A 57,671-nucleotide genomic window follows, 5' to 3' on the forward strand; every position below is an offset into this window, starting at 1 on the left:
GAATATATCCGGTCAGAAGATATTGATGACATTAAGGAAGAAGTCATTGAAGCAGCAACCAATGAGGCTAGAAAAGAGGTAATAAAGCTGTTAGGCGGAGTGATATCCGGGATGAATGTTGGTCAGCCGGTAATTATGCAGGCAGCCAATAGTGAAGCACAAGAACTTACAGAAGATGTTATGGACGATGCAGATGTTGCAGGTCTTGCAATGGGATGGATGTCGAAAGGAGACTGATTATTATGAGAAGAGTTATGGGAGCCGTAGGAACAGTGATTTTAGAGATACTCAAGTGGATATTAAGGATAATTCTTGGAGCTTTGAAGCTGGTCTTAGGACTTGCCAGAATAATTCTTCTTCTATTCGCAATGGTGGCAAGGGTATTTCTTTCATTCGTAAGAATGGGCACATTCTGAGAGGAGGTGAGCGTATGCAGGTAAAGGGTTTATTCTTAAATTATAAGAAAAACAGAAGACTTATGCAGTATTTCTTTAAAATAAGAGAGCTGGTATAATGAAAGGAGTTTAAGATGCACAGAATACGGGACAGTCCTATGTGTCCCGTGCATTACAGATAAATAGTTCACTGCAAGGGTGGATGGCACGGAACACAAAGCCCGTCCCTCTTGCGGAGAAGGGATGGGTGATTACTATGAAGAAGATAAGTATTATCTTATTATCCGCAGTACTGGTCTTTTCAATGGCTGCCTGTAATGGTGGTAAGGAAAAGGCTGATAATCAGACAGAGAAACAGACGGAAAGCGTAAAGCCAACTGAAGAAGTAGCAATGGCAACGGAAGCTGTCACAGAGGTCACAACCGAAGCTGGAAGTGAAGAGACAGAGAAAGATATTGCCGAGGCTAAAGATTCAGAAGAGAAGACTGATAAGGAAGATAACCGGTCCGCTGATAATGAAACTGCTTCAAAGCAGGAAGAAAAGCCAAAGCAGAATGACGAGCCGGAACAGAAAGCTCCTGAAAATGATAATGAGGAAGCTGGCGGAAATCAGAGTAATGCAGGTAATGGTGGTCAGACTACAGACAGTCCGAAAGACAATGTGAGCAATCCACAGCCTGCATCCGTGGTATACAGTCCACAGAATGTTGTGTCACTTGCAACAGCAAAGTGTCAGGCAGGAGGGATGATTACCACACAGCAGAATTTACAGAACCATTTGAATGATGGCAGTATCACGCAGGAAGAGTACAATGAGTATTATCCTTACGATGGTATGGAAGGCTCTTATTATAGTGTGTTTGTAGAGACAGACCTCAACAAAGCAAGTACCATTGATGGACAGCGGTTATCATCTGAGGATGCAGTCGCAGAATATATTGCAAGTATGTTACTTTTGGAAACAGATCCGGTATTCTACATCAGTTATGATGGAGTTTACACGACAGGCGGCACAGACTATTACGAGTTTCGATGTCACAGATAAATAAAAACGAATAGAAGCAGAAGGAAGAAAGATGTAAGCCATAAACTTATGTCTTTCTTTTTTATGCGTAAATTAAGGAGGAAAAAGCACATGAAACAGAAACTAAAGCGTTTTATGGCAGGATTTATGGCTATGCTCACACTGGTTGGAACACTCTTTACGAATGGAACAACAGCATTTGCAGCCAGTCCGCAGGCAAATATTGCGTTCTGGAATGCGTCAGTCAAAAATTCCGGAGAAGTAAGTGAGTTGAAGCCCGGATATAATCATGGCAAGATTCTGTATTCAATTCTTGACGGAAATTCTGCATATTGTATGAATTTCGGATTAAGAGCAGATGGCGGTCAGCTTATGAACAGCTACGATGATGCGAGCACATCAATGTCAGCACAGCAGAGAAAGCTTTTAAGTTACTGCCTTTATTATGGGTTTAACAGTACACAAAAGGCGGCACCAAGCAACAGTCAGTGCGATGAGTATATCGCAACTCAGGCAATGGTATGGGTTATTGTAGCAGATATCTTTGGAACCGGAAGTGGTGATTCGGCAGCGAGAAAGCTCTGCAACACAGCACCAAGTCCGGCTTCTTCATACAGCTATTATGAGAGACTCAGGGACAATATCAGCAGCTCCTACAATGCAACACTTCCAAGTTTTGCATCACGCAGAACCAGTGAGGCACCAACTTATGAATTAAAGTGGAATGATGGAAGTCAGAGATTTGAAACAACATTATCTGACAGCAATGGTGTTTTATCGGATTTTGATTTTGGCATCAGCGGATATTCTGTTGATAAGAATGGCAACAGTATTACCATATCTTCAACGAGTGTGAATACTACAGCTACAACAGGAACATTCACATCCAATGCAGGCAAGGTTGAGACAACATCAAGCTGTGTATTCTGGCTTACAGGAAAAAGCGGATATCAGGAGTTTATTTCTGAAAGACCGACAGCAGATCCTGTCAAAGCCTATATCAAGGTCAAGACAGAGAACATCGGATATGGTGAGCTTACAAAGACAGATGAGTCAAGCGGAGTGAAGCTTTCCGGTGCAGTTTATGGAATCTATTCTGACAGCGGATGCACAAACAGAGTACAGACCATGACAACAGATGGAAACGGATATGCAAAGTCAGCTGCACTTGTTGCAGGCACTTATTATGTAAAAGAAATTACCGCACCAAAGGGATATGTCCTTTCCGGTAAGGTTCATACACTTACTGTAAAAGCAGGACAGACAACGGGAATCTCTGCAACAGATAAAGAGCAGCTTGGAGCAATCACAATCTACAAAGAGGGTGAGGTGCTTAGCTCATGGAATGGAAGCAATTTCACCTATGAGAAAAAGAAGCTTTCCGGAGCAGCATTCAAGGTAACTGCCGGGGCAGATATCTACAAGGCAGATGGTACAAAGGTGTATAGTGCTGGCGATGTTGTAGCAGAAAGCCTAACAACAGGAACTGACGGACAGGTGGTATTATCTGACCTTCATCTTGGAACTTATGTGATTACTGAGATTAAGAGCATTGACGGATATACAATCAATACCACACCTCAGACAGTAGCAGTTGAGTATAAGGACCAGACTGTGACAGTCCAGTATGAATCAACTACGATTGAGAATACAAGACAGAAAGCGGATGTATCTGTCGTAAAGAAGGACTCTGACACAGAGAACCCTCTTGAAGGCGGCAAGTACACACTTTATGCCGGAAATGACATCAAAAACTATGCCGGACAGGTTATTGTGACAAAGGGTACAGCTCTTGAGACAGTAACTACAGGTGAGGACGGAAAGGCAAGCTACAGCGCGGATCTGCCAATCTCTAACGGATATTATATCCAAGAGACACAGGCACCATATGCGTATATCAGAAACAGTAAAGATGTTTACAGCTTCAATTTCAATGTATTACCTGAAACACAGGCAAAGGCATCATTCAGTCATACATTTGTGAATGACAGAACGACAGCAAAGATTCATATCTACAAGGTAGACAAGGAATCAGGCAAGGCAGTTGCCCAGGGAGATGCAAGCCTTGAAGGTGCAGTTTATGGTCTTTATGCAAGAAACGATATCGTGCATCCGGACGGAGCAACAGGAGTCGTATTCAAAGCAGGTGACCTTGTAGCAACACTTACAACAGATAAGAATGGAGAGGCAGAGGTCAATAACCTTTACCTTGGAAATTATTATGTAAAGGAAATCACTCCATCAGAGGGGTATCTCTTAGACGAAGAGGAACATGATGTGGTATGTGATTATGAGGGAGACCTTGTAGCAGAGGTATCAAGAAGTACAACTTCAGCAGAGCAGGTAATCAAGCAGCCATTCCAGCTTATCAAGGTATCTGACAATGGCGATGATACTGAAGCAGGACTGCTTGCAGGTGCAGAGTTTACAGCTTATTTGAAATCATCTTTACCTGTAAAGGCAGATGGAAGTTATGACTTTGACAAGGCATCTCCGGTTGTAATCGGGGAAAACGGAGCAACAACAATCACATCCGATGACAAGGGGCATGCAGTTTCCATTGCAATTCCTTATGGAACTTATGTGGTAGTTGAGTCAAAGACTCCGCATAACATGAAGACGATCAAGCCATTTGAGGTAAAAATCAGCGAGAACCATCCTGACAAACCTCAGACATGGAGAGTATTCCTTGACAGGGAGTTTACTGCAAAGCTTCGTGTAATCAAGAAGGATTCCGATACAAAGCAGACAGTACTTGTGCCAAATGCAGAGTTTAAAATCTTCAATATTGATAAGAACGAATATGTAAAGCAGTACACAACTTATCCGTCAAAGGTAGAGCATACTTCATTCTTTACCGATGAGGACGGAGATTTAATCTTACCGGAGGCACTTAAAATCGGTAACTACCGCATTGAGGAAGTGTCTGCACCATTTGGATATGTTGTAAATGATAAGTATGTCAACATCTCGGTTGATACTGATACAGCATTTGAGACAGATGGTGATACAAATGATGCAATCATCACCGTGGAATATTCCGATGCCCCTGCAGTCGGAGAGCTGACTGTAGAAAAGAAGGGAGAGGTACTTGACGGATTCAAGGGTGGACTTCTTGCAAGCTCATATGAGAAAGAGTTTGTTTATAAGGAAGGCTCACTTGCCGGAGCAAAATTCAAAGTTTATGCTGCGGAAGATATTTACACAGCAGACAACCAGAAGGATGCAGACGGAAACCGCATTAAGTATTACAGCAAGGGAGACCTTGTGACAACTCTTACAACTGGCAAGGATGGAAAGGCAACAGCAAAGAATCTTCCTCTTGGACAGTACAGAGTTGTGGAAGTGGAAGCTCCATACGGATATGTATTAAATCCGAATGAGCAGAAAGTGACATTCACATATGTGGATGATAAGACACCTGTTATCAAGGAAAGCCTTACTTTCTCAGATGACAGACAGAAGCTTGATATGTCAGTGACTAAGCTTGATGCAGAAGATAACACACCGATTGCAGGTGCAGTATTTGGTCTTTATGCAGATGAGGATATCAAGAATGCTGATGGCAGAGTTATTATCGAGAAAGGCACACTTCTTGAGAAGGCAACATCTGATGAGAATGGAAAGATTGCTTTTGTTAAGGATTATCCATTTGCAAAATATGTTGCAAGGGAGCTTGTAAAGCCTGCCGGATATGTGACAAATGAGGAAGCAGTAAACTTTGATACAAAATATCAGGGACAGGATGTTAAGACTGCTGTATATAACAGCGAGTATAAGAACACTCCTACAACCTTTGAGTTTACAAAGACAGATATCACAAGCGGTGCAGAGCTTACAGGTGCAACACTTACTGTACTTGATAAGGATGGAAATGTGGTAGACACATGGACATCTGATGCTAAGGAAGCACATGTAATCAAGAGACTTGTAGTTGGAGAGATTTACACTCTTCGTGAGGAATTTGCTCCTTACGGATATCTCAAGGCAGCAGATATCCAGTTTACAGTTGAGGACACAGGCAAAGTGCAGCATGTAGAGATGAAGGATGAAGTTCCTACAGGTTCCATCGTTATCAATAAGGACGGCGAATTTGTAACAGATACTACTCTTATGAAGGGGTACTGGTACGACTTTATCTTCAATTTCTTCAAGGACAGCCTTGCAGGAGTAACTTTTGATGTATATGCAAAAGAGGATATCGTAAGTGCTGACGGACTTGACACTGTATATCATAAGGCAGGAGACAAGGTGGCAACCATCGTGACAAATGATAAGGGTATCGCAAGAATTGATGACCTTCCACTTGGCAGATATTATCTTGTTGAGACAAAGACCATTGATGGATTTGTATTAGATGATACACCGATTGAAGCAGACCTTTCCTATATCGACCAGAATACAAAGGTTGTGTTTGCAGGAATGGATGTGACAAATGAGCGTCAGAAAGTGCAGATTACTGTAACCAAGACTGATTCAGAGACTAAGGAAGCACTTGAGGGAGCAGTATTCGGTTTATTTGCGAAAGAAGACATTGTGAACAAAGATGGCAAGGTAATCGTAAAAGCTGATACACAGATTGAGAGAACAGTAACAGGCAAGGATGGAAAGGCTGCATTTACCTCTGACCTTCCGCTTGGACAGTATTATGTCAAAGAGATTGAGGCCCCAAAGGGCTATGTGAAGTCTGATAAGATTTTTGATGTGGATGCTTCATATCAGGGAGATAAGGTAAAGGTTATCGAGTTTGAGGCAGCATTTGAAAATGCACCTATTAAGGTAGAAATTTCAAAGACTGATATCACAGGAGAGAAAGAGTTGCCTGGAGCAAAGCTTTCAGTAATTGATGCTGATGGAAAGCTTGTAGAAAGCTGGACATCTGAGGCTGGAAAGACTCATATGATCGAAAGACTTCCTGTTGGAAAGTACACACTTCGTGAAGAATCAGCTCCTTATGGATACAAGGTGGCGAAGGATGTGACCTTTGAGGTAAAGGAGACTGCCGAGATTCAGAAGGTATCCATGAAGGATGAGCAGGCAGTAGGTAAGATTGTCATTGAGAAAACTGACAAAGTAACCGGAAAGCCGATTGAGGGTGTTGTATTTGAAGTAAGGGATAAGGACGGAAAGGTGCTTGATACACTCACTACTGACAAGAATGGTCATGCAGAGAGCAAGGAGCTTCCTATCTGTACTTACAACGAGGATGGATCATTCAAAGAAGATATCCATTATACAGTTGTTGAGACTAAAGCAGCTGACGGATATATCCTTGATGAAACAGCTCATGATGTAACTCTTCGATATGATGACAATGCACCGGATGTTGTTGTAACAACTCTTAAGCTTGTCAATGTACCGACAGAGCCTAAGCTTCCACAGACAGGCGACAATGCAAATCCGCTTCTTTATCTTGGAATTGGTGCACTTGCACTTATTACAGGTGTTGGAGTCGGACTTCGTGGAAGAGAGAAAAAGAATAAACAGTAACAATTAACCTTGCGGGGAATGTAAGCCAGTGACTTATGTTCCCCGCTTTTTTAGATTAAGGAGGAACCGTAATATGATGAATTACGAGATTTTTAAGGAAGTAGTAAAAGAAAAGTTTATGGATTATATGCCTGAGAAGTTCAAAGGAATGGAGCTTGTGGCAGAACCCGTGGAAAAGGTGAATGTGACTCTTGATGGCATCATCTTAAGAGAGGAAGGCAGGAATATTTCGCCTACGATTTATATCAATGACATGTATAAGAAGTATCAGGACTGTGGTGATCTTGAGGAAACACTTATGGCTGCATGTGACTTTATGGAAAGGGCATATGAGCAGGCTCCGGTTGTTGATGTGGACAGCATTATGAAGGATGCTAACGAGAAGATTGTATTCCAGCTCATCAATACAGAGCAGAATAAGACATTTTTGGAACAGGTGCCGCACAGAGAGTTCCAGGATCTTTCTATTGTGTACAAGGTAATTATCAGTGCCGATAAGGATGCGGTGCAGAGTTCAAAAATTACAAATGAATTTGCAAAAAGACTTGGGATGAGCGAGGAACAGCTCTTTAAGTGTGCTGCTGAAAACACAAGAAGGCTCTTTCCACCTGTAGTACGAAGCATGAATGACATTATGAAAGAAATGTTCGCAAGGGATGGGATGCCACAGGAGATTGCAGATATGATGATAGCCGAGATTCCACCGGAACAGACAATGTGGGTGATTTCCAATGAAAAGGGTATCAATGGCGCAGCATCCATGCTTTATGAGAATGAGCTTCATGAGCTGGCAGAGAGTTTAGAGAGTGACCTTTATATTCTCCCTTCGAGCGTGCATGAGGTTATTGCTGTATCTTCAGATATGGGAAGCCCTGAGATGCTTGCACAGATGGTAGTTGAGGTAAATATGCAGGAGGTGTCTTTGGACGAGAGACTTTCCAATCAGGTATATCACTATGATAAGGATTTAAGAAAACTTACCCTTGCAACTGATACACCGAACAAGAGACTTGATGGTATCGTTGCAGAACCTCCCCTTGTATATGATGCGAAGGAAAAGTCCAGATAGGAGGCAGTTATGGAGCAGGAACTTACAATGGAAGAACTCATTGCTCTCATAAACAGCCAGAAAGGTGACTTTGTTATCCGTGTCGAGTTTGGAGAGGAGGCGGTGTCTGATGCCAAAGAAGAATGACTTCAAGCTTGATGTGGTTTCGGTAAGACTTGTAAAGGATGCTCCGATTTATTCGGAGCACACCTTTAACAATCCGGCGGATATAGCTGCTGTCATGGGAGACTGTATGTGCCAGTTTGACAGGGAAGTAGTGTGTGTGGTCAATCTAAGGTCAGATTTAAAACCTATCAATGTGCATTTTGCAAGTGTTGGCTCTTTAAATGAGGCAATGGCACATCCGAGAGAACTGTTTAAATCAAGTATCTTAAGCAATGCTGCAAGCATGATGTTAATCCATTGTCATCCATCCGGGAACGTATTCCCAAGCAAGGCAGACACGATGATGACGGATCGCATGAACAAGCTGTGTGAGCTGATGGGAATACCTCTCATTGACCATATCATAGTCGGTGGAGACAATCGTGAATTTTTCAGTTTCAGGGAAAAAGGCATGATTGATAATCCTAAGATTACCCTGAGCACAGATTACCGGACACTTGATATCAAGTCACCGCTTGTAGCAGAGCAGGGAAAGGCAAGGTGAAAGCATGGATGGAAGATTTACGGATGAAGAGCTTGCCATAGCAAAGAGTGTTGACCTGTGTGCAGTTGCTGAAAGCCTTGGGTATACAGTAAAGAGGATTGGCAAATACCACACTTTAAAGGAGATGGATTCCATCCGTATCTATAACAGAAGCCATTGGTACAGATGGTCAAGGCAGTTTGACAAAGGCAACAATGGCGGCTCACAGATAGATTTCTTACGGGTATTTTGTGGAATGAGTGTAAAAGAGGCTGTGTTCTGGCTTTTAGATTTCGCAGGATACAAAAGAATTGAGAAGCCTGTAAAGCAGCCTCTTGTTCATCAGGTATCGCAGAAGCAGGCAGAGGAGAGAAAGCCATTTGTCCTACCGGAACCGGCAGGAGATAATTCCTATATTATTTCCTATCTGAATCAGGAGAGAGGAATCAGCAGAGCAGTCATAGATCTGTTTTTAAAAGAAGGACTGATTTATGAGAGCAGGCATTACCACAATGTTGTTTTCAAAGGAAATGATAAAAATGGAGTGACAAGATTTGCAAGTATGCGGGGAGTGTTTGATAAGCAGGGCAAGCCATTCAAGTGTGATGTCACAGGAAATGATAAGAACTATGGATTTAATGTGGTAAATGTTAACAGTACAGAGCTTGTAGTATTTGAGGCTGCAATCGACCTTATGAGTTATGTCGATATCTTCGCGGATTATGAATCAAATAAGCTGGCACTTGGGATGCTTGCAGATGCACCACTTGAGACTTTTCTTCGGGAACATCCGCAGATTACTTCCATCCGGTTCTGCCTTGATGGAGATGAGCCGGGGAGAAAAGCAGCAACAGAACTTATGAGAAAGTATTATGAGCTTGGATATGAGGTAGAAGACTGTCCGCCACCTACCGGATATAAGGATTACAACGAGTGGCTTGTAGCGGCAAAGCTTAATCTGAACAGGATGAATAAGCGAGCAGATGAACCAGTCAGGGCATGAGAAACCGGATTTTGATGTGTGGGGGCAGAAAGCGCCCCCAAAACAGCAAAGTGGGGGCAGAAAGCGCCCCCAAAATGTCAAAGTGGGGGCGAAAAGCGCCCCCGCAATTCGGACACGACAAAATCCGGATGAAAGTCAGTATAAAAGTGGGGGCAGAAAGCGCCCCCAAAATAACAAAGTGGGGGCAGAAAGCGCCCCCAAAGTAGCAAAGTGGGGGCAAAAAGCGCCCCCACTTCCATAAACAGAGGGTTTTAGGGAGATTTTCTCCCTAACTAGATGGCATTAGGACAGAGATGTCTCTAATGCGTATCTAGCCGTAAACCTAAGAGATTCAGACAGGCGTGTGGGTGGAAGAGATATACAAAACACGGATAAGGGAGGTGCAGGAAAGCAATGGATAAAGAACTTACAATAATCACAGAACCAGAGGAACTTATTGCCTGGGCAGACACATTTGATATCTTACTAAACCCTTCGATAGAAGATGCTGCAATTCTGCTTAACTATATGGAAGGACATGATTATGCCATTGGCATAGATTCAGATGGGAAGATGTACAGGCAGGATGTAGCTGAGGAGAATGGTGAAATTGAACCATACCCGATAGATGATGTTATAGATATTGTCTGTGAATGGAACTATGAACTGATACTTGATGCGGAAGCACACAGGAGTGATCCAAAGGATTTTAATGACTATAACGAGTATCAGAGCAAGTATGAAAGTCTGAAAGCAGATGAAAAGAGACTGGACAGATTGTTTGATAAAACCAGTTATGGTAAGGAACTTATAGAAGTTGCCACAGAGCTTGCAGACAGGGTTATTGCCCAGCTGGGTAATAAAGAACTGGAAAAATCTGCTGTAACAGTAGCAGAAGGAATAAGAGAATACAGTACGGGTAAGAGAGGAAGGTGATTCTATGGCGGATAAAGTTCATTGTATAAGGAAAACACTAAGACTTATGCCACAGGAAGCGAAAGTGCTTTCTGATAAGGCAAAGGCAAATGGAATGAATGAAGCCGAATATATCAGGCTTCTAATCAGTCAGAAACCAAATGATTATCCGGAAGTAAGGAAACTTCTTAAAGAGCTTATCAATGAGATAAACCGAATCGGCATTAACATCAATCAGATTGTATTTAACAGCAATGCACAGCTGTATTCCAAGAAAGATAAGGAACAGCTTGTGGCATATATGAAAAAGCTGAATCAGTCTGTCAGCGAGGCGGTGGTAAAGATTGGCAATCAGTAAGATACTTCACATGAAGGACAGCGGGAATTCTTTTCATGCAAGGCATTTAAAGCGGGCACTGGATTATGTGATGAATCCTGAGAAAACGCAGGGAGGAAGACTTGTGGGAGCCATAAACTGCCAGACAGATATGGCTTTTGAGCAGATGATGGATACAAAGAAGCAGTTTGGAAAAACAGACAAGCGACAGGGGTATCATATCATTCTTTCTTTCAAAGAGGATGAGGTGGAACCGGACAGGGCTTTTGAGATAACACAGAAGTTTGTAGCAGAATATCTTGGTGATGCCTATGAAGCGGTATTTGTGGTTCATGATAATACAGACCATGTTCATTCACACATTGTATTTAACAGTGTAAGCTTTGTGGATGGGAAAAAGTATCGCTATGAGAAAGGTGACTGGGCAAAGTATATCCAGCCAATTACCAATAAGCTGTGTCAGGAGTATGGTCTTTCCATTATAGATGTGGAGGATGGCAGCAAAGAGAAACAGCATGAGAATTATAAGGAATGGAGCGAATATCGTGAAGGCAGCTTTGTGTGGGCAGATATGATAAAAAGAGATCTTGATGCCTGCATTTTACAGGCAAATGATTTCAGTGGATTTCTGGAGCTGCTGTCGGAAAAAGGATATGAGGTCAAGCAGGGAAAGTATCTGGCAGTCAGACCACAGGGGATGACAAGATTCAGAAGATGTAAGACTCTTGGCGAGAATTATTCACAGGAAGCTATTGTGGAGCGTATTGCTAAGGAAGATTTATCCTTTTACCAGTCACAGAATGAGGAAAGGCAGGCAGCGATAGTAAAGTGCTATGTCAAAAGATACCGCAGGGCGAAGATGTCAGGCTTGCAGAAAAGATATTATGCAAAACTTTACCGGATTGGAAAGCTGAAAAAGAAGCCATACAGTCAGGTATGGAAGTATAAGGATGATATCCGAAAGATGCATAAGCTGCAGGAGCAGTATCTATTTCTGGTAAGGCATAAGATTGAGAGTGCAGAAGAACTTGTGTCGGTACTTGATAATCTGACGGATAAGAAGAAAGAAGCATCAAAGGAAAAGAGTAAGACCTATAAGTCTAAGGAAAGATTCAAAGATATTTTTGACAAGGCTGAACAGATCCGGGAGCTTGATGATGCGGAATCGTGTTATCAGAGTGGCGATACCTTCTTTGAAGATGAGCACAATGCATGGGAAAGGCTTAACACTGAGCTTCTGGCACAGGGATACAGTGTGGAAGAGGTAGAGAGTCTTAGAAAGAAATATGAGAGCAAGTATGCACAGGACTGTAAGGCAGAACGGGCGGTATCAAAGGAACTTAGCCTTGGAAAATCAATATGGAAGGAACTTACTGTATCAGCTTCGGCAGAAGAGAAGCAGTATGACAAAGAAACAATAAGAGACAGAAAAGAACAGCCGATACGTTAGGCTGTTTTTTTAGTGGTTAGGAGGCATATATGGAAGAAAAAAGAGAGCCATTAAGTGAAATGGCGATTGAGAGAAAGATACAGATTCTTCGTAATAAGCATATGGACAGTGAGGTTATTGCTCTTGTCAAAAGCGATTATGAATATGGACTGACTGATGATGAAATCGGTCTGTATCTTAACAAAAGTTATGACATTGAGCAGATGAAGGTGTTATCAAAATGTCTGCATAAGGGTGTATCAGAAGAGTTGTTAACGCTGCTGAAAGATAGCAGGATGGCAGCACCTAAGATGCAGACAGCATTGGATTACTATGAAAAAGGTGTGCCGATTGATGCAATCAGAGAGGTAGTCCAAAAAGATGATACAGCAGTAAATATGCGCAGGATGTTTGATGTGGTATTAGAAAAGCTTAATAAAGCCAAAGAGCAGATGCCACAGGATTTAGAGTATGTGAAAAGTCTTGTAGCTCAGATGGATGAAGTGGTTGAAAAGATCAATTACCAGAATGAAAGGTATGATGCCCTGAATAAGAAGCTTTCTGAAATAGAAACTTCCAAAGATGATGAGGAAGTCAGGGAGCGTCTGGTCAAGGAGAACCAGGATAAGGATGCTCTTATCAACAGTCAGCAGAATGAACTGAATAAGGCAAGCAGTACGATTGCAAGACTCAGGGATGATATTGAGAAAAAGGATAAGGAGATGAAGCGTATGGGAGACAGAATAGAGTCATTGGAAGATAAGATCATAAGTGTTGCCACAGAGAATAAGAAAGAGGCAGAAAGTAAGGCAGAGCTGCAGGAAAGCCAGTCCGTACCACAGGCAGATAAAAAGATGGTTGATACAGTTGCAGTTCCGCAGAATATGCAGGCTGTGGCAAATGGAATTCCGGTCTATTATCAGATTCCGGTAGTTGATGGTACTGGAAATGTGGTGCAGAGACTTCCGATTGAGCGAAGTGTGAGAAAGAGCAGCAACAGCGGAGTGGCAAGCCTTTTTGCAAGACTGTCATTTAAGAAAAAGTCAAGAGCAGACATTGTAAAGCTGGTTGCATCGGGAGACCTTGTTCCGGCGCAGCTTGTGCAGATTAAGAGTGCAATAGAAAAGGGACTTACTGAGTCACAGCTTGTAGAGCTTATAAACAACAACATTTCAGCGGAAAAGATGAAGGAGATCATTGAGATTGCTGTGCTTGAAAACAGCATGGCAGATTAGGAGGAACTTATGAATTTAGCAGTAGTAAATGAAGCAGTAACAGAGATGAATGGTGTGGAGCATCAGTTTACAGAGGAAGAGAAAAACTTTGTTGTCCAGTTCGCATTCAGAAGTGGCAGCAAGGAAGACACGATTTCTCTTATTGAAGCTTTGGCACATTCAGCGGATAAGGCTGAGTCGGACGAGATTATGGTCACATACAGGTCTAAATATGATATGAAGCCTGCATGGGTGGAGCAGGTGGAAAACCTGCTTGTGGCACTTGAAATGTACCGTATCGAGGAGGAAAAAGCAATCAATCATCTGGCAGATATTTTGACTGCTTATGGTATTGATGTATCAGCCGAGGAAATCCGTACAACAGAGACAGAAACACTTAAAACAACAGTCAGAGAGAAAGTGGAGGTGCGATAATGGCAGAAGAGATTCAGGAAGCGGTGCAGATCATCCGTGTTGCTTATGATGGCATTGAGATTGCCATGAAGGTAGGATGTGGCGGAATAGCTGCCATGCAGAAGGCAATAGATTTCTTAAAAGGGATGCTTGATTATGAGAAGTCACTTGGCAAAACATCCATGAGAAAGCTGCTCTTAAAGGGTGGCGATTTACAGGTATTGCAGTTTAATACCGAAGATATGAAAAAGGTCGAAAAGATGGCAAAGAAGTATGGAATCCTGTATTCGGTACTTCCGGACTGTAACAGGAAAGACGGACTGAGTGAGGTAATCTTTCATACAGAGGCAGTTCCACGTGTGAATATGATGATACAGAAACTCAAGTTTGGTAAGATTGCCACATTTGACGATTATCTGAAGAATGGAGATGAAAAATCCCTTGGCAAGCTGATGGATTTTTTGAAGAAACAGCAGGGAAACGAGAAAAGCCACACGATAGAAGGGGATAGGGTTAATTCCGCCATTGACGGACTGATTGAGAAGGTCGGAATGTTTGCAATGGAAAAGAAAGCTATCAGTGTGGATCAGGTCAAGGAGAATTTCAGTATCAATGGTGAGCAGGCTGAAAGTGTTATCAAACAGCTTGAGACAATCGGTGTGCTTGGCAGCAAGAATGAGGATGGCACCCATACAGTCATGATGGACAAGGATGCATTTATCAACCGTGTCAGAGGCTATCAGGACCTTGCTGAGAGAATGAGGGCAGTTGCAGCATCAAAAAATGCGAACCTGTCAGATGTGACAATCAGCAAGAAACTGATTATCGAAGAAAATGACCATGCTGTTAAGACCAGAGTTCCCGGCACATGGGGAGAAGAGGCAAGATATGTATGGCTCCGTAAGGAAAACATCATGGAGATTCATGGTGGAAAGACAATGCTTACCTTCCTTGATTCAACCAAGGATTATAAGCTCTACGATGAGCAGAATCGTGTGGTGACAACCCAGAAAGGAACCGAGCTTTATACTCACTACGACAAGGTGGAGTCATCTGTCAGGGAGCGTTACGAGAAAGTGCAGAAGCAGCAGAAAAAGACCACACAGAAGAAAACTGTTACCACAAAGAAAGCGAGGTAGCAGCCTATGCAGACAACAAAGAAAATGCCGTCACTGATATTCATCCTTGTGGGTGCAGTGTTAGCAGGGTATCTTGGTTATCTGATAAATGGTGCGTGGACGGAAGGGATTGCCTTTAATGAATTTATGGACAGATTCAATGAAGTATGTGCTGTTCCTTTTGCCAATTATTACAATTCCAATACAGTAAAAGCAGTAGCCATTGCATTAGGTATCTATGCGATGGCTATTGTCATGTATTACACCAGTCAGAGAAACTATATGCCTGGCAAAGAATTTGGTACGGCAAGATTTGAAAATCCGAAGCAGGTCAACAAGATACTTGCAGATAAGGATGAAAATTTCAACCGGATACTCAGCCAGAATGTGAAGATGTCGCTGGATTTCAGGAGACTCAAGCTCAATGGAAATATCCTTATCTGTGGTGGTTCCGGAGCAGGAAAAACATTTTATGAAGTAAAGCCGAATCTGATGCAGATGCCGCATAACTGTTCCTTTATCTGTACCGATCCAAAGGGAGAAATCCTTAGAAACTGCGGGCAGATGTTAAAAAATAACGGATATAACCTGAAAGTCATTAATCTGTTAGAGATGGATAAATCAGACTGTTACAATCCATTTTCCTATATCAGAGAGGAAACAGATGTGGTCAAGCTGATTACAAACCTTATCAGCAATACGACACCAAAGGGAGCGACACCAAGTGATCCGTTCTGGGAAAAAGCGGAAGGATTGTTCTTACAGGCTATCTTTTATTATGTGTGGCTGGAGGTACAGCCGGCAAAGAGAAACTTTGAGACAGTACTTAAACTTCTTGGAGAGGCAGAGGTTACAGAGCAGGGGAAGGCATCAAAGCTGGATGTGCGTATGAAGTTTTTAGAGGAAAGTTCCCCACTCGGAGCCAATCATCCAGCAGTCAAGCAGTACAACAAATGTATGAGAGGTGCAGGAGATACCGTCCGTTCCATTATCATCAGTGCCAACTCAAGACTTGCATTTCTTGAAAATAAGCAGGTTTTACGATTACTCTCCAAAGATGAGCTTAATCTGTCCGATATCGGTATTGGTGTAAACGGAGATGGGGAGACAAAGACAGCACTCTTTTGTGTAATCCCGGATAGTGACAAATCCTATAACTTTATTATCGGTATGTTATACACGCAGATATTTCAGGAATTGTACTATCAGGCAGACTTTAATTGTGGTGGAAGGCTGCCAATCCATGTGACATTTATGTTAGATGAATTTGCGAATGTCGCATTGCCAGATGACTTCTGTTCACTGTTATCGACAATGCGAAGCCGTGAGATTTCAAGTATTATCATTATTCAGAACTTTGCCCAGTTAAAAGCACTTTTTAAAGATACCTGGGAGACAATTCCCGGCAACTGCGATACCTTTATCTACCTTGGTGGTAACGAGCAGAGTACGCACAAGTATGTGTCAGAGCTGCTTGGAAAAGGTACGATTGATAAGAAGTCAAGCGGTGAGACAAAGGGCAGACAGGGTAGTTCATCAAGAAATTATGATGTTTTAGGTCGAGAACTTTTCACACCGGATGAAGTCCGAAAACTAGATAACAAAAAGTGCATTATCTTTATTAGAGGATTTGATCCTATCATGGATAATAAGTTCATACCATTCAATCATCCGATGTTTAACCAGACAGCAGATGGCAAGGGAGAGCCTTATGTTCATCAGATAAGAGGAGCAGATAATCTTATCGGTCCGCCATTTGAGATTCTTTCAGACAAGGCAGTTAAGTATTATGAAAAGCTGAGGGATAAGGGCGAGAATGTGTATATAGATTCTCTTACCTATGAGCAGTTTATGATGCTTGGTGATGCGGAGTTAAGCAGAAGATTCTCCATGCAGGATGAGGCAGAGCAGAAAGCAAAGATTGACAGGGAGCAGGCAAATGAGCTTGAGTATGTCGATGAGTCACAGAAGTCTGATACTACAGAATGTGCTAACTCTTCTAATGGAAGTGCTGGTACTAAGCCTGTAAGGAATCCTGAGAGGGAAAAGCCTAAGTGGGAGGATACAATCACAAACCGAATGCTGCACTGGTCATATACACCGGAGCAGAAAGAGGAAGTGAAGAAGGCACTTGCGGCAGGAGTTCCGAAGGCAACGATTCTTACTTACTTTTATCCGGAGGTTACTGTGGAGAAGATGAGTTCATATCGAAAGAAGCAGTAATGTTTTTAGATATATTACAGAGTATATGATATAATTTGCTCACATGGTATGCTTCAGCTTATTGGACTACTAACATGTGAGCAGTTACAAAAGACAGAAATTATTTTATATTGGAGGTACAGGATGAATACGGAAAAGACTTTTGCAGATAGATTAAAAGAGTTGCGTAATATACGAAACTATACACAGGAAGAGCTGGGTAAGATAACAAATATATCTGTTCAGAGTATACGACGTTATGAACAAGGTAGACTCAATGAAGAGCCAAGTGCGTATAATCTTTTACAACTAGCAAAGGCACTAGATGTAACACCTGAATACTTATTGATAGGAGATAATAATATGACAAGTTACACGGAGGCAATTAAGAGAGAATTGAAGCAACTTAATGACTATGGACAAATATCTGAAATTAAAGAAACCGAGTTGAATTCCACGATTTTATCACATCTTGAGATGAGTAATGATTTAGTAGATGCTGTAAAGACGGATTGGAATGCAAAAGGCATATTTAAGAGGATAGAGAAAGAGGAAGATAAACAGATTGTGGTAGACAGTTATTGTACAAGACCTTATGTACAGGATGTCATATTACGATATTGCCAGAATAGATCTATATTTAAGACAAAGTTTGCAATAATTGATGGAATGCTTTTAGAATAAAGCAAATTTGAGAGTAAATTAGCACTTTAGCCATATGGTTAAGGTGCTTTTTTTCATACCTTGAAAGGAGATGGTCACAGCAAAAACGCATCGGGGAAAGCCCGATTAACCAGTACAACAGGCATTGCCTGATTATCATAGAGTAACTATCAACAGGACAGAAAGGAATGCATATATTCCGTTCGGAAAGCTAGCCGGATTGGAATATGTGTATTCCTTTCTGGCTTTTTCCGCTTCTGTCACTTCAAAAAAGGAGATTAAACAACATGAGAAAAGAACAGGTTATTTCAACAACAAACAACAATCAGATGGAGGAGAAAGGCATGAAGAGTAGATTCATTCACTTAAAAAAGAGATTCGTTCCGGTATTATCCGGAGCACTTATGGGAGTGATGCTTATGAGCACTACCTGTTTTGCAGCAGGTACAGGTACTTCCGCAGTAACACAGCCGCTTGAGAATTTAAAGACACTTATCATTGCAGTCATTGGTGCGGTTGGTGTCATCATTCTTGCAAAGAATGTTATGGAGTTCGCACAAGCCTACCAGCAGCAGGATTCATCTACCATGAACTCTGCACTGAAAGGAATTGTAGCAGGTGTCATGATGGCTGGTATTTCAACAGTACTGACATTCTTAGGCTTCTAAGATTGGGGAAATGCATTTCCCCTTTTAGTAAAAGGAAAGAGGTGAATAACAAGTATGGATATTTTTAAGCTTGGAGACAAGATCCTTGCACTTCTTGAGGCAGTGTTTGGGTTTTGGAACAATCAGATATCCCTGGTCTTTGCAATGCTTGGACAGTCACCGGTCAGTTTCAAGGGCGGAGGTCCCTGGGCAGTCATTGAGGGGATAGAGCCGGTCTTTGTAGCGGTCGGCTCTTCCCTCGTTGTGCTGTTCTTTGTTATCGGTTTCTGCTCGGAAAGCATAGATGTAAAAGATGAGATGAGGTTTGAATCAATCCTGCGTATGCTTATCCGACTGGGACTTGCAGAATGGTTTGTTGCAAATAATGTCACGATTATGAAGGCATTTTTTACTTCCATAGGAAATCTGGTAGGACTTATATCTGCCGGGACAACAACGCAGCTTGCCATTGACAGTACACAGGCAGATATCATTAAAGGACTCGGATTTGGTGAAAGTCTGGTAATGCTGATACTTACAGCTTTGCTTGCAATCATCATTATTATCTGTGGATTCTTTATCATCTACACAGTGTATTTCAGGTTCTTAAAGATACTGATTATTGTGCCGCTTGGTGCGATTGCATGCTCCACAATGGCAGGAAACAGAATGGTCAGTCATACAATGTCTACCTACTGCAAATATTTTCTTTCGTGTGTATTCGAGGCAGTAACGATGGCACTTGCAATTGTGGTATGTAATGCATTTATCAATGCAGGACTTCCAGCATTTACAGGAAGTTACGCTGACTGGGCACAGACGCTTATTTATTTGTGTGAAATGACATTTACGATAGCAATGACTGTTGGAAGTGTGAAGGGTGCACAGACACTTACAAGCAAGGCATTTGGATTATAGAAGGAGGCAGAAATGGATAATGAAAAGAAACAGGTTACTTATAATTCAAGCATAACCGGAGAAACGCAGGTGACATTTGATATCCAGCAGTATATGAATAACAGGGCAATGTTTATCGGTCTTATGTGTAATGAAGATGGATATGAGGAGCCTTTTGGGGATGTGACTGTGAATTTGTCGGTTGCAGCACCAAATTACTGCGGATATCTGAATGTGAATGACATGCCGGATATTGAAAAGTTTATTACAGATAACGACCTTGGAGAGTTTACAGGATTCACGCAAAGGAGTGGTTTCTGCGAATATCCGCTTTATCTGTTCAATGTAGATAAGCTTAGAGAACTGTGTCCGGATGGAATGGATAAGTATGAGGCGAATATTGGAATGACAAGAAAGCCGGAGACAAAGGATTTATCAAGATAGGAGGCAGGGACAATGGTAATCGAAGTAAACAAGGATATTGACCGCTATCAGGAATCGGTTGCGATGGGACTTACTGCAAGGCAGCTTATATTTTCTATTGCAAGCGTAGTAGTCGGTGGCGGTATCGTCCTTCTTCTTTACAAGTATATCGGTCTTACGGGTTCTGCTTATGTGGCAATTCCCTGTGTGGCACCGATTGCACTTGGCGGATTCTATTCCTTTAACGGGATGAATTTCTACGAGTATATGGGAAAGAAACTGCATTTTATGTTTGGAAACAAGGCACTTACCTATGTATCAACAGAAGGAGAGCCTGCAATAAAGCAGTTAGAAGTAGAGCAGAATGAACAGGTAAAGAAGAAAGGCAGAAAGGCTGAACCGGAGACTGTAACAGCTGATTCGGCTGTAAAGAAGCAGGAGGAGTTTGAAGAAATGAAGAAAAAGACAAGAAACATGCTGCTTGGACTTGTCGCAGTCATTGTGGCGGCAGCAGCTGGTATTGCAGCATATAAGGCAATGCATTAGAAATAAATAGTATCTGACCGCAAGGTCGGGAACACAGCCCGCAGGGTGAAGTTCCCGGCGGGCTTTCATTATAAGAAAGCGAGGTTAGAGACATGGGTTTATTTACAGACGGATTTAAGTTATTAAAGAAGGCGAGTGAGCCTTTGTATAAGACACCTAAATCCATTCAGGAAACCATAGAGATTATGGCGGTGGCTGAAAACGGCATTTTTGAAGTAAGCAAAAATAAGTATTCCAAATGCTACCGCTTTCAGGACATCAATTACACGACAGCAACCGAGGATGAGCAGATCGGTATTTTCGAGAGATACTGCAAGTTCTTAAATTCGCTGGACTGTAATTATAAGATTACGATCAACAATAAGAACAAAAACATGGATGAACTCCGTGACAAGGTTCTGATTGCTAAGAAAAATGATGGTTTCAATAATTACAGAAGAATTTACAATGACATCATTGAAGAGAAGATTATTGAGGGCAGACAGGGGATTGAGCAGGAGAGATACCTGACAATCACGATTGAGAGAAAGAACTTTGAGGAGGCGAAGGCACAGTTTGCAACCCTTGAGGCAACGATACACAAGGCTTTCATTGAGCTTGGTGCGGAGATTGTGCCTCTTAATGGAAATGAGAGGCTGAAAGTGCTTTATGACTATTATCATCTTGGAGATGAGGGCAGCTTTGATTTTGATATCAAAAAGGCAAAGAAGGTCGGGGCAGATTTTAGAAATGACCTGTGCAATGGGATGGTGAAATATTTCCCGGACCATTTTGAGGATGAGAGTAAATTCTGCAAGGCACTTTTTATCAAAAAGTATCCGAGCAGTTTGTCAGACAGATTCATCAATGAGATTACTTCCCTTCCGGTTCATTCTATCACGAGTATTGATGTGGTGCCTGTTCCAAAGGATCTGACAACAAAGGTGCTTCAGAAAAAATACCTTGGTATTGAGTCGGATATTATCAAACAGCAGAGAGTTCGTAATAAGAATAACGATTTTTCTACGGAAATTTCATACGCCAAGAGAACGGAGAAAAAAGAAATTGAGGAAATCATGGATGACGTCCGTGAGAATGACCAGTGCCTTTTCTTCGTGGGAGTAACCATTATTCTTATGGCAGAAAGCCAGAAGGAGCTTGAGAGTGTATGTGAGACTGTGGAGACCATCGGAAAGCGTAACAGCTGCACGATTGATATACACTACTTAAAGCAGAGGGAAGCTCTCAACACAGCACTTCCGATTGGTGTAAGACAGGTGGAGACAATGCGTACCCTTCTTACTCAGTCACTTGCGGTACTTATGCCATTCAATGTGCAGGAGCTTAATGACAGCACAGGCAACTATTATGGTATCAACCAGATTAGCAAGAATGTGAATATCGGTAACAGAAAGAAGCTTATCAACGGAAATGGCTTTGTATTTGGTGTGCCGGGTTCCGGTAAATCCTTCTTCTGTAAGATGGAGATGGGCAGCGTATTCTTGTCGGGAGATGATGAAATAATCGTCATAGATCCAATGAACGAATACTTTGATATTGCTGAGACTTATGGTGGAACAGTGGTAAATATGTCCACCTACACGGATAACTATGTGAATCCGCTGGAGATGGATGTATGGAGCCTTGATCCGAATGATTCCAAGGGAATGGTAAGAGAAAAGGGCGAGTTCATGCTTGGTCTTTGTGAGCAGTGCATCGGTGACAGCTTAAATTCAAGACAGAAGTCAATCATCGATCGCTGTGTGAGAAAACTGTATATCGACATTGCAAGGAGCAAAGAGAAGTATATCCCGGTAATGAGTGATTTTTACGATATTCTCATGGCACAGCCGGAGGACGAGGCAAAGGACATTGCATTGTCACTAGAGCTTTTCGTAAATGGTTCACTTAACATCTTCAATCACCAGACAAATGTGGATGTGGATAACAGATTCACAGTATATGGCATCAGGGACTTAGGTACAGAGCTTAGTCCTATCACAATGCTTGTCATGATGGAGTCTATTCAGAACAGGATTGTTGAGAATGGCAAGAGAGGCAAGGCAACATGGCTCTATATTGATGAGTTCCACGTCTTACTTAATTCTGAGTATTCTGCAAAATATCTGCAGCAGCTCTGGAAGAAAGTAAGAAAGCAGGGAGGTCTTTGTACAGGTATCACGCAGAATGTCGTCGATCTGTTGCAGAATTACACAGCAACCACAATGCTTGCAAACTCTGAGTTTGTGGCACTTTTGAAGCAAGCAAATACGGACAGTTCCAAGATGGCGGAAGTTATCGGGGTATCAGAGGCACAGCTAAGATTCGTAACCAATACTGCATCGGGAATGGGACTTATCAAGTGTGGTTCTGTGGTGATTCCATTTGATAATCAGATTAGTAAGGATACAGATTTGTACAGACTGTATAATACCAACATTCATGAGAAGATTGCGGAACAGAAGAAACGTGAAATGCAGAAAAATGTCGAATAATGTTGATAGAGGTCGCAATTTGCGACCTCAAAGCATAGCCATCCGGGAAGCTGGGTGGCTGTTTTGCATTTTGAGTGAAAGAAGGTGAGAACATTGAAGATAAAAAAGGTGGATGACAAGCCGATGATCATTCACACAAAGGAGAAAGCTAAGATTCATGCCCACGAGCCAAAGGGTGCCAAGATTAAAGGCAACAACATCTATACAGTAGAAAGAGGTCCTAAGACTATCGGTGCAAAGGTATCTGATGATAACAAGAAGTCCTATCGAAAGAGTACCATTCATCAGTCAGAGCCGAAGAATAAGGGACTATCAAGATTCAAGCGAAACCTTAAAGAATCAAACACTTCCATCAAGACTAAGAACACCAATCTTCACATTGCAGGAAGAACAGGTGTACTTGCAGCCGGGGCAGTAACGGAGCAGGTGGAAGGCGGGTATGAGGTATCGCAGGCAGCATATCTTGCATATGAAGCAAGCCAACCTGTTACCGGAACTGCTTCCAAGGGGGCAGCACTTTTCAGGAAAAAGGCGGCAGCCGAGGCAAAGAAGCGTATCAAGAAGGTAGAGGCAGGAAAGAAGCTGGCAAAAAAGACAGCAAAGAAAGCTGCCAAAGATACAGCCAAGACGGTAGCTAAAGAGACGGCAAAAGAAACAGCCAAGACAACTGCCAAGGTTGCAACAAAAACTGCGACAAAGGCAGCTGCTACAGCGGCAGGAACAGCGGTTGCACCGGGAGTTGGTACTGCAATCGGCATGGCAGCCGGATATGCTGCAGGTGTGTCCATAGAGGTCAAGGATGAAAAGATGACCAACCGGAGCAGGAAGATAAAATTCTTTCTGGATAAGATGAAAGCACAGGAGAATCAGACAGACAGCGTGGCAAAACTGGTAAAGGATCTGATTGTGCGAAAAGCGATTACCTGGGTAAAGGCAGCTGCACCGATTATCGGATTGGTGCTTTTATTACTTGTTCTTGTAGTTGCCATGATTGCGGTTCCGGTTATAGCGGTGATAGCAATCCTTTACAATTCTCCATTTGCTTTATTTCTGCCACCACTTGAATCAGGAGATACCGTGCAGACAGTAACGAGTGCTTATGTGCAGGAGTTTAACCGGGATGTGAATACGAAAGTGAATGAGCATACCGGATATGACCTTGGAGAGCTTGTATATGTGGATTATGAAGGTATGGAAGAAAACCCAAGCAATTACTATGACATCATGGCAGTCTATATGGTCAAGCATGGTATCGGAGATACTGCAACAGTCATGAATGACATTTCAAAAGGCTGGCTGCAGGCAGTAGTAAATGATATGTGTTCATACACCACAAGCACAGGAACAAAGGATGTGGAAGAAACAGATGCAGACGGTAATGTAACTACTGTCACGAAGTCGGTTCTGTATGTGAATGTCACACTGAAATCGTACAGAGATATGATTTCGGTCTATGGATTTAATTCTGATCAGGTGGAAATGCTTGAGCAGATCATGAGTCCGGAGTTTATGGGACAGCTTGGATATGCCGGAAGCGGAAGTGGCGGCGGAGGCGGAAGTCCTGGAGTAAGCTCCATGACTGAGGATGAAATCAATGCCATCCTAAACGGAATTACAGACAGCAGGCAGAAAACAGTCTGCTCCTATGCACTTCACAGAGTTGGCTTCCCTTATAGTCAGGATTTAAGAGACAGCGGTAACTATTATGACTGCAGCTCCTTAGCCTATTATTCATGGAAGGATGCAGGCGTGGATATTAGTTACGGCGGTGCAACCACAGCGGCAGCGGAGGCACAGGGACTGGATGAAGCCGGAAAGACAGTCTCCTTTGATGAGTTACAGCCGGGAGACCTTATCTTCTACAGTTTTACAAGCAACGGAAGATATAAGAACATCAGCCATGTGGCAGTATATGTCGGAAATGGCAAGGTGGTAGAGGCACTTAATGAAAGTCTTGGTGTGGTCTACAGGGATGTGGCAAGCACAGGAAAGATTGTTGTGATTGGAAGACCATAACAGAAAATTTGCGGAGAGGGCATAGTCCCTCTCTGAGACTGGAGGTAAGAATGGATTTAAAAGATATGATACTGGTAACAGAAAACAACAGGGGAACAGAGATAAATATGCTGATGACTCTGGATGATTATAAGAGTTTTATAGCAATTGATGACATGTCAGAGCTTGCAGACCATCTGTTGCAGCTTGGAAGGACACTTGGTGAAGCAGATAACTTCACAGAGTATTACAGGGCAGCAAATGTAACTGTATCTGCGAGATTCTGTCTGGATGATATTCAGCTGGGACACTTTCTTCAGGGACTTTATAACGATTCCAAAGAAATTCGGTTTGATAAAGAAGCCAGTTCTTCTGAATGTGTTGCAAAGCTTAAGGAGATTGGAATGACCGATAAGGGCTGGGTGGATGATTTTAACCTGCATTATGAAAGTGTGGACAGATTATTTGAAAGGGGACAGACATTCCATAACTTCAATGACCATGATTACATGGTGCTTGAAGCATTATCACCAAGGAATCTTGTGGTGATGGATATGAAGTCAGGTTCCCTTACAATCGCCCTTGGTGCGACAGAGTATAAGCGTTATCCGAAGGATGAGAAGCCTACAAAGGACAATACCACAATCGGGGTATCGTGGGAGCATGGCATTTATCTTGGTTCCACACTCTCAACCACGAATTTCAAGGCATACAAGAGGGAGTATGGCACACCGGAAAAGATAGAGGATATCTATGATTACAGGGCAAAGCTAAAGCAGAAGTTCTATTTTTATCAGGATATGTCAAAGGATGATGATGTACCGAAGAAGCTGCAGAATGACTTCCTTCACCAGATGTATGAGGATTTTGGAACGATTGAAGAGGACTGTTTTTACGACAGGCTGGAAGATGGAAAGTACGATGGAGGCTTTAAGGAAAAACAGGTAAAGGAAGAAAAGAGCCGGTGATGATATTTTTACAGGAGGCGATATCATATGGAACAGGAATTTGATGTTGAGATAAAAGAAGTGCTTTCACGAGTACAGAAAGTAAAGGCAGAGTCGCTTGACGATGCCATCAATAAGGCAATGGATATGTATTATGCAGAGCAGATAGTCCTTGGAGCAGAGGACATGAAGGGAGTTGATTTTGCACCTATCAGCGAAAGTCAGCTCCCTTCTTCATTAAAAGAAAACGGAGGAAGAGCAAGATGAAAAGTGATTCAACAACAGTAATTAATAACATGGAGTTTTTAGTAAAGGAACTTCATAAGGAGTGGGACAGATCGGGTGCTTCTAAGGCATCCGTTATTATTTCCCTTGAGGAAGTAGATGGTATCAATGATAAGTTAAAAGATATTATCTATCAGACACAGAAGTCAGTCGATGAGGATGAGCTGACCTTTAAACAGAGCATTGCAAAGTCCAAGGAGTGCTATGTGCTTCTTCGTGTGGTGCGTAAGATTGTAAAGAAAAAGGATAAATGCGAAAAACAGGCAATCGACAATGAATTTGCAATCGAGCTGGATAAGGATGAGTTAAAGCTCTTTAAGGGATTGTTTGCAGAGATGTTTAAGTAGAGGAGGACAAAGGTATGGGCGTTGATATGAAGGTCAAAGCGATATACGATTCTGAGATTGGTAACATCACCAGATCAGAAAAGAACTGGAAGGATGTGTTAAAGGTCGCAGGTCAGTTATACCGCTATGAATTTGACAATATCGTTATGGTAACAGCTCAGAGACCTCCGGAAAAAAGCACACTCATGGCAGATTATGATACCTGGAAAAAGGTGGGAAGATATGTAAAGCGTGGTGCGAAAGGCTGCGCCATCTTCCCGTCAAGGGCACTGAATCCACGCATGAGGTATATCTTTGATATCAGTGATACCGGAGGGAAGAATGTCAAACTGACATGGGACCTTGAGGGAGAAAATCTTAAGGATTATGTGGATTTTCTTGTGTCAGAAGGTCAGATTGAGCAGTACGATAACAGCGACAGGGAGTCTCTAAAAAATATATTAAAACAGTTTACAGGAACAGATGTTTGGCTTATAATAAAAGAAGAGTTCGGAGACCGAATGACCGAGCTTATGCAGCTATCAGGTAGTGTGATAAAGGAAGAAAGTAAGAAACGCAATGGCTTACAGCAGGAAATGGACATGGAGCAGCTTGTATATGCAAGTGTCATGTATGCTGTAGGGACGAGATGCGGATTTGACTTATCTGTGCAAGAACAGGATTTTAGTCAGATCGTAAATATCAAAGACGAAGAGATTATTTACCGTCTTGGTTCCATTGTATGCGATGTCTCCTGTAGTGTTCTTAGAGAATTTAGTCGTAACTTAAAGGCAATCGAGAGCGAAAGGAGAATTGGATATGTTAGAAGAAATGACTTACAAGGAAGTGGACGGACTGCTTTATCCGCAGATAGAGATGCCGGACGAGACGGAGGATCTCACGAAGCTGGGCAAATACGGAAGGATGGCGATGAACTATCTAAAGGAGAACGAGCCGGCAAGATACAAGACGCTGATGAGATTCGGGAAGATGTACGAGAAGATGTCAGCGGTAGAGGAGGAAGCGAACCAGCTGTACGACCAGCTGGAGATGCAGTATCTGGCGAAGCACAAGCCACAGAATCCGTCATCGACAATGGAGATGTGGAAGATAAGAGAGCAGGCGAAGATGCAGGCAGAGGAAGTGGTACTGAATCAGATAGTGATGCGATTCCACTAGAATCTGATGATACAGAACTGAATAGGGAACTTGATGAAATCAATTCATTGGGTGTTAGTAAGGAAGCCGAATATACACAGGCTTCCTTTTTTTTCGACCAGAACGGGCAGGCAAGCATTGGCACCATTCATACTGAGGATGAAAACAATAATCAGTTTATGCGTCAGTTCGAGCAGGACAGAAAAGCTGCATTAGCAGGTAAATACAATTACCTGAATCCCAAAAAGTCTGCAACAGTACCAAGTGAGTATATCAAACAGGTGCTTATGAGAGGTACAGGTTTTATCGGTGGTAAGGGCAGGGTATGCAAGATTTTTGAAACAGAGATTGATGCAGGAACCAGAGCAAAGCGTATCAAAGCAGAATATGGTCAGGGAGGTGCAGGCTGGCCGGTTGACGGACTAGGGCTGCACGGATATGACACATTTCATGGGAATGGACTGCGTTTTCAGTGGCGAGATGAGGATGGAGAGGTTGAAGGATATGTTTCATGGAAAGATATCGAAAAAGAGCTTGGTGTCCTTATTCTTACAGGGGAATACCAGTCTGAGACACCTCGTATTGATGAGCTTGCGATGGACGGACTCCGTGAGGATGATGAGGTCATTGATGCCGAATACCGGGAAGTGGAACTGGAGGAGGCAGAATCAGAGATTGATGATTACGCAATACCGGATGAGCCGGAGAGCTATGCTTCTAACAGAGATTATGTAAGTGCAAAAGGCATGACACCACAGGAAACTGCCGATGAAGATCGCATGGTAACACAGGCAGAATATGGTGCTGAGATAGAAGCTGAAACAACTGAAAAAGATCCATCAGAGCTTCAGTATATTACACCGATTGATTATGCCAAGCGTATTGAGGAGCTTGATGAAGACCTGCGTGATGCGGCAGAGATTCTTGTAACAGATTGCAGCTGCTACACTCCGTTTAGGGCATTCCTTATGGATGTTGTGCAGTCTGATTTTGCATTTATGCCAAATAAACTTGACCTTATCAGGGATATTGCATTAGGGACAGATAATGCAGAAAGAAAGGCATATTCCAACAATAAGTATGGTCTTGTGGAGTACTCAATCAGAAGCGGGTATGTGAAGATCAGCTATAAGAACAGGAACGGTGTGCGTAAGGAAGGTGCTCTCGACTGGCGTGAGTTATACGAGATTTTATCCTATATGGTAAAACAGCCATTTTACTGTGGAGAAGACCAGAAGAAGTATTATCAGGAGACAAAGCAGAAGGCTGACAGGGATAAGATGAATCCGGTCTATAAGAGATTCTTTGATATCGAGGATAGTGTAAAAGCCAATCGTCTTGAAACCAGGGAAAGAGCAATAGCAAATGGCTGGGAAACCAAGATTGATGAGAATGGACATGTGGTTTCAGATGACGTGGTGTCAGTAACTGTGGGTGGTATTCAGGCTGATACAGAATCACAGGAAACTGTAGATTTTACACCAAAGCAGGAACCAGTACAGCAAGTAGAAAGTCTCGAAAATGAGAAGAATGTTGACAGGCAGACGAAGCACAACTTCCACTATAATCTCTGGGAAATGGAAAAAGGTGGAGCTAAGACCAGATACCAGTGGAATATGGATGCAATCCGCACTTTAAAGCAGATTGAATCAGATAACCGTCTTGCAACACCGGAGGAGCAGAGAATTTTGTCGAAGTTTGTCGGATGGGGCGGATTATCACAGGCATTTGATGATAACAATGAAAGCTGGAGCAAGGAGTATGCAGAGCTGAAAGAACTTCTGACCGATGAGGAATATAGTGCTGCAAGGGCAACTGTAAACAATGCCTTTTATACTTCACCAGAGATTGCATCCTGCATGAATCAGGCACTTGTGCAGTTTGGTTTCAGAAGTGGCAATGTATTGGAGCCATCTATGGGAATTGGTAATTTCTTTGGAAGTATGCCCGCACCTATGCAGAGCAGAAATAAGCTGTACGGAGTAGAGATTGACAGCATTTCGGGAAGGATTGCAAAGCAGCTTTACCAGAATGCAAACATCTCTATTACAGGATTTGAGAATACTACTTATCCGGATAACTTCTTTGATGTGGTTATTGGAAATGTGCCATTTGGAGATTACAAGGTCTATGATCCAAAGTACAACAAGTATAACTTCCGTATCCATGATTATTTTCTTGCAAAAGCACTTGACCAGGTAAGACCGGGAGGAATGGTTGCTGTTATTACGACAAAGGGAACGCTTGATAAAGCGAATCCGACAATCCGAAAGTATCTGGCTGAAAGAGCAGAACTTGTTGGAGCTGTCAGACTTCCGAATACTGCATTTAAGGATAATGCAGGAACTGAGGTAACAGCGGATATTCTGTTTTTGCAGAAGAGGGAGAGAAAGATTGATATTGAACCGGACTGGGTGCACTTAGGTGTTACCGAGGATGGCATAGCAGTCAACTCTTACTTTGCAGAACATCCGGAGATGATGCTTGGTCATATGGAATATGATACAAGAATCTATGGACAGGACAGCAGATATACAGTCTGTGTCAGTGATGATGAAAACTTTAACATGTATGAAGCATTGAATAAAGCAATCGCCAATATCAAAGCCCAGATGACAGATTTTGAGAGAGTGGCAGATGAGGCGGAGCAGACGGAGGAAGTTATCCCGGCTGATCCGGATGTGAGAAACTACACTTACACATTTTTTGAAGGAAAGCTCTATTACAGGGAAAATTCTGAGATGGTAAGAAAAGAGGTATCACAGACTGCCGAGGAGCGAATCCGAAGTCTTGATGAAATCAGACAGATAACAAGAGAGCTGATTGATATCCAGATGGATGGCTGCAGTGAGGAGGAGCTTTCTGATAAGCAGAGACTTCTTAATGTGAAATACGATGCCTTTATAAAGCAGTATGGAGCCATTACCTCAAAAGCAAACAGAATAGCTTTCAGAGATGACAGCGATTACCCGCTTCTTTGCAGTCTTGAGGAAGTAAACGAAGACGGGGAGGTGAAAAAAGCGGATATGTTTTATAAGCAGACGATTAAGGCAAAGACTGTCATAGACAGAGTGGAGACGGCTGTTGAAGCATTAAATGTATCCGTCAATGAATTTGGATATGTGAATCTTGCCTATATGCTCTCTATCTATGAGCCAGATATTACTAATGCAAAGGAAGAGCTTGCAGAAAAGTCCGGGCAGACAGTGGATGAGATAACATTTAGTGATGATGCTTTGGCAGAGCTTAGAAGGGCAGTTCTTGTGGAAGAACTGGATGGACTGATTTTCCTTAATCCCGACCGTTACAACGAGAACAATCCTGATATCGGCTGGGAGACAGCAGACGAGTATCTTTCCGGCAATGTGAGAGACAAGCTCCGTGTAGCAAAGGCTATGGCAGCTGATACAGACAATCCGCAGGCAGAAAGATTTGCAGGCAATGTGGCAGCACTGGAAAAGGTGCAGCCGGAGTGGATTGAAGCTTCAGATATTGATGTAAAGATTGGTACGACATGGATTGAGCCGCTTGATTATGAGCAGTTTATCTATGAGCTTCTCAATACACCAAGAAGAGCAAGGGCAGTCAGAAGCCAGTTTTACAATACAGGCATTCAGGTACACTTAAATAAGATGAGTATGGAATGGTTCATCGAGAATAAGAGCATGGATAAGCATTCAGTGGCAGCTACTAGGACTTATGGTACAAGCCGCATGGATGCTTATTCTATTTTTGAGGATACGCTGAATCTTAAAACTGTAACAGTAAGGGACAGGATTGATGACGGTGATGGCAAATATCATTACGAAGTCAATAAGAATGAGACAATGCTTGCAAGGGAAAAACAGAACATAATCAAGGAGAAGTTCAAGGAATGGCTGTTTGCAGAGCCGGAGCGAAGACAGAAATATGTGGAATATTACAACGAGACATTCAATAACATCCGTCTGCGTGAGTATGATGGAAGTCATTTACAGTTTCCGGGAATGAATCCGGCGATTGAGTTAAAGCCACACCAGAAAAATGCGGTGGCAAGAATCCTTCTCGGAGGAAATACACTGCTTGCACACTGCGTCGGTGCCGGAAAGTCCTTTGAGATGATGGCGGCATGTATGGAACAGAAAAGACTTGGACTTGCCAATAAGACAATCATGGTTGTTCCAAAGCCGCTTATCGGGCAGACTGCATCAGAGTTTTTAAGGCTTTATCCGTCGGCAAATATCTTAGTTGCCACAGAGCGTGATTTTGAGAAGAGCCGCAGAAAGCAGTTTGTATCAAGGATTGCGACAGGTGACTATGATTGCATTATCATGTCGCACTCGCAGTTTGAGAAAATCCCGATCTCCGCAGAGAGAAAGGAAAGAATGCTTAACGAGCAGATTGATGAAATCAGCTATGCGATAGATGAGATGAAGGAACGTAACGGAGAGAGATGGACTGTAAAACAGATGGAAAGCCAGAAGAAAAAACTGGAGGAACAGCTGAAATCTCTGTCTGATGAGAGCAGAAAGGATGACCTTATTACCTTTGAGGAGCTTGGCGTAGATTCTATCATGGTAGACGAAGCACATAATTTTAAGAACCTTGCGATTTTTTCCAAGATGAATAATGTGTCAGGTATCAGCAGCAGCGGAGCAAAGAAGTCAACGGATATGCAGCTTAAATGTCAGTATCTATCAGAGATAAATGATGGCAGGGGCATTGTGTTTGCTACAGGTACACCGATATCCAATACCATGTGTGAGATGTATGTCATGCAGCTTTACTTGCAGAAGGCAGCACTTGAAGAGATGGGGATTTATCACTTTGATTCATGGGCAGCGAACTTTGGTGAAGTGACAACTGCACTTGAACTTACTGTAGAAGGAAGCGGCTTTAGATTTAAGAGCAGATTTAATAAGTTTACGAATCTGCCGGAACTTATGAACATTTTCCGTGAGGTAGCTGATGTGCAGACTGCAGACATGCTTGACCTTGATGTGCCTGCACTTCGTGGAGGCAAGCCTATTATTGTGGAGTCGGAGCCTGACTGGTATGTGAAGCAGGTCATGGAAGACTTTGTTGTGAGGGCAGAGCGTATCAGAGGCGGTGGAGTTGATCCAAGCGTGGATAACTTCCTAAAGATTACCCATGAGGCAAGACTTCTCGGAACAGATGCAAGGCTGATTGATAAGGATGCACCAAATAATCCGGATGGAAAGCTCAATAAGGTAGCGGAGAATGTCTGGAAGGAATATGAGAAAGGAAATGCCAACGGTCATATAGGCTGCCAGCTTATTTTTTCGGACATCGGCACACCGGGACCGGATAAAGACTTTACCATCTATGATTATCTGAAGGAAACACTGGTGCAGTATGGTATTCCGGCAGATGAGATAGCATTTATCCATGATGCCAAGACCGATGCCCAGAGGGATGCACTCTTTAAGGAGATGAGGACGGGTAAAAAGAAAGTGCTTATCGGTTCTACGGACAAGTGTGGAACAGGTGTAAATGTGCAGACACACCTTGTTGCAATGCATCATGTGGACTGTCCTTGGAAGCCAAGCTCCATTGAACAGAGGGAAGGACGAGGCATCAGGCAGGGCAATGAAAATGAAGATGTTGCAATCTACAGATATGTCACCAAAGGAACCTTTGATGCATACAACTGGTCGCTCGTCGAGAATAAGCAGAGATTCATCAGTCAGGTCATGACAAGCAAGGCAGTAAGCCGAAGCTGTGAGGATATCGACGAGGCAACACTTTCCTATGCAGAGATTAAGGCGGTTGCCACCGGTAATCCTTTGATCAAGGAAAAGATGGAGATTGACAATGATGTCCAGAGATTAAAGCTCTTAAAGGCATCCTATGACAATCAGAGATATGGCTTGCAGGATAACTTTATGATCAAGTATCCAAAACTCATTAAGACAGCAACAGAAAAGCTTGCCAATGTAAGAGAGGATGTAAAGGCAAGGGATAAAGAGCTGATTGATAATCCGGAATTTGCCATTACTATAGGCAAAGCAACTTATACTGAGCGTGTGGATGGCGGAACGATGATGCTTGAAGCAATCAGCAAATGCAAGACCGGAGAGACAACTGCAATCGGTAAATTCCACGGATTTGAGCTGCTTGTGGAAAAGAACTTCCTTGGCATCAATTATATGGTGCTTCGTGGAAAGACTGAGTACAAGGCAGAGCTTTCCACAAGTCCTGTCGGCAGCATGGTAAAGCTGGAAAACCTGTTCAATGGACTCCATGAGAACATTGATTTCTTGGAAAAGAAGATTGAGCAGTACCAGAATGATCTTGAAGCATCAAAGGCAGAGTATGACAAGCCATTTGCATACAGCAAGGAACTGGAAGAAAAGCTGGCAAGACAATGTGAACTGAATGCCCAGCTTGACCTTGAGAACGCAAAGGCTGTGGATGCAGACCTGAGCGGACCAGAGGAAGAAAGAGAAGCTGATGACAGAATGGAAGCTGCAGCAATTGTAGCAGAGGATAAAGGTGCTTATCCAGCCGACAGAGAGGGCAGAACACGATAGGAGAGTGAATAATATGAGCATAAGAAAAGTGGTCGCAGGACTACTGATTACAGCAGGGATTGCCATTATGGCAGTCCCTTTTTTCTGGCGGACAACCGGAGAAAAACAGACAGAACAGCTCATAAGTGAATTTGAGCAGACATTGGAGGATGATTACGATGAAGAAACAGATGTGGAGGAAGAGCAAACCTCCATTAGTAAAGAGGATGAAGCCATTCTTAAAGAAGGCGGTGTTATCGGCATCATTGAGATACCGAGCATAGATATCAGATATCCGGTAATGGAAGGAACGAGTGTGGATGTCCTTAATGTCGGGATTGGTCACATACCTGAGACAGCAGGAATCGGAGAAAGTGGTAACTGTGTGCTGTGCGGTCATAATGGCAGCAGATATGGCACATTTTTCACACCACTAAATCAGATTTCCATAGGAGATGATGTGACAATTATCGACAAAAACGGACAGACTCATATCTATGAAGTAACAGGTACAGAGGTGGTAAATCCTTATGATAACAGCATCAAGACTCAGGGAGAGAAAAAAGAATTAACTCTTTTTACCTGTTCGCAGAAGGGTACTATGCGTTTTGTGGTCAGATGCAGATATAAGGAGGCAGTTGTGGATGAATAAAAGATACAGACTGTGTGATGTGGAAGAAGCTGTATCAGAGTCAGAGGAGCTTATTGATATAGCAGATGACATTGCAGAGATAGATGAAGATATGCAGCTTGTCATAAGCGGATGGGCTGTGTATATAGAGAGTCTTAACCTTACGCTTAGGCAGGGAATAGCCTGTGTATGGGATGAAGGGGAAAGACTTTTTATGCCGGACTTTGATGTGACAGTTGTGTATGAAGGAAACATCGAAAGTCAGGAATGGCTCTATTATGAGCAGGATGGATTTGTTGTTACTCTTGGCAACTGGTTAAATGGCAGGATGTCAGGTGGACAGATAGAACAGCTTTGGTGTGAGCTTGTCATACCGGAAACTAATAATACAGATAATGAAAGCGAGGAATAGCGTATGAAGTATTCAATTAAAGTAAACGAAGTAAGAAGCAAAGAGGGCAGTAATATCAAGGGATTTGCCACAGTGGTATTTGGGGATTCATTTAAGATTACCAATATTGCAATCCTTGAGAATAAGGACAAGGGTGAGCTTTTCGTATCAATGCCTAGATACCGCTCCAATGAGCGTGATGAAAGCAATGGCGTCATCTATAAGGATGTGTGCAATCCTATCACAGCAGAGTTTCGAGAGGAACTCTATACCAATATCCTTGATGCCTATGCAAGAATCAAGGAACCGGAGAAAGAGGAGACACAGAAGCAGGACAGAACACAGGAAATGCCTGAGTTTTCCGTAACTGTGACACCTTATGAGAGGGAAGGCAGTAACATCAAGGGACTTGCACGTATTTATTTTGAAAACAGTTTCATCGTAAATAATATCAATATCGTGCAGGGAAAAGAGAAAATCTTTGTATCAATGCCTTCTTATAAGACAAAGCAGGTGGACGAGCAGGGCAAGCCAATCTATCAGGATGTCTGCTATCCGGTCACAAAGGATTTCAGGGAAAAACTCTATAATGAGATTATCTCGGAATATGAGAAAGCAAAGGATAAGAGCAACGAAAAGGCAAGAGAGAGTGCAGAGAAACATCATGGCAATCCCGATAAAGAGAAGGACAAAGAGGCTACACCCTTTCGATAATTAGTAATCAAGGTACAGGGGCGGCCAAGGCTGCCCCGTTTATGAATGGAGGAAACAGAATGGATATGGAAGCAGGAAAAACACTTACCAATGAGGAGGTCATAAGAGAACTTCTCGAATTGTTAAAGAAAAATGCCATGAAAGAGCAGGCAAATGATGTATTTGAGATATGCAGCTATGTGGATGGACTGGAGAAAAAGATTGATTCCATGACGGAAGAACTTACCAATATGCAGAACCAGATTAAGGAAATGCAGGAAGATACGCTTATCAATAATGCCCAAAAGGCATTATCAGAGGCACAGGAGCGACTTAACACAAGATGTGAGCAGATTAAATCACAGGTGTTTCAGGTGAAAGAGCAGGTGAAATCTACTGCAAAAAGCATTGTTGATGAAGCTAAGGTAAAAGGTAGAGAAGTATTATACAGAGTATCAGAGTTCTTAGGAATAAAGAATAAACTTCTTAATATCCGGGAGAATGTAAGAGGAGCAATCAAGACTTCGAATAAGGATATAGCCAAAACTGCATTGCTTGGAAAAGAACTTCGTGAAGCAGGACAGACAACAGTCAATGCATTCCGTACTTTTGCAGATAAGCCGGAAGTGGATTATTCGAAGAAAAAACAGAATAATCCAATAAACAAAGCAGTGCTTGCACCTATGAAAGCAGTGAAAAAGATGCTTGTATTAATGGAGTTGCATCTGGATGCATCTATTGATAAGCTGGATAATCTGGCAATGAATGTGCAGATAGATAAGGAAAAGCATAAGGGTAATGTGAAGAGCGTGGAACAGACAGAGCCGGAGAGGGCAGAAGCTGAGCGAGTGGAAGCAGAGGTTGTATATTCACCGATGGTCGCTGAACCACAGGAATATCAGTATAATGCAGATGCATTTGAAAATTATTTGAGAGATAATGCTGCAAATGATAATAAGAACAAAGAAATAATAATGCAAAAGGATAAAAATGTACGATGAGTTGGCATAATTCGTAAATTAATTGCCACTACGTTTTTGAAATAGCATTGAAGTGGTATCTACGATGTTTTGATGTGAAATGGATTCTGCGGTATACACAAGGAATACAAATTGACTTTTCCAGGTTGGTGTTGTAAACTATGATTAGCTTTGACTAACCATAAGGAGGGCGCTCATACATGACAAATCAATACATGAATAATCTTTATCGTGATCTGCTCTCTAATTCACCGCAGACGATCACCATAGATATTCCGGCAGACATGGGAACCGGTCAGATTTCGCAGATCGTCACGAAACAGGGAGCAGTTGTTTCAGACTGGAGAATGAATTACTTTTCGGATATGAACGTGCAGGGAGTGAGCAGTGAAGAATACATACAAATGCTGTTCTGCTTCAATGACGGCGTTTCCTGGAATATCGCAGACAACCGGCAAAGTGCCAGCATACAAAAGGGTGAATCCTGTATTTATCGCGGCCACGGGAAAATGGAATATCTGTGCTATTCTAAAAAGAGCGATTTCCTTTTCAAAAATGTGAAAATACCTCTATCCTATTTCTATAAGATTCTGAATGACTACTTTGAGGCTGGTGAGATCGAGGTCTATCAGAAAAAATTATTGGACGGAATATCAAAGGTGAATATCACGCCCTATATGGAACACATTTTTGCGGAGCTGCAAGACTTCACGCAATATCGCGGCGGGTTGGGATACCTGTTTCTGGAAAGCAAGGTCTTTGAGCTGCTATCGGTATATTTGAGCGAGGTCCTGGAACTGAGTATTCTCGCGTCAACCTACGTTGCAATTTCCAGAAGTGACCGGGATTCCATCATAGAGGCAAAGCGAATTATTGACAGCCAGCTTGCCCTGGCTCCGAGCTGCGAGGAATTGGCGCGTCAGGTCAATATCAGCACTTCAAAATTGACGAAGGGCTTTTCCTCCCTGTTTGGAACATCGGTTCATGCGTATGTCATCGACCAGCGGTTAGAAAAGGCGGCAAGCCTGCTGTTAGAAAGTAATTTGAATGTCAGCCAGGTGGCTATACTGGTGGGATATTCAAAAGCGAGCAATTTCGCAGCGGCGTTCAAAAGGAAATACGGAGTGAATCCGAAAAACTATAAAGCAGAAGCTACGATTGGATAAACGCAAAAATACTGATTTTGGGTAGAATAAAATTGGTTTTGGGTTGGAATCGTGGGTGCAAATTGTTATTATATGTGGTGTGGTTAGAAGAAGCTAACCACACCACATTTTCATTTTCTCAGAGATAAGGAGGATACTGGTATGAGTTCCCAGAAAAAAAGTTCCCGGCTTGAGGGAAAAGATTTAATTACTATCGGCATCTACACCGTCATCTATGTCGTGATTGTTATGCTGGTGGCGATGCTTGGCTTCATCCCCATTTTTATTCCGCTGATGGCGGTGCTGTGCCCTTTGATTGGCGGCATCCCCTATATGCTGTATGTTACAAAGGCTAAAAAATTCGGGATGACTGCAATCATGGGTTTCCTGATTGGCCTAATCATGGTGTTCTTCGGCAACGGCTATCTTACCATGGTAACTGGTCTCGTTGGCGGCCTGTTGGCCGACGTGATCCTGAAAAAGGCGGACTACAAAAGTGCAAAGAGTACAGTTCTTTCCTGCGGTGTGTTCAGCATCTGGGTGTTTGGCAACTTTGCTCCCATTTTCCTGAACCGTGAAAGCTATATGGTAATGTTGACTGAAGGATACGGCGCTGAATATGCAGCTACCCTTAATACATATATGCCTATGTGGATTGCGCCTATTCTGCTGGTTGCCTGCTTTGTGTTTGGCCTTGTCGGAGGTATGATTGGGAAAGCCATTTGCAAAAAGCACTTCCAGCGTGCCGGTATTGCATAATGGCGCGGGAAATTCTGCTCAGCAAAAAAACAGAACAAGGGTTACGGCTCGATCCGCGTACAAAACTGTTGCTCATCTTCATCATAAGCATTTTTGTCATGGGCGGAACAGGCGGAGAAGCTATGGGGCTGATCCGCCTTGCTCTTTGTACGGTTCCGGCTATATTGCTGCTTACCTCGAAGCAATGTGTAAAAGCTGTGGGCTATATTGCTGTGTTTTCTGCTTTTTATGCTGTTCAAATTTATGTTTTGCCGCACCTTACGGGGATATTGAATTTCCTCGTTCTGTTTACAACCGGATTCTTCTGCCGAATCCTTCCCAGTGTTGCGATTGCTGCCTATGCAGTGAAAACAACAACGGTCAGTGAATTGATTTCCGGCATGGAAAGAATCCATATGCCTAAAGAAGTGACGATCCCCTTAACGGTCATGTTCCGCTTCTTTCCAACTGTCTTTCAGGAGTCAGAAGCAATCAGTGACGCTATGAAAATGCGTGGGATTAAACTTGGAGGGAAAAAATCTTCAAAAATATTGGAGTATAAGCTGATCCCGATGATTACCTGCTCCGTGAAAATCGGTGAGGAACTTTCCGCTGCGGCAATTACCCGTGGCCTCGGCGCTCCTGTCAAACGCACAAACATTTGCCAGCTTAAATTCAATTTTGCCGATGTGGTGCTGATCTTGTTTTGTTGCTTTGTAGTGTTTTGGGCGATTGCTTCCCCGATAATTTCCGCAGGAGGGATTTTGCCATGATAGATTTTCAAAATGTTTCTTTTTCTTATGGTGAAGAATCCAGCGGCGGAGGGATTAGAAATGTCAATCTCACCATAAACACAGGGGAATTTGTTTTACTCACGGGAGAATCCGGCTGTGGGAAAACAACGATTACCCGTTTGGTAAACGGGCTGGTGCCTCATTATTACGAGGGCAATTTAGAGGGCGATGTCCTTCTGGACGGAAAAAGCGTATCAGATACGCCGCTTTATGACTTGGCTGCTATGGTGGGATCTGTATTCCAGAATCCCAAAAGTCAGTTTTTCAACGTGGATACGGATAGTGAATTAGCCTTTGCCTGTGAAAATTTAGGCTATCCTCAGGAGGATATCCTGAAAAGGATTGACCGGACAGTTTCCGATTATCATATTGAAGATTTGATGGGGCGAAGCGTGTTTGCTCTGTCCGGGGGCGAAAAGCAAAAAATAGCCTGTGCTTCATCAAGTGTATTGCTGCCGGGAATTATGGTCCTGGACGAACCATCTTCTAATTTGGATATGGCTGCTATTGATGACCTGCGGCAGGTCCTGAGCCTCTGGAAAAAGCAGGGCAAAACAATTCTGATCGCAGAACACCGCCTTTACTACCTTCACGATCTTGCAGATCGTGTGCTGTATGTAAAAGATGGGGAGATTGAACGGGAATACACACCTGCTGAATTTGACAGCTTATCGGATGGCACTCGAAAAGAAATGGGACTGCGGCCGTTTTCTCTCTCGAAGTTGAAGCCTGCGAATCAGTATCAGGCGCATACAGCTAAACAGATGGAATTTCAAAATTTCTGCTTTGCGTATAAAAAGCGGGAACCGGAAAGCCTCCATATTCCGAGTGCAGAACTGCCTGTTGGAGAAACGATTGCCATTATCGGTCTGAATGGCGCTGGAAAATCTACTCTGGCCCGCTGTATTTGCGGACTGGAAAAGAAGTGTGGCCTTTTGCAGGTTGACGGGAAAACCCTTGATTGGAAAGCCCGGCTCAAACATTGCTACATGGTAATGCAGGATACCAGCCATCAGCTATTTACCGAAAGCGTGACGGATGAAGTGCTTCTGAGCATTGACAACGAGGATGAAACTGTTGTGGATAAAATCCTTAAACAGTTTGATCTGCTGGAATATAAAGACAGGCACCCGCTTTCTCTTTCCGGCGGGCAAAAACAGCGGGTAGCGATCGCGTCTGCCATTGTGAGTAACCGGGAGATCATTGTGTTTGACGAACCAACCAGCGGGCTTGATCTCAAACATATGCGGGAAGTTGCGCGGAGTTTGAAGTCACTCGCAGATCAGGGCAAAACGCTTCTTGTTATTACGCATGATCCGGAGTTGGTGATGGCGGGATGTTCGTATGTAGTCCATATGGAAAAAGGGCAAATAAAAGAAAGCTATCCATTGGACGAATCCGGCAGTAAAAAGGTTTTGGATTTTTTCCGAATCCGCCAGTGAATTTTAGAAATTATGAATGTCAGGGCCGCCTTGACTGGACAGAAAGATAATGATAAGAGGCCGCTTTACTTTGGCGGCCTCTTGTTTTTGAAGCACAGACAGTACGGCTCAATATAAGGAGGGCTTATGTTCAAAAAAATCTTTGAGTACGCAGGGCCATATAAGAAAAATATGTATGTGGCCACGGTTGTCGTACTGGTCAGCGTTCTTATGGGCGTCCTGCCTTTTGTGCTGGCCTATCAGGTCATTTCGCCATTGGTTATGGGCGATTCTGTTGAAACAGAATTTGTTTTATTGCGTGTTATAGGGGTTTTGATCTGTCTTGTTTTGCAGGCGTTTTTTTATGGATGGGGATTATCAATTTCTCATAAAGCAGCATATAACACATTGTTCCGTCTGCGGGTATCTCTGCAAGAGAAGTTTGAGAAACTTCCCCTTGGCATTGTGGAGGAAAAAGGGACAGGGACAATCAAAAAGCTGTTTGTCGATGATGTGGACAGCTTGGAATTGCTCCTTGCTCATTCAGTCCCGGAGGGTATCGCAAATTTACTGATCCCGCTGGTGATTTATGTTGCTATGTTTTGTGCGGACTGGAAACTGGCTCTTATGTCTTTGGCCTCTATCCCGATCAGCCTGCTCTCCATGGTCATTATGTACTCTGTTGGAATGAAGCGCATGGGTCCCTACTATCAGTCTGCACAGAAAATGAACAACACGATCATTGAGTACGTCAATGGTATGGAGGTTGTCAAGGTTTTCAACCGGGAGAGTGAATCTTACGAGAACTTCCGCAAGGATGTAACGGACTATCGGGATTATACCTTGGCATGGTATAAGGCCGCCTGGCCCTGGATGGCGATATACGGAAGTCTGCTGCCCTGCACTGTTATTCTGACTTTGCCTCTTGGGGCATGGTTTGTTCTCTGTGGCATAAGCACTTTACCTGATTTGATTTTAGTCCTCTGCCTTTCCCTCAGCATTGGGATTCCTCTCCTGAAAGCACTGGGCTTTATGGAGACGATTCCGAATCTGAATTATAAGATCACGGCACTTGAACAGATGTTAAATACGGCACCGCTGCAAGCTGCTGAGGATGATTTCCACGGACAGGATTTTAACATTTCTTACGATCATGTTTCCTTTGCGTATCAGACGACACAGCCTGGCCCAGATGGGAAACCGATAATAGCAGAAAACGAAGTCCTCCACGATATTACCTTTGTGGCACAAGCAGGACGAAAAACTGCCCTAGTTGGTGAATCCGGTTCTGGCAAGAGCACCCTTGCAAAACTGTTGCTCCACTACTATGACCCGCAGAAAGGGAGCATTTCCATTGGCGGGCAGAAACTTTGTGATATGAGCCTGGAGGCATTGAACAGCCGCATTTCCTATGTGGCTCAGGATCAGTACCTGTTTAACACCTCCCTGCTGGAAAATATCCGTCTTGGACGTTTGGATGCTACCGATGAGGAAGTAATGCAGGCGGCGAAGAAAGCCCAGTGTATGGAGTTTCTGGAAAAGCTGCCGCAAGGTATTCACTCCATGGCGGGCGATGCGGGGAAAATGCTTTCCGGGGGGCAGCGCCAGCGAATTTCCCTGGCGCGGGCAATATTGAAGGATGCCCCGATTGTAGTGCTTGACGAGGCCACGGCCTATGCTGATCCAGAAAATGAGGAAAAAATGGAGGCTGCTATTGCGGAGCTGGTGAAGGGAAAAACCTTGGTAGTTATCGCTCACAAACTTCCCGCTATAATGAACGCAGATCAAATATGCGTTATGGATCACGGAAAGATGGTGGCAACCGGAAAACATCAGGAGCTGATTCAAGCTTGCCCAGAATACCAAAAGTTGTGGAAAGCGGCTCAGGACAGCGCCGAGTGGAAAGTATCTACTGCAAAGGAGGGAAGATAAATGTTTGCATTGATTTCAAGAATCCTGAACCTCTCAGGGAGGTATAAAAGCCGTATTCAAGCTGCATTTCTATGTGCATTTGTCGAGTCCATTCTCTCCAAAATGCCGATCTTCATGGCGTTTATTGTCTTGGCCGGGTTTGCTGATAATACGCTGACTGGAAAGACCTGTCTGTTTGTCGGACTTGGATTATTAGCTGTTGTAGTGGTTCAGACAGTGGTTCACTATTTGAGCGACCGTCTGCAAAGTGCCGCTGGATTTATGATCTTTGCTGATAAACGGATGGAGTTGGGAAATCATTTAAGAAAAATGCCGATGGGTTACTTTACATCGGGGAATATTGGCAAAATCAGCTCTGTTCTCAGTACGGATATGGTATTCATTGAGGAAGTTTCTATGAGTACCATTGGCAACATGATGAGCTATATGCTGTCTACTTTGGTTTTAGCTGTTTTTATGTTCGTACTGGATTGGAGACTTGGGCTGATTGCGGTAATCATTACCTTGCTGGCATCACTGGTTGCAAAATATATGAATAAGGTTTCCTTCAAGGAGGCTGTCGGGCGTCAAAACCAAAGCGAGAATTTGACGGATGCGGTCTTGTCTTTTGCTGAAGGAATTGGGGTTATCAAAAGTTACAATCTGCTCGGAGAAAAATCTGACGAATTAACGGAAAACTTCAAAAAATCAAGGGATGTCAATACGAAGTTTGAGCAGAAAATGACACCGTGGACCACTGGCTTAAACATTCTCTATGGCGTGGGTATTGCCGCTATCTTCGGTTTATCCGTTTTTTTACATCAGGAAGGCGTACTCTCCCTGGCTTATCTTTTGGGCGTGCTGCTGTTTGTCTTTGATCTCTTTGGACCTCTGAAAGCTCTTTATGGAGAAGCAACCCGACTGACCGTGATGAATGCCGCATTAGACCGCATTGAAGCTGTTTTGGACGAGCCTGAACTTCCCGATAACGGAAATCAACATATTCTGTCACAGGCACAGCCGGATCAGCCAGAAGTACAATTTAGCGATGTGGGCTTCGCCTATCAGGACAAGGAAGTCCTGCACAACATCAGCTTCTCTATGCAGAAGAATACCATGACCGCACTTGTGGGACCGTCTGGCGGTGGCAAATCCACGATTGCGAACCTTCTGGCGCGGCTGTGGGATGTGAAATCCGGCAAAGTGACAATCCGCGGTACAGATATTCGGGATATACCTCTCGCCGAACTGATGGAACAGATCAGCATGGTTTTCCAAAGGGTGTACTTGTTCCAGGATACCATTTACAACAATATCAGCATGGGTAAACCGGACGCTACCGAGGAAGAAGTCTATGAGGCTGCAAAAAAAGCCCGCTGCTATGATTTTATCATGGCGCTGCCAAATGGATTCCAGACAGTCATCGGTGAAGGCGGCGCTACTCTGTCCGGCGGCGAAAAGCAAAGAATCTCTATCGCCCGATGCATTTTGAAGGACGCACCGATTGTCATTCTGGATGAAGCGACTGCAAGTGTTGATACCGATAATGAAAGCTATATCCAGGAGGCAATCAATGAGCTGGTAAAGGGTAAAACATTACTTGTGATTGCACACCGCCTGAATACCATCCGTCAGGCAGATCAGATTTTGGTGATCTCTGATGGACGGATCAGCGAACAGGGAACCCATGACGAGCTTATGGCAAAAGCCGGGATTTATCAGGATTTTGTAAATATCCGTAAAAAGGCTTCCGGCTGGAGCCTTGCATAAAGGAGGAACCGATGAAGATTCATGCGTCCGGGGAGGATTATCTGGAGGCTGTGCTGATTCTTCAAAAGAAGCAGGGCATGGTCCGCTCCATTGATCTTGCTCGGCACATGGGCTTTTCAAAGCCGAGTATCAGTCATGCGGTGGGCGTTCTGCGGGATGGCGGCTTTCTGACAATGGACGAGGATGGATTTCTCCACCTGACCGATATAGGCCGGGAGGTGGCAGAGAAAATCTATGAACGCCATCAATTCTTTACGGAGCAGCTTGTGGCTGCTGGCGTAGACAGAGAAACGGCGGAGCAGGACGCTTGCCGGATAGAACATGTAATCAGTGATACATCCTTTCAGAAGTTAAAGGAAAAAATGCGGGGAACCGATTAGCGCACACCGGCTCCGCTCTGCATAATAAGTTATCTGCCCCGTCCGGGGAAAGAAAAAAACCGTTGACTGGGGCAGATAATTTCGTGCGCTATTTTAAGGTTTGAACTCAATCGGCGGTTTTGAAGGACAATTTCAGAGCCGCCGTTTCTTTGCGTTTACACAAACTAATGACGACTTGCAGGGACACGGTAGCCGCTTGGAGGTTAATTTGCCGTGTCTCTTTTGCTTTTTCAAAGCTCCCATGATCTACATCAATTAAAAAAAGCATTGCCCCTCCTCCGGGCAAGTATAGCATTGCATCGGCATTATCGTTCCATGTGATTCAGCATAATAATGACTGTTCTTGTTGCGCCAGTTTCCCATTGTGTGGAGCTGGCGCTTTTTGCTGTCGATTTTTCGGGAAAGTTCCCGAAGTACGTCGCTGCCGTTCCCCACCTCCATTCGATTCACCCGTCAATCACCCGTGAATCGAAATGGAGGTACATAATGAAGAAAATTAACCTTCGGGAGCTTTATCCTGATGTTTATACAACAGACTTTTTTGTAGATGTGACAGAGGAAGTAATGGAGACTATTCGAGCAGCTGAACGTGCGGAGGCTGCGTATGAGCGAAAGATGTATCGTTATAAAGCACAGTATTCTCTGGATTGCGAGAATGGCATTGAAAATGCGGTGCTGTTGAAGCCGCAGACACCGGAGATGCTTCTGGAGGAAAAACAGTTTCAGGAGCAGGTCTATGCCGCTGTGATGAAGCTGCCGGAGAAACAGGCAAAGCGAATTTATGCCCGATACTATCTGGGAATGACGGTAAATGAAATTGCCGAAGTAGAAGGTGTAGATTCAAGCCGTGTTCGAGACAGTATCCGCCGTGGCTTAAAGCAGCTCGGAAAATATTTTTGATAAAGTTTCATTTGATGCGCCTGTTTTTTGCTTTTTTTGTCAGTGTTAATAAGAAGGACAAGTTTTCCTCCTTCATCAAGTACATTGACAATCGAATAGGGAGGCTAGCAGTTTTATCCGCTCATCTATGAGCCGTTTTTTATTCTCTGTGACATAAAAATTCATCTGGATATTCCGTTTCCGGTTCGCCATGCGCTGCCTCCATTCTTCATAAGAGTTTGAGATTATCTCAACAAACATTTTTCATTTTCGGTCAAGAGATCTGAAAATACGAAAAATCGCAAGCGGGTACTCGCTTGCTGTGCTTGTTATCAAGCCTTACCTTCTATTTTTCTCTCTACTAATACTACAATTTGGAAAGGGGAAAATGGCTATATCCGTAAAGAAAAGCAGAAAAATGCCACGACTGAAACTCCGTTGTAGAGTGATCTGTCGTGGCATTACATTGTGAATTTATTTTTGCTGAGCCATTTTCCGATATTCAATCGGCAGGAGGCCTGTACTCTTGCGAAATAATTCCGCAAACCGGCTAGAAGTAGAGTAACCGATCATTTCCGCAATCTGTCCCATTGTGAAATCCGTATCGATCAGCAAATGCTCTGCCTGGCTCATGCGGCGCTGTTGAATGTACTCTGTGATCGTGCAGCCTTGCAGCTGCTTAAAAGATGTTTTCAGCTTAGTGGTTCCCATACAGGCGATTTTTGCAAGACGTTCTAATGGAATATCAAAAGCATAGTGGTCATTGAGATAAGCAATCACATTTTTCAGTTGCGCCACATCCTGCTCGGACAAACGTTTCTCTTTACGGGACAGAATTTTTTTCTGTTCTTCCACGACAAGAGATACGGCCTCGGCTACTTTCGCTTCATAGAATAATCCTGCGGCAATCCCATCCCCACGGTAGACCTTTACTTCATGGAGCAATTTAGCCATAGCTGGGAAATCTGTTGTCTGATCGATCTGCCGGAAAGCTGCAAGCGGGCTGATATAATCCCCTGGATATTGCTTTTGGAGATAATCCTCATAGTATGCCGGCATGACTTCGATACCGATGGAACGGATGGGGATTTTTTTGTGGATCAGCGCCTTGTATGGCTTATAACCGCCGATAAAGGCTTTAATACATCCGGCAGACATCCGCCGATAGGGATTTAATTCCTCCCCGGAGATAGATTCATACTGGGTAATGCTTAAGGCTTCTGGCAGGTTAAATTCCATGAAGAAATCTTCGTGAAAATAGAAATCGTGGATTTTAATGTCGTACAGGTCTTTTTTCGCATAGACCCAGTAAAGGCCTTCCCCAAATTCAGGCGATAACCGCCAGCATTGTCCGGCAGAATTGAAGCGGTTATTGCTATCTACCGGGATAAAATGGTTATCTGTTAAAAGCGGTTCATAGTAATCCGCAATAATGCTATTGTTCAAATGACGGCCTCCTTTGAAACGATTGGACGGAGCTTTGCAATGAAAGGACGAAGATGCCCGGAACGTATTGCAGACCGCCCGGAAAGTTAGTATCATATAGACCGTGGTTAGCAGCAACTAATCATAATATAACAGATTTCAGGCGGTAGGTCAACCGTTCTTGAAGCAGGAGGAAAAAATATGAGTAATCAAGTAAATGCAAAGGCAGGATTGTCCGTCAAGGACTTAGTAACAACAGGGATTTTCACCGCACTTTTGTTCGTATTCATCATGGTGGGTGGCGTCTTTTTTGCTACCAACCCGATGCTGACCTTTTTCATGCCCGCCGGGAGTGCTCTGCTTGCCGGGCCGGTTTATCTGCTGATGATCGCAAAAGTACATAAGCGCTGGAGTATCACGATCATGGGCGTTATCATGGCCATCATCTGGTTTGTCACCGGTATGCACTGGGCGTTTGCGCTGGGCTATCTCATTATGGCCGTCGTAGCGGATTTTGTCGCCGGTACAAAGCAGTACAAGAGCAAGAAAATCAACAGCCTGTCCTATATCCTTTTCTCCCTGGGCGGAACAGGATCGTACCTTGTTTTCTTCGCTGATCCTCAGGGCTGGGCACAGACCATGTTGGGAAATGGAACCGAGCAAAGCTATATCGACACCATGCAGGCGACCGCAAACGCGGGAATCTTTATCGCCATGTTTGCCGCTCTCCTTGTAACAGCTTCTATCAGTGCATTTGTGGGCTGCAAAATGCTGAAGAAGCAGTTTGAAAAAGCAGGTATTACAGCATGATGGGTAACACCGTCCAGAAAGGGCTTTGGCTTGACCCGCGGGCCAAGCTCTTTCTTATTTTAATGTGCGTACTGTGTTCCATGTTCGCACCTTCCCTTTCGTATCAGTTTGCACTTGTCCTGCTGATTGCTGTATTGGGAGTGCTTTGCGGAAAGTGGAAATATTCCATAAAAGGGGTCTGCTTTTATGCCGTGGTCTGTGTACTGACGGTCTGGATCATGGCGGTCATGACGGGGACGCTACGGACCATGTTTGTTGCGTTCCTTGGACTGTACCATAAAGTTTATGCTTGTGGGATGCTGGCAGGGATTGTCCTGTCCACAACGAAAGTCAGCGAGTTTTTATCTGCCATGAACCGCATCCATGCCCCGAAAAAATTTGTGATCACATTTGCGGTCATGCTGCGCTATATTCCAACTATCCAGGAGGACTGGCATTTTGTTAAGGACGCCATGCGGATGCGGGATGTATCGCCCTCCCTGGGCGGATTCCTTTCCCATCCGGGGATGACGGTAGAGTGTATTTATGTGCCGCTGATGATGATGGCCTCCAAAGCAGCGGACGAGCTTTCCATTGCCTCTGTTACTCGCGGGATTGAGAATCCCAATCCCCGGACCTGCCTTGTCCAGATAAAATGCGGGATTGCAGATTGGATGGCGATGTTGATTGCTGTTGCTTTCTTTATTTTTGAATTATGTATGCGGGGAGGTGTGACCGGGTGATTGAATTTGAAAATGTATCATTTTCTTATGAAGGACAGGAGCATGGCGGTCTGCATGGAATCAGCCTTAAAATTGCAGACGGGGAATGTGTCTTGTTCTGTGGCCGTAGCGGGTGTGGAAAAACAACGGTCACAAGGCTGGTAAACGGCCTGATTCCACAATTTTACCAGGGAGAACTTCGAGGGCGTGTGCTGGTGGACGGACAGGAAATCAGCAACCTGCCCATGTATCAGATCGCCGCAAAGGTGGGCTCCGTCTTTCAGAATCCCCGGACGCAGTTTTTCAATGTGGATACGGACAGTGAGATTGCGTTTGGAATTGAAAATGAAGCCAGGCCGGTAAAGGAACTGGAGGAACGGGTAGAACAGACAACAAAAGATTTGCATATTGAAAAGCTACGGAACCGCAATATTTTTGAATTGTCTGGTGGGGAGAAACAGAAAATCGCGTTTGCGTCTGTCTATGCCATGAACCCGGAAATCTATCTGCTGGACGAACCATCCTCGAATCTGGACATGGCTTCCATCCAGGAATTGAAAGAACATCTGCGGCTGATAAAAAGCCAGGGGAAAACCATTTTGATTGCGGAGCACAGACTCTATTATCTGATGGAGCTGGCAGATCGCATTGTTTATCTGGAAGATGGAGAAATAGCAAGGATTTTCACGCCGGAGGAATTTCTCCGGCTGCCCGAAACCGAACGGGAACACATGGGGCTGCGGGCGGTTGATCTGGCAAGGGTGCTCCCTCCGGCCAGTCATCCGCCTATTTCCTCTCCCACATTAGCACTCCATGATGTTACTCTGCGCTATAAAAAACGGACGATTCTACACCAGATTGCTCTTTCTGCGGCAAAGGGGGAAGTCATTGGGGTGGTCGGTCATAATGGAGCCGGAAAGACCACGTTTTCCCGCGCCCTGTGTGGGCTTCATAAAGACTGTGAAGGCGCGTTCCTTTGGGACGACCAGCCGATGGAACACAAGGCGAGGTTGAAACGCTCTTATATGGTTATGCAGGATGTGAACTATGAATTGTTTGCGGAGAGTGTGGGGGCAGAATGTTCCTTCGGAATCCGAAACCCGGATCAAGATTTAGTAGAGGAAACCATGAAGGAATTGGGGCTTACAGCCTACCGGGAACGCCATCCCAACACGCTTTCCGGTGGACAGAAGCAACGTGTGGCTGTGGCAGTCAGCATGATCTGTGGAAAAGATTTGCTGGTGTTCGATGAACCCACCAGCGGACTGGACTTTGACAGCATGGCGCAGGTGGCAGGTCTGATAAAACGGTTATCCGAACAGGGGAAAATCATTTTTATTGTCACTCACGATTTTGAATTTGTCTGCCGTACCTGCTCACGTGTCCTGCATTTTGATGAAGGGGAAATGCCGGATGACATCCCTGTTGTGATGGATTCCCTTCAAAAGCTCCGGGAACTGTTCTCTGTTTCAGAGAGAAAGGAGATGTGAAGTGATGAAACAGAAAAAAGAAAACAGGATTGCACTGCTGCTTCAATGGGCCGGTGAGCAAAAAATCTGGCTGCTGCTGGCAATCCTGCTGGCCATGGCAAGCGGCCTGTGTATCATTGTCCCGTATATCGGGATTTATCGCCTGATGGATGCCGCTTTCCAGCATATCTGCACAAAAGAGCTTGTCGTACAGACGGTAATGATGATCTCCGTTTCTGTGGCCCTGCGCTTTGTTTTATTCGGGTGTTCCGGTGTGGCGGCCCATAAAGGTGCTTACGGTGCTTTGTTCAAGGTGCGCTGCATGGTGGCGGAACATCTGGCAAAAGTCCCCCTTGGTACATTGAATGAGCGGCGGACCGGGGATATTAAAACGGTTCTGAATGAAGATATTGAAAAGCTGGAGTTGTTTTTAGCCCATAACCTTCCAGACCTTGTGTGCTATATGGTAGGGCCGGTAGCAATTTTCATTTATTTGATGACAGTAAATATCCCATTGGCACTGGTTTCCCTGGTGCCGTTGATTTTGGCCGTTGTGGTAATGGGGGTTATGTTTCGGAATACGGACGGTTTGATGGACCGGGCGAACCGATCCATTACAACGCTCAATTCCGTTATGATCGAGTATATCAGCGGCATGAAACTGATTAAAGCGTACAACATGGGGAGCAAATCGTTCCAGAAATTTTCCGGTGCAATCCAGGAAGAGAATGCCATGTGGAATGAAACCTCCCGGAGAATGGGGCCTCCTTATGCAACCTTCGTGGTTCTGATTGAATGTGGGATGCTGCTGATGGTTCCCCTGGGCGGGATGTTCTTTCTGAAAGGCTCCCTGGCGGCCAGTGCATTTTTGCTGTTCGTCTATGTCGGCTCCATGTATCTGACGGAGATCCGGCCTTTACAGGAATTGGGGACAAACTTTGCGAATGTCCTGGGCGCCATTACCAAAACGAAAGAAATATTGGACGTTCCTGTTTATGAAGGTGGAATGGACTTCCCGGAAAACCATGATATTGAGCTTAAGAATGTACGTTTTTCCTACGATGGGAAAACGGATGTCCTGCAAGGCGTCAACCTCAAGATCAGGGATGGGGAACGCATGGCACTTGTGGGACAGTCCGGCGCGGGCAAGAGTACCATGATTGAACTGATCTCCCGGTTTTATGATGTGCAGGAGGGGGAGGTGCTGATCGGCGGGATCAACGTGAATGAACTGAACTACGATACCATCCTGAAGAATATTGCCATTGTATTTCAAAAGACATTCCTTACCCGTGACAGTGTACTGGAAAATATCCGCATGGGTTCAGACGCCAGCCTGGAGGAAGTACGGGCTGCCGCCAGGGAGGCGCAGATTGATGACTTCATCATGTCGCTGCCGGATGGTTATGACACAAAGGTAGGCAGCTTCGGCTCCCGTTTCTCCGGTGGGGAAAAACAGCGGATTGCTATTGCAAGGGCGATCTTGAAAAATGCTCCCATCCTGATTCTGGACGAAGCGACAAGCGCCTCTGACCCGGAAAATCAGATGGAAATTGATAAGGCCATTCAGAACCTCTGCAAAGGCAGGACGGTCATTGTGGTAGCGCACAGGCTGAGCGCCTTGAAAATGTGCGACCGTGTGGCGGTGGTAGAGAATCATACGATCACCAGCGTCGGTACCCATGAGGAAGTGCGGAAAGAGAACGCTTATTATCGGAAAGCATGGGAGGACTACGAAACAGCGAGGGGAATTACTTATCAACTGGAAGGAGGCGGGCAGAATGAATCCAAATAACGTATGGAAGAAGAACCGGGAGTTTTATATTGGCGTTGCCGGGACTGTCCTGGAGGGACTGTTCTCTGGTAGCCTGTTTATGCTGCTTTATTCCGTCATGCGGTTTTTATGGGACGGTCAGTTTGATATGAACCGTGTACTGGTCCTGACAGGTGTTATTGCATTTATCTTTCTGCTCCGTATTTTGATATACAGCTATGGCTATACCAAAGCACAGATCGGCGGCGCAAAAGTCAGTAAAAATATCCGCTTGTTTATGGGCGACCATCTCAAGCGTATCCCGCTTTCCCGGTTTACACAAGGGCAGACAGGCGATTATATCAACACCATTACCAGTGATGTAAATAACTATGAAAAAATTCTGACCCATAAGATCGGGGACATTGCAAAGAGCTTTGCCCTGTCGCTGATGTTGATTGTTTTTGTGATGACGATCTACTTTCCAGCCGGGCTGATCCTCCTGATTGCCGACCTGCTTTTGATCCCCGGATTGTGGCTTTCTTTCCGGCAGGTAGCGAAGTATGGCAAAGAGAAGAACGATATTTGTGCAGAGAATGTCAGCAGCATTGTGGAGTATGTATCCGGTATCCAGACTTTCCGGGCCTATGGCGTTGGCGGTCTGAAAAACAAAACCGTGATCCATGCCATGCAGGAGTTTAGCAGGATCAGCTTTGTGTATGAAGCCAAGGTTCTCCCGATAGGTGCGGGATTTGGTACTTTGAGCTGGCTGTCCTGCCCGGTTGTGATCTGGACGGCCTATGGCCCCTGGGCAGCCGGAACTTTAGATACCGTGTCCTATCTTTTGATTTGTATGCTGCCTTTGTTCTGTGCGAAGCTGGCAAATTCCATTTTTGTAGACCTCACCAGCTATAAGAATCTGATGATCTCGAAAAATAAAATCATGGCTGTGATGAAGGAACCGGAAGAAACCGGCAGCATGGAGCCGCTACAGGCAGCCTCCCATGAGATTGTATTTGACCATGTGAACTTTTCTTATGTTCCTGGGGAACCGGTGTTAAAACAGGCTTCCTTTACTGTGCCGGATCAGAAGCTGACCGCCATTGTGGGGGATTCCGGCTCCGGCAAGTCTACCATCCTGAACCTGATTGCAAAATACTATGAAGTATCTGGCGGCACGATTTCCATAGGAGGCAGACCGATCAATCATATAGCTGCGGAACGGGTATTAGACCAGATTTCTATGGTGGACCAGGATGTGTTCCTGTTTGATGATACAGTGCGGGAGAATATCCGCCATGCCCGTCCGGATGCTACGGACGCAGAAATTGAAGTGGCCTGCCGAGAGGCAAACTGTGACGGCTTTATCCGCAAGATGGAGAGGGGTTATGATACGCCGATTGGGGAAAATGGAAATCTCCTGTCCGGCGGCGAACGCCAGCGCCTTTCCATAGCACGTGCCATTTTGAAAAACAGCCCGATCCTGCTGCTTGACGAGGCGACGGCCTCCCTAGACATTGAGAATGAATTGGCGGTAAAGCAGGCGATTGCGAACCTACTGAAAGAGAAAAAAACCGTGGTGATGATCGCACATACCCTATCCATCGTAAAAAATGCCGATCAGATTCTGGTGGTTTCCGATGGTCGGATCACCGAAGCTGGTACACACGAAGAATTGTTAGCAAAGGATGGAAAGTACGCTGCCATGTGGAACGCAGAACAGCAGCTTTCCGCCTAAAAGGAGGCTACGATGAAGATTCATGCGTCCGGGGAGGATTATCTGGAGGCTGTGCTGATACTCCAAAAGAAGCAAGGCATGGTCCGCTCCATTGACCTTGCCCGGTACATGGGCTTTAGCAAACCGAGTATCAGCCATGCGGTAGGCGTTTTGAAAAATGGAGGTTTTCTGACCGTGGATGATGATGGGTTCCTTCATCTGACCGTCATAGGTCTGGAGATTGCCGAGAAAATCTATGAACGCCATTTGTTTTTTATGGAGCAGTTTATCGCTGCTGGCGTCGATCAGGAAACAGCGGAACAAGACGCCTGCCGGATTGAACACGCCATCAGTGATACATCTTTCCGAAAGCTGAAGGAGAAAGTACAAGGAACCGATTAGCGCACATCGGCTCCGCTCTGCTCTGCATAATAAGTTATCTGCCCCGTCCGGGGAAAGAAAAAAACCGTTGACTGGGGCAGATAATTTCGTGCGCTCATTTTAGAAATGTGATGCTCTATCGGCGGTTTTGAAAGATCAGGGCGCCGTTTCTTTTGCCCTCAAAGGGAATGACGTGCTGACGCTGGCGGATACGGCGGCTTACTGGAGGGAGCCGCTATGATACAACCTGACCGCAGACAAATTCTGACGATGTTTGCACTATCGTTAAAAAAGTCAGACCGCCCAACAGGAACAGTCTGACGACGATTGCGAAAATCGTCGCTTTTTAAAATTTATGTTGAAAGTAGATAGTAATAGAGCTGGGTATCATGTGCCCAGCTCAATCTTCTACATGGAAGACATCTTCCACCATCATATTAAAGTATTTTGAAATCCGCAGCATAAACTCTGCGGATGGGGTGCTTTCCCCACGTTCTATTCGACCGATGGTTTTGGTACAGTATCCGGTAGCTTCAGCAAGTTCATCCTGGTAGATGCCACGCTGCTCACGGATTTCTTTGATATTGTTGACAACCGCCATAAAAATTCCTTCTTTCAGATTCTGATTTCTTAGTGTTAATTATGCAAGAACATGTGTCCAATAAAAAGGACTTGCATTAATTGGCACTGGTCTTATTTGTAACTCTTAGCAATATCAGCAGGATTACATTTTCCGAGAACCTTACCAAATATATCTAAACGATCATCTTCTCCGACGGGGATAGGTGCATACTTTTCATTAAGCGAGATAAGGAAGATTCCGTCTTTATCGTTTTGCAATTTCTTGATGTAGGCTTCTCCGTTTAGAGCGAAGATGCCGATTTCTCCATTAGCAACAGATTCCTGTTGTAATACCCATGCAATCTGACCATCAGAAAACTCAGGCTCCATACTGTCGCCACTGATACGGACACCAAAAGTAGTATCTTCCGGTAAGATAGATTCATCTATACATACAGTCTCTTTTGGTCCGTCTACAAGGAAGTTACCGGTTCCGGCTGATACAGCATTTTCAAAAATATCAATGCTTCGGAATGGAATTATCTTAGCAGTCTGCTTTTCATACATTCCGGATGCGTGGAGCAGATGGATGTAATCCATAGCCTTTTCTCTGCCTTCATCAGTAAGAGAAGAGAGTGGATCTGCAGGATTTACTCCAAAATATGCTTCATACATGTTAGTAACACCAAGGATTCTACACACTTTGTAAAATATGGTAACGCTTGGTTCAGCAAGATTTCTCTCCCAGTTGGATATGGCTTTATAGGAAATGGTAATGCCTTCCTTTGCCAGTTCATCAGCGAGATCCTGTTGGAGCAAGCCTTTCTTTTTTCTATATGTTGAAATGATTTCTCCGATTGAGTACATGCATACGCCTCTTTTCTTTCATTTTGTTGATTTCAAATGTCTCTTTTCACTCCATAGTATATAGCAATAGTGCCAATTATTCAAGTTAAAAATCCAATATAATGAGAAAAAGGACACATGTGTCCGTTGACAGTCGATTATTCTTGGGGTTATACTATGCCCTGTAAGAAACATTACTCATATACTTGGACTAAAGGTTATGGTAGTGACAGATTAAATGCAGGAGGTGATGAAGATGGGAGACAGGGTAATACTTCATTCAGATATCAACTGTTGTTATGCCTCGATTGAGCATCTGCATCATCCGGAGCTTGCAGGAAAGCCACTGGCAGTAGGCGGTGACCCGGAGGCAAGACATGGGATTGTCTTAACAGCCGACTATATTGCTAAGAAGTACGGTGTGAAAACAGGAATGGCACTCTGGCAGGCAAAGCAGGTCTGCCCTGACATAACATTTGTTTCACCAAGAATGGACTTATATCTTCGGTTCTCAAGAATGGCACATGAGATATATGCAGAATATACGGACAGGCAGGAGCCATATGGGATTGATGAGTGCTGGCTTGATGTGACAGGGAGCAGTTCCCTTAAAGGAGATGGATTGCTTATCGCACAGGAAATCAGCAGGAGAATGAAGTCAGAGCTTGGCATCACAGTAAGTGTTGGTGTTTCTTTCAATAAGATATTTGCAAAGCTTGGTTCAGACTATAAGAAACCTGATGCAATCACAACTATGTATAAGAGTGAGTTTAAGCAGAAGGCATGGTCACTTCCGGTGGCAGATCTTCTATACGTTGGCAAAAGTACGAACAGAAAGCTTGCATTATTTGGTATCAAAACCATAGGTGATCTTGCAAGAGCAGATGAAGATGTGCTTAACAGTCACCTTGGAAAGATGGGCAGTATCTTATGGTCGTTTGCTAATGGCTATGATGATTCACCTGTCAAGCTGGAGAATACCAACGCTCCAATTAAATCGGTGGGAAACAGCACAACAACACCAAAGGATTTAGTATGCGATGAGGATGTAAAGATTGTTCTTTATATTCTGGCTGAGAGTGTTGCAGCAAGACTTCGTGAGAATGGATTCCGGTGCAGAGTGGTTGAGATAAGTGTCAGGGATAATGAGCTATTCTCTTTTACCCGTCAGAAAAAGATTGACCATGCAACGAATATCACCGGAGAGATAGCTGCATATGCTTATCAGATATTTAAGGAAAACTATAACTGGAGCAAACCAATCCGCAGTGTTGGTGTCCGAGGTGCAGACTTAGTAACAGATAATTATTGGGAACAGATTGATTTGTTCTCAAGTGTGGAGAAGCGTGAAAAGCAGATGAAGATGGATTCAGCGGTGGATGAGATACGCAGAAGATTTGGATTTTACAGTATCCAGAGGGGACTCATGTACCGGGACAGGATTCTGTCAGCAGTCAATGCAAAAGAAGAACACACAGTACATCCACATGGGTATTTTGGATAAAGAGGGAGGCGGAACATGAGCGAAGCAGCAAGAATTGATCTGGTAGACAGAGCACCATTGACGGAGAAGCAACAGAATGTGTATGAAAGCATTATGCAATATCAGCGTGTGAATGGTTATGCTCCTACTATCAGGGAGATATGCAGGATGGTAGGGGTGGCATCGACTTCAAGTGTTTATGCATATCTGAAAATATTAGAAGAAAAAGGCTATATAGCAAGGAAGATGGATGCTTCCAGAGCAATAGCAATCTTGTAAGGAAGGTGATTACATTGAGCAATAAGGTATATGTTGATGTACTGGCAGAGTTCTCTAAGGATGGAATACTTATTCCCAAAGAGATTACATGGGAAGATGGCAGAAAGTATGAGATAACACGAGTAAAAGACAAACGCAGAGCAGCCAGTACCAAGGCTGGGGGCGTTGGTGAACGCTATACCTGTGTGGTGGATGGAAAGGAAATATTTCTTTTCTATGAAGATAACAATATGTGGTTTATGGAAAGAGCCGGAGCCTGATATGATTGTGTGCTGACAGCACAATTCGTATCAGTTGGCTTTAGATCAGCAAAGCCGGGGAATGTGCAGACATTCATCGGAACTCCCGGCAAAAGGCTTGCAAAGGTGATTTCCCTTTCCTTTACGAGTACAGAATTGTAGATTGATGATTTTGTATGAATAA

At 43.9% G+C, this 57,671-nt stretch carries 50 protein-coding genes (1 of these 50 only partly in view); 46 read left to right on the forward strand and 4 right to left on the reverse strand.

Going from position 1 to position 57,671, the window contains the following annotated elements; genetic code table 11:
• The 36 genes from DXB77_RS05625 to DXB77_RS05805 all read left to right on the forward strand — a co-directional run.
• On the forward strand, positions 1 to 237 hold the 3' portion of the coding sequence (locus DXB77_RS05625) for a hypothetical protein (RefSeq protein WP_008395352.1). The gene continues 213 nt to the left of window position 1, outside the view; 237 of the gene's 450 nt are visible here — the last part of the coding sequence; the start codon falls outside the window, past its left edge; it ends in the stop codon at positions 235 to 237.
• Positions 238 to 242: 5 nt separating this feature from the next.
• Positions 243 to 416: a hypothetical protein gene (locus DXB77_RS05630; RefSeq protein ID WP_172622380.1), complete on the forward strand. Its 174-nt coding sequence runs from the start codon at positions 243 to 245 to the stop codon at positions 414 to 416.
• 235 nt (positions 417 to 651) lie between these two features.
• Entirely contained in the window at positions 652 to 1,440 is a 789-nt protein-coding gene (locus tag DXB77_RS05635) for a hypothetical protein (RefSeq protein ID WP_243100149.1), read from the forward strand.
• Positions 1,441 to 1,530: 90 nt separating this feature from the next.
• Positions 1,531 to 6,909: a SpaA isopeptide-forming pilin-related protein gene (locus DXB77_RS05640; protein WP_182439437.1), complete on the forward strand. Its 5,379-nt coding sequence runs from the start codon at positions 1,531 to 1,533 to the stop codon at positions 6,907 to 6,909.
• Between the two features lie 73 nt (positions 6,910 to 6,982).
• Complete coding sequence (locus DXB77_RS05645) at positions 6,983 to 7,978, forward strand: DUF5688 family protein (protein ID WP_117788279.1); 996 nt, start codon at positions 6,983 to 6,985, stop codon at positions 7,976 to 7,978.
• A gap of 109 nt (positions 7,979 to 8,087) precedes the next feature.
• The gene (locus DXB77_RS05650) at positions 8,088 to 8,627 is read left to right on the forward strand and encodes a JAB domain-containing protein (protein WP_004611525.1); all 540 of its coding nucleotides are present in this window, start codon (positions 8,088 to 8,090) and stop codon (positions 8,625 to 8,627) included.
• A 4-nt stretch (positions 8,628 to 8,631) separates the two neighbouring features.
• On the forward strand, positions 8,632 to 9,609 hold the full coding sequence (locus tag DXB77_RS05655) for a DUF3991 and TOPRIM domain-containing protein (RefSeq protein WP_118263008.1): 978 nt from the start codon (positions 8,632 to 8,634) through the stop codon (positions 9,607 to 9,609).
• Between the two features lie 393 nt (positions 9,610 to 10,002).
• On the forward strand, positions 10,003 to 10,524 hold the full coding sequence (locus DXB77_RS05665) for a multidrug transporter (protein ID WP_118662807.1): 522 nt from the start codon (positions 10,003 to 10,005) through the stop codon (positions 10,522 to 10,524).
• A gap of 4 nt (positions 10,525 to 10,528) precedes the next feature.
• Positions 10,529 to 10,861, forward strand: coding sequence for a plasmid mobilization relaxosome protein MobC (gene mobC / locus DXB77_RS05670; protein WP_055262787.1), 333 nt, complete (start codon positions 10,529 to 10,531; stop codon positions 10,859 to 10,861).
• A complete protein-coding gene (locus DXB77_RS05675; protein WP_347559474.1) occupies positions 10,848 to 12,290 on the forward strand; it encodes a relaxase/mobilization nuclease domain-containing protein in 1,443 nt (480 codons plus the stop codon). Before mobC ends, DXB77_RS05675 begins: the two co-directional genes overlap by 14 nt.
• 29 nt (positions 12,291 to 12,319) lie before the next feature.
• The gene (locus DXB77_RS05680) at positions 12,320 to 13,504 is read left to right on the forward strand and encodes a hypothetical protein (protein ID WP_118662808.1); all 1,185 of its coding nucleotides are present in this window, start codon (positions 12,320 to 12,322) and stop codon (positions 13,502 to 13,504) included.
• A gap of 9 nt (positions 13,505 to 13,513) precedes the next feature.
• The gene (locus tag DXB77_RS05685) at positions 13,514 to 13,918 is read left to right on the forward strand and encodes a hypothetical protein (protein ID WP_006858865.1); all 405 of its coding nucleotides are present in this window, start codon (positions 13,514 to 13,516) and stop codon (positions 13,916 to 13,918) included.
• Complete coding sequence (locus DXB77_RS05690; protein ID WP_118662809.1) at positions 13,918 to 15,036, forward strand: PcfB family protein; 1,119 nt, start codon at positions 13,918 to 13,920, stop codon at positions 15,034 to 15,036. Before DXB77_RS05685 ends, DXB77_RS05690 begins: the two co-directional genes overlap by 1 nt.
• A 6-nt stretch (positions 15,037 to 15,042) precedes the next feature.
• Entirely contained in the window at positions 15,043 to 17,238 is a 2,196-nt protein-coding gene (locus DXB77_RS05695; protein ID WP_118662810.1) for a VirD4-like conjugal transfer protein, CD1115 family, read from the forward strand.
• A 123-nt stretch (positions 17,239 to 17,361) separates the two neighbouring features.
• Positions 17,362 to 17,901, forward strand: coding sequence for a helix-turn-helix domain-containing protein (locus DXB77_RS05700; RefSeq protein WP_227701393.1), 540 nt, complete (start codon positions 17,362 to 17,364; stop codon positions 17,899 to 17,901).
• A 266-nt stretch (positions 17,902 to 18,167) separates the two neighbouring features.
• Positions 18,168 to 18,548, forward strand: a complete 381-nt coding sequence (locus DXB77_RS05705) for an electron transporter RnfA (RefSeq protein WP_118662811.1) — start codon at positions 18,168 to 18,170, stop codon at positions 18,546 to 18,548.
• A gap of 54 nt (positions 18,549 to 18,602) precedes the next feature.
• A complete protein-coding gene (locus DXB77_RS05710) occupies positions 18,603 to 19,445 on the forward strand; it encodes a hypothetical protein (RefSeq protein ID WP_118662812.1) in 843 nt (280 codons plus the stop codon).
• Between the two features lie 12 nt (positions 19,446 to 19,457).
• The gene (locus tag DXB77_RS05715; RefSeq protein WP_006858871.1) at positions 19,458 to 19,868 is read left to right on the forward strand and encodes a DUF4313 domain-containing protein; all 411 of its coding nucleotides are present in this window, start codon (positions 19,458 to 19,460) and stop codon (positions 19,866 to 19,868) included.
• Positions 19,869 to 19,880: 12 nt separating this feature from the next.
• On the forward strand, positions 19,881 to 20,393 hold the full coding sequence (locus DXB77_RS05720; RefSeq protein WP_118374824.1) for a PrgI family protein: 513 nt from the start codon (positions 19,881 to 19,883) through the stop codon (positions 20,391 to 20,393).
• A gap of 92 nt (positions 20,394 to 20,485) precedes the next feature.
• Complete coding sequence (locus DXB77_RS05725) at positions 20,486 to 22,867, forward strand: VirB4-like conjugal transfer ATPase, CD1110 family (protein ID WP_118662813.1); 2,382 nt, start codon at positions 20,486 to 20,488, stop codon at positions 22,865 to 22,867.
• Positions 22,868 to 22,951: 84 nt separating this feature from the next.
• Positions 22,952 to 24,883 carry an NlpC/P60 family protein gene (locus DXB77_RS05730; protein WP_347559475.1) on the forward strand — a complete coding sequence of 644 codons (1,932 nt, stop codon included), beginning with the start codon at positions 22,952 to 22,954 and terminating at the stop codon, positions 24,881 to 24,883.
• 50 nt (positions 24,884 to 24,933) lie between these two features.
• On the forward strand, positions 24,934 to 25,830 hold the full coding sequence (locus DXB77_RS05735) for a hypothetical protein (protein WP_118662814.1): 897 nt from the start codon (positions 24,934 to 24,936) through the stop codon (positions 25,828 to 25,830).
• A 27-nt stretch (positions 25,831 to 25,857) separates the two neighbouring features.
• Positions 25,858 to 26,076 carry a DpnD/PcfM family protein gene (locus DXB77_RS05740; RefSeq protein ID WP_015567852.1) on the forward strand — a complete coding sequence of 73 codons (219 nt, stop codon included), beginning with the start codon at positions 25,858 to 25,860 and terminating at the stop codon, positions 26,074 to 26,076.
• A complete protein-coding gene (locus DXB77_RS05745) occupies positions 26,073 to 26,441 on the forward strand; it encodes a hypothetical protein (RefSeq protein ID WP_118662815.1) in 369 nt (122 codons plus the stop codon). The genes DXB77_RS05740 and DXB77_RS05745 overlap by 4 nt, the downstream gene beginning before the upstream one ends.
• Before the next feature lie 14 nt (positions 26,442 to 26,455).
• Positions 26,456 to 34,111: a helicase-related protein gene (locus tag DXB77_RS13440; protein ID WP_118662816.1), complete on the forward strand. Its 7,656-nt coding sequence runs from the start codon at positions 26,456 to 26,458 to the stop codon at positions 34,109 to 34,111.
• 13 nt (positions 34,112 to 34,124) lie between these two features.
• Positions 34,125 to 34,742 carry a class D sortase gene (locus DXB77_RS05755; protein WP_118662817.1) on the forward strand — a complete coding sequence of 206 codons (618 nt, stop codon included), beginning with the start codon at positions 34,125 to 34,127 and terminating at the stop codon, positions 34,740 to 34,742.
• Positions 34,735 to 35,133: a hypothetical protein gene (locus DXB77_RS05760; protein ID WP_117908538.1), complete on the forward strand. Its 399-nt coding sequence runs from the start codon at positions 34,735 to 34,737 to the stop codon at positions 35,131 to 35,133. Before DXB77_RS05755 ends, DXB77_RS05760 begins: the two co-directional genes overlap by 8 nt.
• 3 nt (positions 35,134 to 35,136) lie before the next feature.
• Positions 35,137 to 35,826, forward strand: coding sequence for a SpoVG family protein (locus DXB77_RS05765; protein ID WP_117908539.1), 690 nt, complete (start codon positions 35,137 to 35,139; stop codon positions 35,824 to 35,826).
• Between the two features lie 59 nt (positions 35,827 to 35,885).
• Positions 35,886 to 36,806 carry a DUF6674 family protein gene (locus tag DXB77_RS05770; protein WP_117908541.1) on the forward strand — a complete coding sequence of 307 codons (921 nt, stop codon included), beginning with the start codon at positions 35,886 to 35,888 and terminating at the stop codon, positions 36,804 to 36,806.
• Positions 36,807 to 36,985: 179 nt separating this feature from the next.
• Positions 36,986 to 37,951 carry an AraC family transcriptional regulator gene (locus DXB77_RS05775; protein ID WP_019160804.1) on the forward strand — a complete coding sequence of 322 codons (966 nt, stop codon included), beginning with the start codon at positions 36,986 to 36,988 and terminating at the stop codon, positions 37,949 to 37,951.
• A 141-nt stretch (positions 37,952 to 38,092) separates the two neighbouring features.
• Positions 38,093 to 38,689, forward strand: a complete 597-nt coding sequence (locus DXB77_RS05780) for an MptD family putative ECF transporter S component (protein WP_015535748.1) — start codon at positions 38,093 to 38,095, stop codon at positions 38,687 to 38,689.
• Positions 38,689 to 39,441 (forward strand): energy-coupling factor transporter transmembrane component T, encoded by a 753-nt coding sequence (locus DXB77_RS05785; RefSeq protein WP_008395312.1) that lies wholly within the window; start codon positions 38,689 to 38,691, stop codon positions 39,439 to 39,441. The genes DXB77_RS05780 and DXB77_RS05785 overlap by 1 nt, the downstream gene beginning before the upstream one ends.
• Positions 39,438 to 40,904 carry an energy-coupling factor ABC transporter ATP-binding protein gene (locus DXB77_RS05790; protein WP_055270719.1) on the forward strand — a complete coding sequence of 489 codons (1,467 nt, stop codon included), beginning with the start codon at positions 39,438 to 39,440 and terminating at the stop codon, positions 40,902 to 40,904. Before DXB77_RS05785 ends, DXB77_RS05790 begins: the two co-directional genes overlap by 4 nt.
• A gap of 126 nt (positions 40,905 to 41,030) precedes the next feature.
• Positions 41,031 to 42,815: an ABC transporter ATP-binding protein gene (locus DXB77_RS05795; protein ID WP_118662818.1), complete on the forward strand. Its 1,785-nt coding sequence runs from the start codon at positions 41,031 to 41,033 to the stop codon at positions 42,813 to 42,815.
• Complete coding sequence (locus tag DXB77_RS05800) at positions 42,816 to 44,564, forward strand: ABC transporter ATP-binding protein (protein ID WP_118662819.1); 1,749 nt, start codon at positions 42,816 to 42,818, stop codon at positions 44,562 to 44,564.
• A gap of 11 nt (positions 44,565 to 44,575) precedes the next feature.
• Positions 44,576 to 44,944: a metal-dependent transcriptional regulator gene (locus DXB77_RS05805; protein WP_008395306.1), complete on the forward strand. Its 369-nt coding sequence runs from the start codon at positions 44,576 to 44,578 to the stop codon at positions 44,942 to 44,944.
• Between the two features lie 106 nt (positions 44,945 to 45,050).
• Here the strand turns inward: DXB77_RS05805 and DXB77_RS12990 are convergent, their stop codons facing one another.
• Positions 45,051 to 45,212: a hypothetical protein gene (locus DXB77_RS12990; protein WP_015529866.1), complete on the reverse strand. Its 162-nt coding sequence runs from the start codon at positions 45,210 to 45,212 to the stop codon at positions 45,051 to 45,053.
• Between the two features lie 218 nt (positions 45,213 to 45,430).
• Here DXB77_RS12990 and DXB77_RS05815 point away from each other — a divergent pair, with 218 nt between their 5' ends.
• Entirely contained in the window at positions 45,431 to 45,844 is a 414-nt protein-coding gene (locus tag DXB77_RS05815) for a sigma-70 family RNA polymerase sigma factor (protein ID WP_044930365.1), read from the forward strand.
• 453 nt (positions 45,845 to 46,297) lie between these two features.
• Here DXB77_RS05815 and DXB77_RS05825 read toward each other — a convergent pair whose 3' ends face one another.
• Positions 46,298 to 47,269 carry an AraC family transcriptional regulator gene (locus DXB77_RS05825; RefSeq protein WP_008395299.1) on the reverse strand — a complete coding sequence of 324 codons (972 nt, stop codon included), beginning with the start codon at positions 47,267 to 47,269 and terminating at the stop codon, positions 46,298 to 46,300.
• 180 nt (positions 47,270 to 47,449) lie between these two features.
• On the opposite strand from DXB77_RS05825, the gene DXB77_RS05830 reads away from it, so the two are divergent.
• From DXB77_RS05830 to DXB77_RS05855, 6 genes are read left to right on the forward strand one after another with little or no spacing between them, the layout of a single operon-like run.
• Positions 47,450 to 48,058, forward strand: a complete 609-nt coding sequence (locus DXB77_RS05830) for an MptD family putative ECF transporter S component (protein ID WP_008395298.1) — start codon at positions 47,450 to 47,452, stop codon at positions 48,056 to 48,058.
• Positions 48,055 to 48,780 carry an energy-coupling factor transporter transmembrane component T gene (locus tag DXB77_RS05835; RefSeq protein WP_118662820.1) on the forward strand — a complete coding sequence of 242 codons (726 nt, stop codon included), beginning with the start codon at positions 48,055 to 48,057 and terminating at the stop codon, positions 48,778 to 48,780. Before DXB77_RS05830 ends, DXB77_RS05835 begins: the two co-directional genes overlap by 4 nt.
• Positions 48,777 to 50,249, forward strand: coding sequence for an energy-coupling factor ABC transporter ATP-binding protein (locus DXB77_RS05840; RefSeq protein ID WP_117908547.1), 1,473 nt, complete (start codon positions 48,777 to 48,779; stop codon positions 50,247 to 50,249). The genes DXB77_RS05835 and DXB77_RS05840 overlap by 4 nt, the downstream gene beginning before the upstream one ends.
• Before the next feature lie 4 nt (positions 50,250 to 50,253).
• On the forward strand, positions 50,254 to 52,023 hold the full coding sequence (locus DXB77_RS05845) for an ABC transporter ATP-binding protein (protein ID WP_118662821.1): 1,770 nt from the start codon (positions 50,254 to 50,256) through the stop codon (positions 52,021 to 52,023).
• The gene (locus tag DXB77_RS05850; RefSeq protein WP_118662822.1) at positions 52,010 to 53,719 is read left to right on the forward strand and encodes an ABC transporter ATP-binding protein; all 1,710 of its coding nucleotides are present in this window, start codon (positions 52,010 to 52,012) and stop codon (positions 53,717 to 53,719) included. Before DXB77_RS05845 ends, DXB77_RS05850 begins: the two co-directional genes overlap by 14 nt.
• 12 nt (positions 53,720 to 53,731) lie before the next feature.
• Positions 53,732 to 54,100, forward strand: coding sequence for a metal-dependent transcriptional regulator (locus DXB77_RS05855; RefSeq protein WP_118662823.1), 369 nt, complete (start codon positions 53,732 to 53,734; stop codon positions 54,098 to 54,100).
• Between the two features lie 379 nt (positions 54,101 to 54,479).
• Here DXB77_RS05855 and DXB77_RS05860 read toward each other — a convergent pair whose 3' ends face one another.
• Together DXB77_RS05860 and DXB77_RS05865 are read right to left on the reverse strand one after the other, a co-directional pair.
• Positions 54,480 to 54,680: a helix-turn-helix transcriptional regulator gene (locus tag DXB77_RS05860; protein WP_008395289.1), complete on the reverse strand. Its 201-nt coding sequence runs from the start codon at positions 54,678 to 54,680 to the stop codon at positions 54,480 to 54,482.
• A 92-nt stretch (positions 54,681 to 54,772) separates the two neighbouring features.
• Positions 54,773 to 55,507, reverse strand: a complete 735-nt coding sequence (locus DXB77_RS05865; protein WP_117994025.1) for an XRE family transcriptional regulator — start codon at positions 55,505 to 55,507, stop codon at positions 54,773 to 54,775.
• A gap of 235 nt (positions 55,508 to 55,742) precedes the next feature.
• Here DXB77_RS05865 and dinB point away from each other — a divergent pair, with 235 nt between their 5' ends.
• Genes dinB through DXB77_RS05880 form a run of 3 tightly spaced genes read left to right on the forward strand, consistent with a single transcriptional unit; the run spans position 55,743 to position 57,508 of the window.
• Positions 55,743 to 56,990, forward strand: coding sequence for a DNA polymerase IV (dinB, locus tag DXB77_RS05870; protein ID WP_118662824.1), 1,248 nt, complete (start codon positions 55,743 to 55,745; stop codon positions 56,988 to 56,990).
• Between the two features lie 15 nt (positions 56,991 to 57,005).
• On the forward strand, positions 57,006 to 57,248 hold the full coding sequence (locus DXB77_RS05875; protein WP_118662825.1) for a LexA repressor: 243 nt from the start codon (positions 57,006 to 57,008) through the stop codon (positions 57,246 to 57,248).
• Between the two features lie 5 nt (positions 57,249 to 57,253).
• A complete protein-coding gene (locus DXB77_RS05880) occupies positions 57,254 to 57,508 on the forward strand; it encodes a hypothetical protein (RefSeq protein WP_118662826.1) in 255 nt (84 codons plus the stop codon).
• Positions 57,509 to 57,671 lie beyond the last annotated feature (163 nt).

The organism is Clostridium sp. OM05-9, assembly GCF_003481465.1.
GTDB lineage: Bacteria > Bacillota > Clostridia > Lachnospirales > Lachnospiraceae > Coprococcus > Coprococcus ammoniilyticus.

What these genes read in the sequence shown, in the direction of transcription:
- DXB77_RS13440 (WP_118662816.1), top strand. Translation starts at nt 26,456, where the DNA reads ATGGGCGTTGATATGAAGGTCAAAGCGATATACGATTCTGAGATTGGT.
- DXB77_RS05785 (WP_008395312.1), top strand. Translation starts at nt 38,689, where the DNA reads ATGGCGCGGGAAATTCTGCTCAGCAAAAAAACAGAACAAGGGTTACGG.
- DXB77_RS05815 (WP_044930365.1), top strand. Translation starts at nt 45,431, where the DNA reads ATGAAGAAAATTAACCTTCGGGAGCTTTATCCTGATGTTTATACAACA.
- DXB77_RS05650 (WP_004611525.1), top strand. Translation starts at nt 8,088, where the DNA reads ATGCCAAAGAAGAATGACTTCAAGCTTGATGTGGTTTCGGTAAGACTT.
- DXB77_RS05720 (WP_118374824.1), top strand. Translation starts at nt 19,881, where the DNA reads ATGGTAATCGAAGTAAACAAGGATATTGACCGCTATCAGGAATCGGTT.
- DXB77_RS05725 (WP_118662813.1), top strand. Translation starts at nt 20,486, where the DNA reads ATGGGTTTATTTACAGACGGATTTAAGTTATTAAAGAAGGCGAGTGAG.
- DXB77_RS05635 (WP_243100149.1), top strand. Translation starts at nt 652, where the DNA reads ATGAAGAAGATAAGTATTATCTTATTATCCGCAGTACTGGTCTTTTCA.
- DXB77_RS05795 (WP_118662818.1), top strand. Translation starts at nt 41,031, where the DNA reads ATGTTCAAAAAAATCTTTGAGTACGCAGGGCCATATAAGAAAAATATG.
- DXB77_RS05690 (WP_118662809.1), top strand. Translation starts at nt 13,918, where the DNA reads ATGGCAGAAGAGATTCAGGAAGCGGTGCAGATCATCCGTGTTGCTTAT.
- DXB77_RS05850 (WP_118662822.1), top strand. Translation starts at nt 52,010, where the DNA reads ATGAATCCAAATAACGTATGGAAGAAGAACCGGGAGTTTTATATTGGC.
- DXB77_RS05800 (WP_118662819.1), top strand. Translation starts at nt 42,816, where the DNA reads ATGTTTGCATTGATTTCAAGAATCCTGAACCTCTCAGGGAGGTATAAA.
- DXB77_RS05705 (WP_118662811.1), top strand. Translation starts at nt 18,168, where the DNA reads ATGAGAAAAGAACAGGTTATTTCAACAACAAACAACAATCAGATGGAG.
- DXB77_RS05630 (WP_172622380.1), top strand. Translation starts at nt 243, where the DNA reads ATGAGAAGAGTTATGGGAGCCGTAGGAACAGTGATTTTAGAGATACTC.
- DXB77_RS12990 (WP_015529866.1), bottom strand. Translation starts at nt 45,212, where the DNA reads ATGCTTTTTTTAATTGATGTAGATCATGGGAGCTTTGAAAAAGCAAAA.
- DXB77_RS05780 (WP_015535748.1), top strand. Translation starts at nt 38,093, where the DNA reads ATGAGTTCCCAGAAAAAAAGTTCCCGGCTTGAGGGAAAAGATTTAATT.
- DXB77_RS05700 (WP_227701393.1), top strand. Translation starts at nt 17,362, where the DNA reads ATGAATACGGAAAAGACTTTTGCAGATAGATTAAAAGAGTTGCGTAAT.
- DXB77_RS05645 (WP_117788279.1), top strand. Translation starts at nt 6,983, where the DNA reads ATGATGAATTACGAGATTTTTAAGGAAGTAGTAAAAGAAAAGTTTATG.
- dinB (WP_118662824.1), top strand. Translation starts at nt 55,743, where the DNA reads ATGGGAGACAGGGTAATACTTCATTCAGATATCAACTGTTGTTATGCC.
- DXB77_RS05830 (WP_008395298.1), top strand. Translation starts at nt 47,450, where the DNA reads ATGAGTAATCAAGTAAATGCAAAGGCAGGATTGTCCGTCAAGGACTTA.
- DXB77_RS05760 (WP_117908538.1), top strand. Translation starts at nt 34,735, where the DNA reads ATGAATAAAAGATACAGACTGTGTGATGTGGAAGAAGCTGTATCAGAG.
- DXB77_RS05710 (WP_118662812.1), top strand. Translation starts at nt 18,603, where the DNA reads ATGGATATTTTTAAGCTTGGAGACAAGATCCTTGCACTTCTTGAGGCA.
- DXB77_RS05640 (WP_182439437.1), top strand. Translation starts at nt 1,531, where the DNA reads ATGAAACAGAAACTAAAGCGTTTTATGGCAGGATTTATGGCTATGCTC.
- DXB77_RS05680 (WP_118662808.1), top strand. Translation starts at nt 12,320, where the DNA reads ATGGAAGAAAAAAGAGAGCCATTAAGTGAAATGGCGATTGAGAGAAAG.
- DXB77_RS05740 (WP_015567852.1), top strand. Translation starts at nt 25,858, where the DNA reads ATGGAACAGGAATTTGATGTTGAGATAAAAGAAGTGCTTTCACGAGTA.
- DXB77_RS05790 (WP_055270719.1), top strand. Translation starts at nt 39,438, where the DNA reads ATGATAGATTTTCAAAATGTTTCTTTTTCTTATGGTGAAGAATCCAGC.
- DXB77_RS05655 (WP_118263008.1), top strand. Translation starts at nt 8,632, where the DNA reads ATGGATGGAAGATTTACGGATGAAGAGCTTGCCATAGCAAAGAGTGTT.
- DXB77_RS05685 (WP_006858865.1), top strand. Translation starts at nt 13,514, where the DNA reads ATGAATTTAGCAGTAGTAAATGAAGCAGTAACAGAGATGAATGGTGTG.
- DXB77_RS05845 (WP_118662821.1), top strand. Translation starts at nt 50,254, where the DNA reads ATGAAACAGAAAAAAGAAAACAGGATTGCACTGCTGCTTCAATGGGCC.
- DXB77_RS05775 (WP_019160804.1), top strand. Translation starts at nt 36,986, where the DNA reads ATGACAAATCAATACATGAATAATCTTTATCGTGATCTGCTCTCTAAT.
- DXB77_RS05770 (WP_117908541.1), top strand. Translation starts at nt 35,886, where the DNA reads ATGGATATGGAAGCAGGAAAAACACTTACCAATGAGGAGGTCATAAGA.
- DXB77_RS05665 (WP_118662807.1), top strand. Translation starts at nt 10,003, where the DNA reads ATGGATAAAGAACTTACAATAATCACAGAACCAGAGGAACTTATTGCC.
- DXB77_RS05805 (WP_008395306.1), top strand. Translation starts at nt 44,576, where the DNA reads ATGAAGATTCATGCGTCCGGGGAGGATTATCTGGAGGCTGTGCTGATT.
- DXB77_RS05755 (WP_118662817.1), top strand. Translation starts at nt 34,125, where the DNA reads ATGAGCATAAGAAAAGTGGTCGCAGGACTACTGATTACAGCAGGGATT.
- DXB77_RS05835 (WP_118662820.1), top strand. Translation starts at nt 48,055, where the DNA reads ATGATGGGTAACACCGTCCAGAAAGGGCTTTGGCTTGACCCGCGGGCC.
- mobC (WP_055262787.1), top strand. Translation starts at nt 10,529, where the DNA reads ATGGCGGATAAAGTTCATTGTATAAGGAAAACACTAAGACTTATGCCA.
- DXB77_RS05735 (WP_118662814.1), top strand. Translation starts at nt 24,934, where the DNA reads ATGGATTTAAAAGATATGATACTGGTAACAGAAAACAACAGGGGAACA.
- DXB77_RS05745 (WP_118662815.1), top strand. Translation starts at nt 26,073, where the DNA reads ATGAAAAGTGATTCAACAACAGTAATTAATAACATGGAGTTTTTAGTA.
- DXB77_RS05765 (WP_117908539.1), top strand. Translation starts at nt 35,137, where the DNA reads ATGAAGTATTCAATTAAAGTAAACGAAGTAAGAAGCAAAGAGGGCAGT.
- DXB77_RS05695 (WP_118662810.1), top strand. Translation starts at nt 15,043, where the DNA reads ATGCAGACAACAAAGAAAATGCCGTCACTGATATTCATCCTTGTGGGT.
- DXB77_RS05715 (WP_006858871.1), top strand. Translation starts at nt 19,458, where the DNA reads ATGGATAATGAAAAGAAACAGGTTACTTATAATTCAAGCATAACCGGA.
- DXB77_RS05865 (WP_117994025.1), bottom strand. Translation starts at nt 55,507, where the DNA reads ATGTACTCAATCGGAGAAATCATTTCAACATATAGAAAAAAGAAAGGC.
- DXB77_RS05860 (WP_008395289.1), bottom strand. Translation starts at nt 54,680, where the DNA reads ATGGCGGTTGTCAACAATATCAAAGAAATCCGTGAGCAGCGTGGCATC.
- DXB77_RS05875 (WP_118662825.1), top strand. Translation starts at nt 57,006, where the DNA reads ATGAGCGAAGCAGCAAGAATTGATCTGGTAGACAGAGCACCATTGACG.
- DXB77_RS05855 (WP_118662823.1), top strand. Translation starts at nt 53,732, where the DNA reads ATGAAGATTCATGCGTCCGGGGAGGATTATCTGGAGGCTGTGCTGATA.